This window comes from Campylobacter fetus subsp. fetus (genome assembly GCF_900475935.1).
Taxonomy (GTDB): Bacteria; Campylobacterota; Campylobacteria; order Campylobacterales; family Campylobacteraceae; genus Campylobacter; species Campylobacter fetus.
In genome coordinates this window covers 285,451-343,121 of record NZ_LS483431.1, presented here as the reverse complement: position 1 = coordinate 343,121, position 57,671 = coordinate 285,451, and the positions used below count along the sequence as shown (strand labels likewise).

The 57,671-nt window shown below is 33.8% G+C and carries 54 protein-coding genes, 1 tRNA gene and 2 pseudogenes (2 of these 57 only partly in view); 14 read left to right on the top strand and 43 right to left on the bottom strand.

All coding sequences use genetic code 11. The features are described from left to right. The 4 genes from DQN38_RS01860 to DQN38_RS08880 form a co-directional block, all read right to left on the bottom strand. Positions 1-863, bottom strand: partial view of an adenylosuccinate synthase gene (locus DQN38_RS01860; protein ID WP_002848536.1) — the 5' portion only. The gene continues 388 nt to the left of window position 1, outside the view; the window shows 863 of its 1,251 coding nt (coding positions 1-863); the start codon lies at positions 861-863; the stop codon falls past the left edge of the window. Positions 864-873: 10 nt separating this feature from the next. Further along, on the bottom strand, positions 874-1,725 hold the full coding sequence (locus DQN38_RS01855; protein WP_002848535.1) for an ATP phosphoribosyltransferase regulatory subunit: 852 nt from the start codon (positions 1,723-1,725) through the stop codon (positions 874-876). A 2-nt stretch (positions 1,726-1,727) separates the two neighbouring features. Beyond that, positions 1,728-5,855, bottom strand: coding sequence for a PAS domain S-box protein (locus DQN38_RS01850; RefSeq protein ID WP_024305327.1), 4,128 nt, complete (start codon positions 5,853-5,855; stop codon positions 1,728-1,730). Positions 5,856-5,888: 33 nt separating this feature from the next. Continuing rightward, positions 5,889-5,986 (bottom strand) — tRNA-Sec (locus tag DQN38_RS08880). A gap of 128 nt (positions 5,987-6,114) precedes the next feature. Between DQN38_RS08880 and DQN38_RS01845 the strand changes: the two genes are divergently transcribed. Beyond that, on the top strand, positions 6,115-6,690 hold the full coding sequence (locus DQN38_RS01845; RefSeq protein ID WP_065843875.1) for a BON domain-containing protein: 576 nt from the start codon (positions 6,115-6,117) through the stop codon (positions 6,688-6,690). Here the strand turns inward: DQN38_RS01845 and DQN38_RS01840 are convergent. The 3 genes from DQN38_RS01840 to DQN38_RS01830 are packed head-to-tail and all read right to left on the bottom strand — an operon-like array spanning position 6,663 to position 10,443. Then, complete coding sequence (locus DQN38_RS01840; protein WP_065843876.1) at positions 6,663-9,128, bottom strand: efflux RND transporter permease subunit; 2,466 nt, start codon at positions 9,126-9,128, stop codon at positions 6,663-6,665. The two genes, DQN38_RS01845 and DQN38_RS01840, sit on opposite strands and share 28 nt — an antisense overlap. Next, complete coding sequence (locus DQN38_RS01835; protein ID WP_002848523.1) at positions 9,128-9,727, bottom strand: Tgt2/MlaC family protein; 600 nt, start codon at positions 9,725-9,727, stop codon at positions 9,128-9,130. The genes DQN38_RS01840 and DQN38_RS01835 overlap by 1 nt, the downstream gene beginning before the upstream one ends. Before the next feature lie 2 nt (positions 9,728-9,729). Continuing rightward, positions 9,730-10,443 carry an MlaA family lipoprotein gene (locus DQN38_RS01830; protein WP_065843877.1) on the bottom strand — a complete coding sequence of 238 codons (714 nt, stop codon included), beginning with the start codon at positions 10,441-10,443 and terminating at the stop codon, positions 9,730-9,732. A gap of 163 nt (positions 10,444-10,606) precedes the next feature. On the opposite strand from DQN38_RS01830, the gene DQN38_RS01825 reads away from it, so the two are divergent. The 6 genes from DQN38_RS01825 to DQN38_RS01800 all read left to right on the top strand — a co-directional run bounded on the left by DQN38_RS01825 (position 10,607) and on the right by DQN38_RS01800 (position 14,761). Continuing rightward, the gene (locus tag DQN38_RS01825; protein ID WP_002848519.1) at positions 10,607-11,398 is read left to right on the top strand and encodes a TOBE domain-containing protein; all 792 of its coding nucleotides are present in this window, start codon (positions 10,607-10,609) and stop codon (positions 11,396-11,398) included. A gap of 143 nt (positions 11,399-11,541) precedes the next feature. Continuing rightward, positions 11,542-12,282: a molybdate ABC transporter substrate-binding protein gene (modA, locus tag DQN38_RS01820; RefSeq protein ID WP_002848517.1), complete on the top strand. Its 741-nt coding sequence runs from the start codon at positions 11,542-11,544 to the stop codon at positions 12,280-12,282. Continuing rightward, positions 12,282-12,656, top strand: coding sequence for a hypothetical protein (locus DQN38_RS01815; protein ID WP_010400138.1), 375 nt, complete (start codon positions 12,282-12,284; stop codon positions 12,654-12,656). Before modA ends, DQN38_RS01815 begins: the two co-directional genes overlap by 1 nt. Beyond that, positions 12,653-13,504, top strand: coding sequence for an ABC transporter ATP-binding protein (locus DQN38_RS01810; RefSeq protein WP_002848514.1), 852 nt, complete (start codon positions 12,653-12,655; stop codon positions 13,502-13,504). Before DQN38_RS01815 ends, DQN38_RS01810 begins: the two co-directional genes overlap by 4 nt. Further along, a complete protein-coding gene (modB, locus tag DQN38_RS01805) occupies positions 13,501-14,166 on the top strand; it encodes a molybdate ABC transporter permease subunit (protein WP_002848512.1) in 666 nt (221 codons plus the stop codon). Before DQN38_RS01810 ends, modB begins: the two co-directional genes overlap by 4 nt. A 25-nt stretch (positions 14,167-14,191) precedes the next feature. Next, positions 14,192-14,761 carry a hypothetical protein gene (locus DQN38_RS01800; RefSeq protein WP_002848509.1) on the top strand — a complete coding sequence of 190 codons (570 nt, stop codon included), beginning with the start codon at positions 14,192-14,194 and terminating at the stop codon, positions 14,759-14,761. Between the two features lie 39 nt (positions 14,762-14,800). Here DQN38_RS01800 and DQN38_RS01795 read toward each other — a convergent pair whose 3' ends face one another. From DQN38_RS01795 to DQN38_RS01755, 9 genes are all read right to left on the bottom strand, one after another. Continuing rightward, entirely contained in the window at positions 14,801-15,748 is a 948-nt protein-coding gene (locus tag DQN38_RS01795; protein ID WP_065843878.1) for a hypothetical protein, read from the bottom strand. Then, positions 15,745-16,050 (bottom strand): flagellar motor switch protein FliN, encoded by a 306-nt coding sequence (gene fliN, locus DQN38_RS01790; RefSeq protein WP_002848505.1) that lies wholly within the window; start codon positions 16,048-16,050, stop codon positions 15,745-15,747. The genes DQN38_RS01795 and fliN overlap by 4 nt, the downstream gene beginning before the upstream one ends. Continuing rightward, positions 16,047-16,466 carry a hypothetical protein gene (locus DQN38_RS01785; protein ID WP_002848503.1) on the bottom strand — a complete coding sequence of 140 codons (420 nt, stop codon included), beginning with the start codon at positions 16,464-16,466 and terminating at the stop codon, positions 16,047-16,049. Before DQN38_RS01785 ends, fliN begins: the two co-directional genes overlap by 4 nt. A 148-nt stretch (positions 16,467-16,614) precedes the next feature. Further along, complete coding sequence (gene trpA / locus DQN38_RS01780; RefSeq protein ID WP_002848498.1) at positions 16,615-17,364, bottom strand: tryptophan synthase subunit alpha; 750 nt, start codon at positions 17,362-17,364, stop codon at positions 16,615-16,617. After that, a complete protein-coding gene (trpB, locus tag DQN38_RS01775) occupies positions 17,357-18,538 on the bottom strand; it encodes a tryptophan synthase subunit beta (RefSeq protein ID WP_002848496.1) in 1,182 nt (393 codons plus the stop codon). The genes trpA and trpB overlap by 8 nt, the downstream gene beginning before the upstream one ends. Then, positions 18,535-19,140, bottom strand: a complete 606-nt coding sequence (locus tag DQN38_RS01770; RefSeq protein WP_002848494.1) for a phosphoribosylanthranilate isomerase — start codon at positions 19,138-19,140, stop codon at positions 18,535-18,537. Before DQN38_RS01770 ends, trpB begins: the two co-directional genes overlap by 4 nt. Then, positions 19,137-20,732: an anthranilate phosphoribosyltransferase gene (gene trpD, locus DQN38_RS01765; protein WP_002848492.1), complete on the bottom strand. Its 1,596-nt coding sequence runs from the start codon at positions 20,730-20,732 to the stop codon at positions 19,137-19,139. The genes DQN38_RS01770 and trpD overlap by 4 nt, the downstream gene beginning before the upstream one ends. Then, positions 20,729-21,988 (bottom strand): anthranilate synthase component I family protein, encoded by a 1,260-nt coding sequence (locus DQN38_RS01760; protein ID WP_065844162.1) that lies wholly within the window; start codon positions 21,986-21,988, stop codon positions 20,729-20,731. Before DQN38_RS01760 ends, trpD begins: the two co-directional genes overlap by 4 nt. A gap of 191 nt (positions 21,989-22,179) precedes the next feature. Next, positions 22,180-22,620 (bottom strand): DUF302 domain-containing protein, encoded by a 441-nt coding sequence (locus tag DQN38_RS01755; protein ID WP_170117931.1) that lies wholly within the window; start codon positions 22,618-22,620, stop codon positions 22,180-22,182. Between the two features lie 127 nt (positions 22,621-22,747). Here DQN38_RS01755 and DQN38_RS01750 point away from each other — a divergent pair, with 127 nt between their 5' ends. After that, entirely contained in the window at positions 22,748-23,476 is a 729-nt protein-coding gene (locus DQN38_RS01750) for a sulfite exporter TauE/SafE family protein (RefSeq protein WP_002848487.1), read from the top strand. 21 nt (positions 23,477-23,497) lie between these two features. Further along, on the top strand, positions 23,498-24,241 hold the full coding sequence (locus DQN38_RS01745; RefSeq protein WP_038452833.1) for a sulfite exporter TauE/SafE family protein: 744 nt from the start codon (positions 23,498-23,500) through the stop codon (positions 24,239-24,241). 22 nt (positions 24,242-24,263) lie between these two features. Here the strand turns inward: DQN38_RS01745 and DQN38_RS01740 are convergent, their stop codons facing one another. Then, entirely contained in the window at positions 24,264-25,922 is a 1,659-nt protein-coding gene (locus DQN38_RS01740; protein ID WP_111738144.1) for an SLC13 family permease, read from the bottom strand. A gap of 236 nt (positions 25,923-26,158) precedes the next feature. On the opposite strand from DQN38_RS01740, the gene uvrA reads away from it, so the two are divergent. Then, positions 26,159-28,990, top strand: a complete 2,832-nt coding sequence (gene uvrA / locus DQN38_RS01735) for an excinuclease ABC subunit UvrA (RefSeq protein WP_038452827.1) — start codon at positions 26,159-26,161, stop codon at positions 28,988-28,990. A 390-nt stretch (positions 28,991-29,380) separates the two neighbouring features. After that, positions 29,381-30,553, top strand: coding sequence for a Na+/H+ antiporter NhaA (nhaA, locus tag DQN38_RS01730; protein ID WP_065843702.1), 1,173 nt, complete (start codon positions 29,381-29,383; stop codon positions 30,551-30,553). A gap of 45 nt (positions 30,554-30,598) precedes the next feature. Here the strand turns inward: nhaA and flhB are convergent, their stop codons facing one another. The 17 genes from flhB to lpxB form a co-directional block, all read right to left on the bottom strand. Further along, positions 30,599-31,675, bottom strand: a complete 1,077-nt coding sequence (flhB, locus tag DQN38_RS01725) for a flagellar biosynthesis protein FlhB (protein ID WP_024305324.1) — start codon at positions 31,673-31,675, stop codon at positions 30,599-30,601. A 7-nt stretch (positions 31,676-31,682) separates the two neighbouring features. Beyond that, complete coding sequence (locus DQN38_RS01720; RefSeq protein ID WP_002848466.1) at positions 31,683-32,309, bottom strand: NAD(P)H-dependent oxidoreductase; 627 nt, start codon at positions 32,307-32,309, stop codon at positions 31,683-31,685. A 9-nt stretch (positions 32,310-32,318) separates the two neighbouring features. Then, on the bottom strand, positions 32,319-33,338 hold the full coding sequence (selD, locus tag DQN38_RS01715; RefSeq protein WP_375153237.1) for a selenide, water dikinase SelD: 1,020 nt from the start codon (positions 33,336-33,338) through the stop codon (positions 32,319-32,321). Beyond that, positions 33,331-33,930, bottom strand: coding sequence for a sulfurtransferase-like selenium metabolism protein YedF (gene yedF, locus DQN38_RS01710; RefSeq protein WP_065843700.1), 600 nt, complete (start codon positions 33,928-33,930; stop codon positions 33,331-33,333). Before yedF ends, selD begins: the two co-directional genes overlap by 8 nt. Positions 33,931-34,013: 83 nt before the next feature. Further along, on the bottom strand, positions 34,014-35,147 hold the full coding sequence (nspC, locus tag DQN38_RS01705; protein ID WP_002848463.1) for a carboxynorspermidine decarboxylase: 1,134 nt from the start codon (positions 35,145-35,147) through the stop codon (positions 34,014-34,016). A 73-nt stretch (positions 35,148-35,220) separates the two neighbouring features. Then, the gene (pth, locus tag DQN38_RS01700; RefSeq protein WP_002848461.1) at positions 35,221-35,766 is read right to left on the bottom strand and encodes an aminoacyl-tRNA hydrolase; all 546 of its coding nucleotides are present in this window, start codon (positions 35,764-35,766) and stop codon (positions 35,221-35,223) included. Further along, positions 35,766-36,302 (bottom strand): 50S ribosomal protein L25/general stress protein Ctc, encoded by a 537-nt coding sequence (locus DQN38_RS01695; protein WP_002848460.1) that lies wholly within the window; start codon positions 36,300-36,302, stop codon positions 35,766-35,768. Before DQN38_RS01695 ends, pth begins: the two co-directional genes overlap by 1 nt. 60 nt (positions 36,303-36,362) lie before the next feature. Further along, positions 36,363-37,556, bottom strand: coding sequence for a type IV pilus twitching motility protein PilT (locus DQN38_RS01690; protein ID WP_065843699.1), 1,194 nt, complete (start codon positions 37,554-37,556; stop codon positions 36,363-36,365). 9 nt (positions 37,557-37,565) lie between these two features. Next, positions 37,566-38,561 carry a transaldolase gene (locus DQN38_RS01685; RefSeq protein ID WP_065843698.1) on the bottom strand — a complete coding sequence of 332 codons (996 nt, stop codon included), beginning with the start codon at positions 38,559-38,561 and terminating at the stop codon, positions 37,566-37,568. Between the two features lie 12 nt (positions 38,562-38,573). Then, entirely contained in the window at positions 38,574-39,197 is a 624-nt protein-coding gene (gene serB / locus DQN38_RS01680) for a phosphoserine phosphatase SerB (protein ID WP_011731778.1), read from the bottom strand. An 8-nt stretch (positions 39,198-39,205) separates the two neighbouring features. Then, positions 39,206-39,703 carry a chemotaxis protein CheW gene (locus DQN38_RS01675; protein ID WP_002848456.1) on the bottom strand — a complete coding sequence of 166 codons (498 nt, stop codon included), beginning with the start codon at positions 39,701-39,703 and terminating at the stop codon, positions 39,206-39,208. Between the two features lie 9 nt (positions 39,704-39,712). Then, positions 39,713-42,040 (bottom strand): hybrid sensor histidine kinase/response regulator, encoded by a 2,328-nt coding sequence (locus DQN38_RS01670; protein WP_065843697.1) that lies wholly within the window; start codon positions 42,038-42,040, stop codon positions 39,713-39,715. A gap of 10 nt (positions 42,041-42,050) precedes the next feature. Next, positions 42,051-43,007: a chemotaxis protein gene (locus DQN38_RS01665; RefSeq protein WP_002848452.1), complete on the bottom strand. Its 957-nt coding sequence runs from the start codon at positions 43,005-43,007 to the stop codon at positions 42,051-42,053. Next, entirely contained in the window at positions 43,000-43,719 is a 720-nt protein-coding gene (locus DQN38_RS01660; protein ID WP_065843696.1) for a UDP-2,3-diacylglucosamine diphosphatase, read from the bottom strand. Before DQN38_RS01660 ends, DQN38_RS01665 begins: the two co-directional genes overlap by 8 nt. Then, the gene (argC, locus tag DQN38_RS01655) at positions 43,716-44,744 is read right to left on the bottom strand and encodes an N-acetyl-gamma-glutamyl-phosphate reductase (RefSeq protein ID WP_065843695.1); all 1,029 of its coding nucleotides are present in this window, start codon (positions 44,742-44,744) and stop codon (positions 43,716-43,718) included. The genes DQN38_RS01660 and argC overlap by 4 nt, the downstream gene beginning before the upstream one ends. A gap of 8 nt (positions 44,745-44,752) precedes the next feature. After that, positions 44,753-45,238, bottom strand: a complete 486-nt coding sequence (greA, locus tag DQN38_RS01650; RefSeq protein ID WP_002848449.1) for a transcription elongation factor GreA — start codon at positions 45,236-45,238, stop codon at positions 44,753-44,755. Between the two features lie 36 nt (positions 45,239-45,274). Next, a complete protein-coding gene (lpxB, locus tag DQN38_RS01645) occupies positions 45,275-46,306 on the bottom strand; it encodes a lipid-A-disaccharide synthase (RefSeq protein WP_065843694.1) in 1,032 nt (343 codons plus the stop codon). 78 nt (positions 46,307-46,384) lie between these two features. Between lpxB and surE the strand changes: the two genes are divergently transcribed. Genes surE through DQN38_RS01630 form a run of 3 tightly spaced genes read left to right on the top strand, consistent with a single transcriptional unit; the run spans position 46,385 to position 48,682 of the window. Further along, the gene (gene surE / locus DQN38_RS01640; RefSeq protein WP_065843693.1) at positions 46,385-47,155 is read left to right on the top strand and encodes a 5'/3'-nucleotidase SurE; all 771 of its coding nucleotides are present in this window, start codon (positions 46,385-46,387) and stop codon (positions 47,153-47,155) included. Between the two features lie 2 nt (positions 47,156-47,157). Next, positions 47,158-47,805, top strand: a complete 648-nt coding sequence (locus tag DQN38_RS01635) for a ThiF family adenylyltransferase (RefSeq protein ID WP_002848446.1) — start codon at positions 47,158-47,160, stop codon at positions 47,803-47,805. Beyond that, positions 47,798-48,682: a nuclease-related domain-containing protein gene (locus tag DQN38_RS01630; RefSeq protein ID WP_002848445.1), complete on the top strand. Its 885-nt coding sequence runs from the start codon at positions 47,798-47,800 to the stop codon at positions 48,680-48,682. The genes DQN38_RS01635 and DQN38_RS01630 overlap by 8 nt, the downstream gene beginning before the upstream one ends. Positions 48,683-48,708: 26 nt before the next feature. Here the strand turns inward: DQN38_RS01630 and cetZ are convergent. The 9 genes and pseudogenes from cetZ to DQN38_RS01590 form a co-directional block, all read right to left on the bottom strand. Then, positions 48,709-49,137, bottom strand: a pseudogene (gene cetZ / locus DQN38_RS09235) (energy taxis response protein CetZ); the annotation flags it as partial. A 105-nt stretch (positions 49,138-49,242) separates the two neighbouring features. Beyond that, positions 49,243-49,629: pseudogene (locus DQN38_RS09230) on the bottom strand (PAS domain-containing protein); the annotation flags it as partial. Between the two features lie 101 nt (positions 49,630-49,730). Next, entirely contained in the window at positions 49,731-50,153 is a 423-nt protein-coding gene (locus tag DQN38_RS01620; RefSeq protein WP_065843691.1) for a Sua5/YciO/YrdC/YwlC family protein, read from the bottom strand. Further along, the gene (locus DQN38_RS01615; protein WP_002848443.1) at positions 50,150-50,989 is read right to left on the bottom strand and encodes a beta/alpha barrel domain-containing protein; all 840 of its coding nucleotides are present in this window, start codon (positions 50,987-50,989) and stop codon (positions 50,150-50,152) included. Before DQN38_RS01615 ends, DQN38_RS01620 begins: the two co-directional genes overlap by 4 nt. A gap of 23 nt (positions 50,990-51,012) precedes the next feature. Beyond that, the gene (locus DQN38_RS01610) at positions 51,013-51,837 is read right to left on the bottom strand and encodes a DNA-methyltransferase (protein WP_038452812.1); all 825 of its coding nucleotides are present in this window, start codon (positions 51,835-51,837) and stop codon (positions 51,013-51,015) included. Continuing rightward, complete coding sequence (locus tag DQN38_RS01605; RefSeq protein ID WP_111738143.1) at positions 51,830-52,648, bottom strand: type II restriction endonuclease; 819 nt, start codon at positions 52,646-52,648, stop codon at positions 51,830-51,832. Before DQN38_RS01605 ends, DQN38_RS01610 begins: the two co-directional genes overlap by 8 nt. Further along, on the bottom strand, positions 52,645-55,899 hold the full coding sequence (gene carB / locus DQN38_RS01600; RefSeq protein WP_065843690.1) for a carbamoyl-phosphate synthase large subunit: 3,255 nt from the start codon (positions 55,897-55,899) through the stop codon (positions 52,645-52,647). The genes DQN38_RS01605 and carB overlap by 4 nt, the downstream gene beginning before the upstream one ends. Next, on the bottom strand, positions 55,899-56,651 hold the full coding sequence (gene mreC, locus DQN38_RS01595; RefSeq protein WP_010399641.1) for a rod shape-determining protein MreC: 753 nt from the start codon (positions 56,649-56,651) through the stop codon (positions 55,899-55,901). The genes carB and mreC overlap by 1 nt, the downstream gene beginning before the upstream one ends. Then, positions 56,641-57,671 carry the 3' portion of a rod shape-determining protein gene (locus DQN38_RS01590; protein ID WP_002848440.1) on the bottom strand. The gene runs 7 nt beyond the window's last position, so 1,031 of the gene's 1,038 nt are visible here — the last part of the coding sequence; its start codon lies off the right edge, out of view — the gene reads right to left on this strand; it ends in the stop codon at positions 56,641-56,643. The genes mreC and DQN38_RS01590 overlap by 11 nt, the downstream gene beginning before the upstream one ends.

Sequence of the window (57,671 nt, the reverse complement as noted above, 5' to 3'; positions counted from 1 at the left end):
TCGCATAGATTTTCACCATCACTGCCAAGATCTTCGGTAGGGAAAGCACCATTTCCGACTCTAGTTGAATATGCCTTTATGATACCGATAACTTTGCCTATGCTTTTTGGACTAAGGCCCAAACCGGTGCAAGCCCCTGCAGATACGGTATTTGAGCTAGTCACGTATGGATATGTTCCGTGATCTATATCAAGAAGAGTTCCTTGCGCTCCTTCAAGCAAAACTTTTTTATTATCATCCATAGCTCTCCATAAAAGCTCGGTTGTATTTGTGATAAAAGGAGCTAAAACATCTTTAAATCTAACCAAATCAGCTAAAATTTTGTCTTTAGGAGGTATTTCTATACTAAGAGCGTCAAAATACGGTTTATTTGATTCAAAATCTTTCATAAGACTCTCACAAAGTGCTTTTGGATCTAAAAGCTCACCTACTCTATGTCCGCTTCTGCTGATTTTGTCTGAATATGCAGGTCCTATACCTTTACCAGTAGTACCTATAGCTTTATCACCTTTTAGTCTCTCTTTGGCTTGATCTATTAATGAGTGATGAGCTAGGTTTAGATGTGCTCTATCGCTTATAAAAAATCTACCTTCTAAATGATCAAACTGAGCCATCTCGCTAATCAAAACTTCAGGATTTACAACGACACCGTTTCCTATAATATTTATAATATTTTTATGTAAAATTCCGCTTGGAACTAAGTGTAAAGCGTATCTCATACCATCAACCCATATAGTATGTCCTGCATTATGTCCTCCACCGCTTCTACATACTACGTCATAATTTTGTGAAAGCATATCTACTATTTTGCCCTTGCCTTCATCTCCCCATTGTATTCCAACAATCAAATCCGCCTTTGTCATAAAAAGTCCTTTATTTACTTAAATTTTCTATCAAAGCGTCACTAAAAATAGCAAAACCAACAGAAACTTTGCCATCTATCTCATAGCTGCCACCGCCACTTAAAATATAATTATCGCATAAAAACCTAAAAAATAGCTTATCATAATATCTCATTTTAGAATAATAGAGCGGTGCATACACTCTATTTTCATATCCGCTAGCCAAATCTTTTATCGAATTTAAAGGCTCTCTTAGCTCAGATGGAACTATTTTTATAACCTCATCGATATCTTTATCGTTTTTTATATTTGCTAATCTATTTAACCAGTTTAAATTTTGATTCAAAATCAACTCAAGTCTTCCGTTTTCAAATACGCTAATTGGCAAATCCAGAAGTTTGCATATTATTTTCGGAATTTCTATATTGCTGATTTGTAAATGAGGCTTTATGTGAAGCTCGTCAAATAGTTCTGCGGCTATATTTATACATTTTAATAAATCATTAGAATCTAAAATTTCGGCTCCGATTTGATAAATTTCACTACTAGGATACTTAAAAACAGGCTGGATATAAAACCATTTTTTCGTACTCATATCTTTAAGTCTTTTTGTAGCTATTCTTACTACATCTACCGTGCTATCGGCCCTTAAACTTATCTCGTGATTTGTACTATCTGAAAATCTTAATAGCTTTTGAGGTGCTACGCTTAAATGCTGATGATAACTAAAATACGGAGTTATAATCTCGCTAAATCCATACTTTTCTAAAATCACACTAGCCCTGTTTTCTATATCTCTTTTTAATTTAGCACTATTTCCAAAATACAACTTTGAGCCGTCTGGAATTTCATGTTCATAAATAATCTTATTTGTATAATTCAAATTTATTCTCCGATTATGGTGTTTAAAATATTTAATTTTTTATGTTCTAACTCATTTAGCAAATACGCTATCTCCTCTTTGTTTATAAAATTACTACTAAATACCAAAGTTATAAGTTTATCTGCTTCTTTGCAGGATTCCGGCACTTCTTTTAGCCTATCAAACTCGTCATATACTTTTCTATAAGTAGAGTAATCAAATATAGAAGTGTTATAATTTTCTATAGATATTATAATCTGCTTAATAGCATTTATTTGATATATGATAAATTTATAAAGCGGTATCTTTTCTAAATTTGGATTAAAAACTCGTTTAATATAAATTGTATTTATCATATCTGATATATCATCTTTAAATATCGGTTTGCTTATAAAATTGCCTTGTAGCTCTACAAAGCCTATATTTGCAACTATGTTGTAGATATACTCATTTTCTACACCTTTAATTATAGCACGTTTTTTAAACGCGCTACATATATTTAATATAGTCTGCAACATATCTACATTATCTGCTCTATCAAGCAGCTCAAGAGCATATTTTTTATTTATTTTATATGTATTTGTAGGAGCAGTTTTCATAGTGTTAGCAAGTGATAAGCTTGACCCAAAATCATCAAATACAAACTTTATACCTAGATCTTCATATATTACTAAATTTAATATCTCGTTTTCAATATCTTTTACCGACATAGCGTCTGTTATCTCTATTTCAAGCATATCAAATCTTAAATCGCTATTTTTATAAAGATCTTTAAATTTAGCAAAAAAGATCTCGTCGTTTAGCTGTTCAAACGGTATATTGATACTTAATTTTATCCCTTTATTAAAAATATCTTCAGAATCTCTAAGAGCATTTATAATAATCCATATAGTAAGTTCATCAAACCAGACTTTATCGCTAAATATATGCAAGAAATCCACAGGAAGCATTATACCTTTTTGCGGATGTTTCCATCTAAGAAGAACTTCAAAACTTGTGATTTTCGCATCTTTTATATTGACTACTGGTTGGTACATCAAGAAAAACTCATCGGAATCAAATTTATCTTTAGATAATAAACTCTCATTATACTGGTTAAAAATTTCATCTCTATTTTCATCAAATATATAATATCTATTTTTACCAGATAACTTAGCATGATACATCGCCCAATCTGCTCTTTTTAATAGATCTTCCATAGATATATCACTATGTCTATCATAAAATGCTACGCCTATGCTTGTGCTTACTTGAATTTTGTTGCTATTGATAACCGTTTTATCACGAGCAGCTAAAAGCATATCGTCTAAGATCTTAATAAGAGCATTCTCATCGCTTACATCATTAATGAGAGCTACAAACTCATCTCCTCCGAAACGCGCTATCAAATTATCGCCATTTGATATAATACCTTGCATACGACTAGATATAGCTACTAAAAGCCCATCTCCGCAATTATGCCCATAAGTATCATTTGCTTTTTTAAATCCGTCTAAATCCAGATATATAACAGCTATTTTTTTGCCGTTCTCTTTAACGTTATTCATAGCTATAGCAAGTTTTTCTAATAATAAAAATCTATTTGGAAGCTTTGTAAGAGGATCATAATGAGCTATTTTTTCTAATCTTGTTTCATTCTCTTTAATATACGTAATATCATAAAATATAGCAACATAATGCTGAACTTCATCAAGCTGATTTTTGACTGCACTTATAGTTAGAATTTCTGGATATATTTGACCGTTTTTTCTTTTATTCCAAATTTCACCGCGCCAAAAACCGCTTTGCTTTATATCTGCCCATATTTTAGCATAGAATTTATTATTATGACGATCTGATTTTAGCATATTTGGATATTTGCCTCTTACTTCTTCTTTGCCGTATCCAGTGATTTGAACAAAAGCGTCATTTACATCTAATATCAAACCGTTTAGATCAGTTATCATAATGCCTTCTCTAGAGTAAGAAAATACACTAGCTATGAGTTGCAACTGTGCTTCAGACTCTTTTTTGATGGTGATATCTTCAAGCATTCCAGATATCAAATTTGGAGTTCCATCAAGATTAGATGTCGCGGTTTTTGCTTTTATGCATACCCAAATATATCTTCCATCTTTAGCTATACATCTGATCTCGGTATTTATGCTTGGACTAAGTCCTTTTAGATAGTTATCCCACGCTAAAACTACTTTATCTAAATCGCTTTTATATACTATTTTTGATATATTTTCAGAGTTAATAACTCCCAGATCATCACTATTTCGATATCCTAGTAAATTTATAAAGCTATTTGAAAATGTATATACACGCTTTTTAATATCATATTCAAAAGACATTCCAGAAGTAGCCCAAAGTAGATTTTGGTACTTATTTATCTTATCTTTAAATATATCTTCTGTAAGCTTTTGATTTGTACTATTAAACATAAACACAGTAACAAACATATCGCCGTTTGCATCTTTTGATATCTTGATAAATACTTTAAACCAGTCGTAATTGCCGTTTGAAAGCTTTATACGACAAAGCCTATCAAGCTCATTATCCGTCTCGTAAGGCGTATCTATAAGCTTCATTCTATGTTTTATATCTACAATTAAATTTGCTATATCTTCTTTATGAATTATACTTCTAAAACTAAAATTTTTAAATAAAATATCTTCGATGTTATATCCTAATATATCAGATACGTTATTAGAAATTTGAATTATTTTCCAGTTTTCATCTACTTTAAAAGTAGCTATTAATATAGGGCTTGAGAGCAATAGATGTTTCTCTTTATTTAAATTTTCTATCATTTTTTGATTTTCGGTTGCGTCCCAAATAATCATAAAATAAAAATCATTTAAATAAGAGCTTACCGGAGTGATTTTTATCTGAACTATTTTTAGATCGCCGTTTGCTAGTCTGTGAGAACAGTAGATATTTTCATCGTCATTCATATCTGCTAATTTGCTATAAGAATAATCATACAAACTAGTTGCTTGTAAATCAAATACATTCATAGTAAGAAGCATATCTTTATCATAACCGTAAAACTCTATAGCAGACTCGCTCGCTTCTATAATCTGCCCATTTTTTGCATCTACAAATAGTATTTTTATAGAGCTTTTTTGAAATATCAAAGCATACTGTTCTTTATAATCTCTAAGATCATTTTTTGCTATAACTTGACTTGTGTATAAATTTAATATTTCATAGCAAATGTCGTCAAAATCTTTATTTGATTTAAATTTATTAACATCGATTTCGCCTATTTCTAATCCAGACAAAAGACTTTTTAGCTTGCTAATAGGAGATATAACATTTCGCTTTAAAAATATTATATTATCTATCAAAACCAAACAAGCAAATACCAACAGTATGATAGCTACTGCGATTACTACTAAATACGAGTTAAATATATCGAAAAACGGCTCTTTTGATATGATGGCTAAATTTAAACCTTTGTTAAACTCTACTGAATAAAAACTAAGTTGTTTTGTAGAATAATCAACCGAAAGATGCATCTTTTGGCTATTTTTCCAATCATAATCTATGTTAAACGTATCGTATATATTGCTACCTATGGAATCTAAAACTATAAAACCCTCAGAATCCATCATATACGAATACTTGTTTGCATCATCTAAAAGAGCAAATGAGGCAAGCTTTGAAGCGTCAAGCATACCAACTAAATTTACTCCATTAACATAAGGCAAAATAATAAATATATTCGGATGATCAGGCTCTAAATATATAAATTTAGATATAAAAAATCCATATTTGTTAAAATGATCTTTATAATTAAATAGTTTTAATGAGCTAAGATCGTTTTGAAATTTCGAATATGATTTTATAATGGTAAAGTTGTTATCCGTTAAAAATATACCATCTAAGATATCATTATCTGCGATAGTTTCATAAAACTCTTCATCGCTGATATTATCTTCTAAAAGATATGCTAACTCAGAGTGTATAGTCTCAAGCTTACTCATAACTCTCATCATATGATAAGAATTTGATCTTTTTAATCCGTCTTCTAATTTATAGAGTTCAACGAATATTATAAAAGATAAAAAGCAGACTATAGATCCTACGCATAAGATAAATATTAGGTAGGCTCTTTTCAAAAGCCCAGAAGAAAGCGATACGTCGCCCTTGTCCACGAACATAAAAAACCTTACCTACAAATAATTTGTAAAATTTGGCGAGAGAGTGAGTGAATCGAACACCCCGCGAAACGGTCAACCGCCCCGCCACATGATTTGAAGTCACAGAACGCCACCAGGTCGTTTTACTCTCCAACAAGATAAGCTAAGTTAAGATTTTAGCAAAATTTTTATAAATTTGAGTTGAATATATCCGATATGTAATTTTTTAAGCTCATTTTAGATAGAATGAAATAAAAATTATAATACTAAACTAATTATCATGAAATATATATTCCTAATTTTCTTAGCTTTAATGTTTAGCGGATGTCTAACAACAATAGGCACAGGTATGAACGCCAACACGATTTATAATGTTTATAGCGTTTCGCAAGACGAGAGGGGAATTTACTCCATTATAAGAGATAAAGTCATCAAAACAAAAATTCAAGCCAAAATAGCAAGCACAAAAAATCTTAGCAATTTCGATATAGATGTAGAGTCATTTTGGGGAGAAGTTCTGCTTATAGGCGAAGTAGATAATGTTGAGCAAAAATTAGAATTAGTAGATATCGCAAAAAACAGTAGCGGCGTCAGAAAGATAAAAACATATATAAGATTAAAAAGCGATAGAGAGTGCAGCTCATCTGATGAAATTGCGATTTTAGCTCAGCTTAAAAAAGAGCTATTTTCAGATAGTCTTATAAATGGAACAAACATAGGCGTAAGCGTAGTTCAATGCGATGTAGTTTTTAGTGGAGTAGTAGATAAAATAGAACAAGAAAAAAGAGCTATTTGGTATGCTATGCATACAAAAAACGTCAGAGAAATTTACTCTTTTTTGATAGTTTTAGAATGAAATGATAGTATAAGCGCTGGAAGCAATACTAAAGCACCCAAAAGCATCATCACCATAACAAGATCTGTTAAAACTCCAAAGTATATCGTAGGCCAAAAGTTACTAAAACTCATCACGCTAAATCCTAAAAATACGGCAAATGAGGTATAGTACATAGCATACCCTATGCTAGCATGACTTGATTTTATGGCTTCTATTTTATCTTTTGTTCTTATCTCGATCTTGTATCTATGGATATAATGGATTATATCATCAACACCGATTCCTAAGCTAATAGCAGCTATCGTGATACTCATTATATCAAGCGGAATATTTGCTATACCCATAACTCCAAAAACCATACAAAGCGGAACTAAATTTGAAACAATACCGATAATAGATAGTTTTATACTCTTAAATATAAAAACAAATACAATAAAAAGAGCTAAAACGACAAAAACAAACGTATCTACTTGAGAAGAAAATAAATTTTGAAGCATATTATTATAAAGCACCATAACGCCGCTAACATTAGCGCTCACTTCATCATTAGCAAGCAAAATTTCAAGATCTTTTTTCAAGCTTTTTATAAACTCGTCCCGCCTTAAATTCTCATCACTATCAATAGTTCTAATCACAAAATGAACTTCATTATCTTCTATGCTCACAAATGGAGTTAATAAAACTTTTTTATACTCATCGGGCAACCCATTGTATAAAATCGCCAAGCTAAGAGAATCTAACTCTTTACCGCCGTTTAAGTTTTTGCCGACTTCTAAAAGAGTGCCTAAAGAGCTTACGTTTCCTATAAAATTTCTATCTTCTAAAAATTTAGTAACCTTTTTCACTATATCCATTTTATAGCTTGAAAACCAGTATTCAGGATCACCTACTTTAGCATTAAACTCGCTTTCAAAATCATCTAAAATATCATTTTGATGATCCGAATTTAAAGCGGAACTATCTTTAAATTTAATTGTTATATCAAGAGGAACTGTTCCACCGAGTTTTTTATCTATAACCTCCATACCTCTGTAAATTTCGGTATTTTGCTTGAAATATCCTATAAAACTATTTTCTACTCTTAATTGAGCAATTCCGTAAATTCCGACCATAACAATGACAAAACTAACTAAATATATTGTTTTTCTATAATTAATCGCAGCTTGAGCACACCAAATAGTAAGCTTAAAACTATTTTCAAAACTTCTTTTAGGCTCTTTTTTATCCAAAAGAGCGAGAAGACTTCCAAAAACTACAAACGATATTATCAATGATACACTTATGCCAAAACTCATCATCGCGCCAAGCATAATAATAGGCTTGATATCGCTCAAACAAAGAGAAAAAAATCCGATAACGGTTGTAAAAATAGCGAAAAAACAAGGATTTGCGCGAGATTGCAAAGTAAGATAAATTAGCTGTATTTGAGTATATTTTGGATGCAATAAATAGAGTTCTCTATACGCGACTATCAGATGTATAACTACAGAAATAGTAATTATAAGCTGCAAAGCAACATAGTTTGAGCTGATAACTGTTATTTCATAGCCAAAAAATCCAAAAATACCGCTCGCCGAAACTACGCTTAAAAAACATACTAAAACAGGTATAATTATAAATCTAATTTGCCTAAAAAATAACCACAAACAAAATATCAACAAAAGCAGCACACTAATACCGTATGTGATAAGATCGTTTTTAACATATCCTACCATATCATCGGCTATCATATTTATACCACCTAAAAACAGCTTCTCATCGCCGCTATATTTGCGTAGAACGCTCTTTATATTCTCTATATTTTCATGCTCTTTTTCGCGAAGTTCATCTCTATAAATTTTAAATTCTTTATTTAAATTTAGGAGTTCTTGCTTTTCATATTTATTTATAGTACCGTTTTTATCTTTTAAATTTAAAAAATCCTTTTTTTGTATATATTCATTATATTTTTCATTTGTTTTTAAATTTATAACAATTGCAGTCGTAATAAAATCGCTGCTTACTAGACTATTTTTATAAAGTGCGCTAGTTAAAAATTCATTTTTAGCTGCAGTTTTATTTATATCTTTATCCATTAAATTTGGAATATGTTTTATAAGATCACTTAAAGGGACATTGCTATTTTGCAAAAGAGGTGCATTTAGTATAGAAAAAACGCTAATTACACCATTAATTTTTTCTAGTTCGTCGGATATTATTTTTATTTTTTCAAGAGTTTTATCCGATAAAAGATCATTATTTGGGGTATAAGCGGCAACTAAAAAATTAGGCGTTTCATATCTCTTTGAAACTTCTCTATAAACAAAAAGTTCGCGATCGTTTTCCAAAAGCAGAGTCTGAGTTGAAGCGTCTATTTCAAGTTTCGTTGTAAAATATCCGAAAAACAGACAGATAATAATGCTTAATGTTAAAACAGTTTTTGGAAAAGCAACAACTGTTTTAAAGGCTTTTTTCATTATTTGGCTTTGGTTTCATTGTTATCTAACAAACTAGTAACCTCTAAACGTTTTAAAATATCATCAAAGCTTACATTTTGACTTAAATCTTCAAATTGAGATCTATAAGTTTGAATAATACTAACACCCAATATATCAACATCATAAATCAAAAAATTATCACCGCTAGCACGGTGAAATTTAAAAACTATGTTATATTTATCTGCTTCATTTACGATAATCGAATTCACAAAAAATCTATTTTTATTTGGCATAGTAGTACTTTGTATCTCTATAACTTGATCGGTATAATAAGCAAGTTTATCCGTAAAAGACTGCTTGAGCTTTTTTTCAAACACGTTTTTAAACTGAATTTGTTGTTCTTTATCAAGAGTTTTATACTGTTTTGAAAGTGCGAGTTTTGCCATAAGATCATAGTCAAAATACCCATCAAATAGCTCGAACATCTTTTTTGGTTTATCGGCTTCAGATATCGCCTTATTTTGCATAACTAAAACTGCTTTTTTAAGATCTTCTCTCATAACCGGCTCTATCTGTGAAAGCTCTAAACTAAATCCTAAACTAAAAAATATTAAATTTAAAAATATAAATTTTCTCAAATTCATTCCTTTATAAGAGCATCTCGTCTTTGCTCATATGTATTTTTGATAAATGGATAAAGATCTATCGCATCTTTTATAATTCTCTCATAAAGTTCCGGATCTTTTGAACCTTCATTTACTTTTTGGAATGTGAATGCGGCGAAATTTATAAATTTACTATCTTTTGCCCACCATACGTTCATATATGTTATCGGACTAGCGTAACAATCTCCTACCAAACCAAACATATCTCTAAGATTTGATTGACCAAAGATAGGTAAGACAACAGGAAAACCGCTTCCAACTCCCCAATATCCAAGAGTCTGACCAAAATCCTCATCATGTTTGGCTAAACCATAAACATTAGTTGCCGCGTCGCTTATACCGCCAAATCCAACTATGGTATTAGCTATAAACCTAAGAGTCTCTTCACCGGCATTTTTAAATTTAAATTGCAAAATATTATTTACAAATCTAAGCGGATAAAGTATATTATCAAAAAAGTTACTGATCGCCATTTGAGCCTCATTTGGAATAATAAAATCATAACCTTTAAACGTAGGAATAAAAATATTTTTATAAATCATATCATTGAAATTCGTCATAGCTCTATTATATCCACTTAGAGGATCAATAGAACTAGGGCTTTTGAACTCATCTTCAAATGAATCCATCTGTATATCATTAGCCCAAGATATATGAAAAAACAGCAAAACCGCCATAAGAAATCTCATAAAACTCCAATTTATACCACAATAGTGGGAACAATTTTATATAAATCAACCTTTAGTTTTAATAAAATAACTTTATGCGCAAAATTTAGGTCATTTTAATTTACAAGCCATTTGCTAAATAAGTATAAAATACCAAAAAGCAATTTTATAAAAAGGTAAAGAAATGAAAGCAGATGTTAGCTTAGAATTATTCTTAAACAGCGACACGGCTATACTAGAAAAACATATAAGGCTGCTTAAAGCCATAGAAAAAACAAAAAGTATTACTAAAGCTGCTCAAGCTGAAGATATATCATATAAAAATGCATGGGACTCGCTTGATTTTTTAAATAATCGTTCTAAATTTCCATTAATAGTAAGAGTAAACGGAAATAGAAAAAATAGCGGTAGCGAGCTTAGCGATTACGCTAAAAAGCTTATAAAAACTTATGAAGTTATACTAAAAGCTCAAAAAATTTTCCTAGATGAAATTTGTAAAAATGAAGATATAAATGAAGATATAATCAACAACCTACAAAGGATGAATATGAAATTAAGTGCTAGAAATCAACTTTTAGTTGAGATAACAGATATAAAAACAGGCGCGGTAAATTCAGAAATAACCGCCAAACTTAGCAATGGAAACAAACTAAGAGCAACTATAACAGTAGAGAGTGAAAAAGATCTTGGACTAAAAGTAGGAAAAGAGGTTCTTTTTATATTTAAAGCCCCTAGCGTAGTACTTGGAAAACAAGATGGAGAAAAAGATATAAAGATATCAGCTGCAAACAAGATCAAAGGTAAAGTTACAGAGGCGAAGCTCGGAGCAGTAAATGCGGAAATTACTATAGAAATAAACGATCAACAAAAAATCACAGCTATAATAACAAATGAATCTGCTCAAGATATGAGAATCAATGTAGGTGATGATATTTTAGTATTTATCAAAGCTAGTAATATTTTAATAGGAGCTTAAAACATAGCGGAGATATCTCCGCTAATCTCTAAACTTAAAAAAACAATCATTTAAAATTAAATATAAATATATAATTTATATGCTAAAAAATACTATTTTATGATATAATTTCGCATATAAATTTTAAATATCAAGGAGAATGGATGAAAAAATTACTGCTCATCGTCGCTTTTGTCATAGTCGGTTTTGCAAGTGAGTTAAACGTGGCTGCAGCTGCAAACACAACATACGCTTTTGAAGATATAAAAAAAGAGTTTAAAAAACTTTATCCGGATGCGAATTTGAACGTAAGTTTAGGATCTAGCGGAAAGCTAGTTGCTCAGATAAAAAACGGAGCTCCGTTTGAACTATTTATGTCAGCAGATATGAACTATGCAAACACGCTTTATAAAGATGGCTTTGCACTAAATGACGCTGTTATATATGCAAAAGGTAAAGTTGCTATGCTCTCAGTACGCGGATTTGATGTGACAAAAGGTTTAGAAGTCTTAAAAGATCCAAAAATCAAAACTATAGTGATAGCAAATCCAAAAACTGCACCTTATGGGGCTGCTAGTATAGAGGCTTTTAAAAATGCGGGAATTTATGACGCTATAAAAGATAAAATAGTAGAAGCAGGAAGTATAGGCGAAGCTCTAAGTCAAACTTTAAAAGCTGGCGATATAGGTTTTGTAGCAGCTAGCGCTATGTACAGCCCAAAAATGGCTGAGTATAAAGAAGGAAAAGAGTTTAATTTAGTAGATAGCAAACTTTATACAACAATAGATCAAGGTATAGTAATATTAAAAAACGGCGAGAAAAATAAACTTGCTAAAGATTTTTACGACTTTATCTTAGGGGAAAAAGGTAAAGAAATATTTGCAAAATACGGCTATGAATTTTAATGCAAGCAGTCGTTAGAGAGATAAAAATAGCTCATCAAGTGTGTGAAATAAAATTTTCATCGCAAGTTGGTGAGCTATTTATGCTCGGACTTGAGCTGCAAGATGATATCAAAATAGGCTCAAAAGTACTGCTCGGTTTTAAAAATAGCGATATAGCACTATCTTCTCACAAACAAATTAGCACTAGAAATAACTTTTGTGTCTCCATAACAAATATCAATGCAGGTGAAATAATATCTACAATAAATTTGAACTCAAATGGATTTATCTTTGAAACCGTATTAAGCTCAAATTTGATAAACGAGTTTAAAATAGGAGAGGAAATTTGGGCTTGTTTGAATGAAACATCTCTTTATATAAGTGAAATTTTATGATAGATATCTCTTGTCAAAAATCTCTTAGCGACAGTTTTCATCTTGATGTAAATTTTCAGATAAAAAAGGGAGATTTTGTAGCTTTTTACGGTAAAAGCGGAAGCGGTAAAACTACTATTTTAAGAATTATCGCAGGATTTTTAAAACCAGACAACGGATATATAAAAAACGGATCTTTAGTATATTGTGATAAAAACTACTATTTAGAACCGCAAAAGAGAAATATCGGTTATCTATTTCAAGACTACGCATTATTTCCAAATATGAGCGTGATAAAAAATCTTTTATTTGCAAATAATGACAAAAAACTTGCCAATGAACTTTTAAACTTAGCAGGGCTCGATGAACACAAAAACTCAAGCATCAATGCGCTTTCAGGCGGTCAAAAACAGCGCGTTGCGCTTGCTAGAGCTTTGATGAGAAAACCGGATATTTTGTTACTCGACGAGCCGCTTTCGGCTTTGGATAATGAAATAAGACAAAAATTGCAAGATTATCTCCTAAAAATACATGAAAACTTTGGTATGACTATAATTTTAGTAAGTCATGATGTAGGTGAAATTTATAAATTAGCAAATGTAGTATATGAGCTAAACAATGGAAAGATGATAAATATAGGCACGCCATCAGAGATTTTCTTAAAACCATCTGGCTCGCAAAAGTTTAGTTTTCACGCAAAAATACTAGAAATTCAAAAACGAGATACGATCTATGTTGTTATAGCAGAATGCGCAAATCAAATAAGCGAAGTAGTTCTTACCAAAAATGAAGTTTTAAATTTAAAAACGGGCGATATAGTAACTCTAAGTGCAAAAGCATTTAAAATATCGATAAAAGGTATAAAATGATAGATTGGACACCGTTTTTACTATCTTTTAAGTTAGCCCTTATCTCAAGTTTAATACTTTTTACCTTTTCTCTTCCACTTGCTTACATAATCGCAAGAACTGAATTTAAAGCCAAACCGATGGTTGAAGCAGTCATATCGCTTCCTTTAGTACTTCCACCGTCGGTTCTTGGATTTTATATGTTAATTTTTCTATCTCCATACTCGTTTTTAGGCAAATTTCTTGAAGCAAATTTTGACGTCAGACTTGTTTTTAACTTCACTGGACTTATCATAGCAAGTTGCGTATACTCTCTCCCGTTTATGTTTCAGCCTCTTTTAGCAGGATTTAAATCTATGCCGAACTCGCTTATAGAAGCTAGTTACTCCCTTGGAAAGAGCAAATTTAAAACTTTAATTTATGTAGCTATGCCAAATATAAAACCGTCTTTGCTAACAGCTTTTATAGTAAGTTTCGCTCACACTTTAGGCGAATTCGGCGTTGTTTTGATGATAGGCGGAAGTATAGGCGGCGAAACTAAAGTTGCAAGTATTGCGATTTATGACGCTGTTGAACTTTTGGACTACGATTTGGCTCATATATACTCAGGAGTGATGCTAGCTATTAGCTTTACAGTGCTGTTTTTGGTGTATTATATTAACCATAAAATAGCAAAAAAATAGTATAATTAACAAAAAAAGGATTTGGATGAAAAAAATTCCATTTTTTATAATTATACTTTTTTCCATCATAGGTTGTGCTAATAGCGTACAAAACGTATACGTGTCGACTAGCTCGCCCCTATTTATAACAGATAAACTATCGGAAAAAAAAGTAAATATACAAACTAGAAACTCAGAGGGAAATCTAACTGATATTATAAAATTTGAATTGGTTAAAAACGGCTATGAAATATCAGATTTAAACAACTCGAACATACATATAAAAGCAAATATCAACTACTTTAGAAAAAATAGTTCCGTAAAACCAAATTCAAATTTCTTTATAGGAAGTAATTTTGGAATGGGAAGACATTTTATGAGTCGCGGGATAGGATTTTCGTATTTGCATAGTTTTGATGATGACTACTTTGATACGGAGTACTTTTATGACTCACAAGTATCGCTTTTTATAAATATCAAAAACGGTAGTTCATACCAAACGAATTTAAACATCCAAAGTGAAAAATCACCGATAAATTTTGATAGAGATAGAACTATTTTGAATTTCAACGAAAATATCGCTAAAAAGATAGCAGAAATTCTAAACGGATATTGAATTTAGTATTTTAAAATATCTGTTTTAGCATCTTAAAAATTACTCTTTGCTCATCATATCTTTATAGCTACTAAGAGAATTTTTTCTATCTTCTAGATATCTACCGAGTTTTTGTCTATTTTCTTCAAAAAATACTTCAAAGTCCTCTTTGTCTCGTATTTTATCTTCTCCAAATTTATCCAAAAGAACATTTGAACTGCCGACTAAAACTAAGTATTTTCTATTTTCATAGCTTAAAAGAGCAACTTTATTTGTATTATCAATACTTTTTTCATATATAACTTCTACGCCGCCATCATCTGTTTTTAGCTCCCATGACGGAGTTTTTATCTCCTCGGTCTTTGTTGGTGAAGGATCAGAAACACTAAACGCGGAATTTCTATTGATATCTTGCTTTGTGGGCTCTTTTGGCTCACTTGGCTGAATCGGCTTTTTATCTATATTATCTCCTATAGTAAATAAAATATCATTTTTCGGTTTCGCTAATCTCTTTTTTATGATAAAAGATATGAAAAATAGTATAAGTAAAACAACTATCACGGAAATATATCTTGAGTCGATATCGGCAGAAACTACGGTATTGTCTTTTGTCTGTATATTTGATGGTATAGCTGCTTGATTTTGATTTGTTTTGATATTTGCAACTCTGATTCTAAGACCAAATTTATCCGGGGTTTTAGAAGCTGTTATAGCTATAGGCAAATTTGATTTTAATTCAACTAGCGTTGAGAGCTTATTAGGCGATGATATAAAAATATTTTGCAAAATTGATGAGTTTATACTCTTATCTATCTGCTCTTCAACATTTAAATCACTCAGCATAAGACTAGTTTTATCTCCTGCTACTTGCTGTTTAATACTACCGTCATAAGGAGAATCGAAACTGAGCATTATATCTACTCGATCGCCTCTTTCATATATATTATAAGTTAATAAATTCACACCAAATAACGGTAAAGTAGCAAATAACAGAATTATAAATCTCATAACAACTCTCTTTTAAAGTATTGAATTACGGATTTTGAATCAAGAATCTCATTTATACGTATAGCTAAATTCTTCTCATAAACCATAACTTCGCCCTTGCCAAAAATCCTATTATTGATATATAGCTCCACACTCTCTCCGGCTGGTTTTTCTAAGTCTATAACCGATCCTACTTCGAGCTTTAAAAGCTCTTTTACGGTTATAGACGTAGTTCCTAGCTCACTTATAAACTCAACTCCTATATCAAGGAGTTCGTCATATCCGTGAAAGAGTCCGTTTGGGCTTAGTTCTTCATCGCTCATGCTTTTTTATAGCCTATTTTAAATGTTCTATTTTTCATTTTAAAAAGTTTCGACTCTGCTAGTTTTACCGGAAAGGATTCAACTTTACCTAAAAACTCCGGAGTACCTAATTTATATTTTCCATCATGTCTATCATTTAATAAATTTTTTGCATAACCTATTATTTGATTTGCAACTTCTCTTGAAAGATCGCCTAAATCAACATGCTTCTCATCAGATACGTTTAATAAAACTTTTGCAAAATACTTCAATGTATCTCTTTTAAAATATAAGAAAAATTGATACTCTTCATTATCTTTATACACAGGAATACTAGCACCATAAACATCTTTGCCAAGCTTACTTCCATCTTTTAGCTCAAACCCCAAAGTATCAGTGCAAAAATGCTTAGTAGCATAGCACACAGCACTCATCATAACCTTACTCCTTAGCTTTTTTAGTTATTATACTAAATTTTTATTGAAAAAACCATTTCAAATAAAAATATAATGTAATAAATTTGAAATATTTCAAATTTAAACCTATTAAAATTAAACTTTTACTACAAAAAAAGAGTCGAAACGACTATTTTTTGAATATCTCTTCTATATGATAATTTATCTCATTTGGGCTATACTTATTTGTGAGTTTGACTATCTCAGTGCCTACTATAGCACCGTCGGCATATAATTTTGTTTTTTTCACATCCTCATTTGTTTTGATACCAAAACCGACGGCTACAGGCAATGAAGTAGAGCTTTTTATATCTTTTATCATATCTTTTAGCCTATCTACTGGACTTTGCTCACCTCCAGTTACGCCAAGAGAGCCGACTGCGTAGATAAATCCGTTAGCATCACTTAATATATCTTTTGTGCGTTTAGAAGACGTAGGGCTGATAAGAGGTATTAAACAAAGCTTAAATTTAGAAGTTTTAACTCTAAATTCACTACTTTCGTCATGAGGCATATCAGGAACTATCAATCCGCTTATACCAACCTCTTTTGCTTTAGCTAAAAATTTATCTTCCCCATAGGCTAAAATTAGATTATAATAGACTAAAAATACCAAAGCTTTATCCGTTTTAACATCTTTAAGCATATCAAAAACAGTGTCTGTAGTAACTCCACTTTGACACGCACTAAAACTAGCCATACTTATGAGTTTTCCATCAGCCAAAGGATCAGAATACGGAATTCCGATCTCTATAATATCAAGACAGCTCTCATCAAGTAAATTTAAAAACTCTTTTGTGTATTCTAAATTTGGGTATCCGGCGACTATATAGCCTATATTTGCTTTTTTGCCCTCAAAAGCTTTTTGTATCTTATCCATATATTGTTCCTTTTTTATACTCCATTATAGTATTCATATCTTTATCACCTCTACCGCTAACGTTTATTACTATATTTGATTTTGTTTTTAAATTCGGACAGAGTTTTTCAAGATAAGCTAAAGCGTGAGAGCTTTCTATAGCAGGTATTATACCTTCTAAGCGCGTACAAAGCTTAAGAGCATTTATACACTCATCATCGCTTACTGCATAGTATTCTACTCTTTTAATATCTTTTAAATGAGCGTGTTCTGGTCCTACTCCTGGGTAATCAAGTCCGGCACTTATACTATGAACAGGCAAAATTCTTCCGTACTCATCTTGCAAAACCACTGTTTTCATACCATGGATTATACCGTCTTTTCCTTTTGTCAAAGTAGCCGCGTGATAAGGAGTATCAGCCCCTAAACCTGCGGCTTCTACGCCTATTATCTTCACGTTTTCATCACCCAAAAATGCTGAAAATATACCTATAGCATTACTTCCGCCGCCTACGCAAGCTATAATGTAATCTGGTTTAACTCCTTTTTCATTTAGCTGAGCTTTGGCTTCGCGCCCTATAACACTTTGAAAATCCCTAACCATCTTTGGATACGGATGAGGTCCGACCGCTGAGCCTATAACATAGAACCTTGCTTCTATCTCATTTACCCATGCTTGAATAGCTGCGGTGGTAGCTTCTTTTAAAGTAGCCAAACCATCGGTTATACTTACTACGTTTGCTCCTAAAAGATGCATTTTATAGACGTTTAACGCTTGTCTTTTAGTGTCACACTCTCCCATATATACGTCGCATTCTAAACCTAAAAGTGCAGCAGCAGTCGCAGTCGCAACTCCGTGCTGCCCAGCTCCTGTTTCAGCCATCACCTTTCTTTTTCCCATTTTTTTTGCGAGCAATGCTTGAGCTAAAGCATTATTTATCTTATGAGCTCCAGTATGATTTAGATCTTCGCGCTTGAGATAAATTTCGTGACCGTAATACTCGCTTAACCTTTTTGCATGATACAACGGACTTGGTCTGCCGACATAATCTTTTAAAAGAGAATCTAACTCATCTCTAAATTCTTTAGTATTTGCTATGCTCTCATAAGCTTCTTCAAGCTCCAAAAGAGCGTTCATAGCAGTCTCCGGAACAAACTGACCACCATATTTTCCAAAATACGCTTTTACATTCATTTTAAATCTCCTAAACTAACTATTTTTAAAATTTCCATTATTTTATCACTATCTTTTATGCCGTTTTCATCTTCTATACGACTATTTATATCAACAAAACTTGGCTTAAGCTTCATCGCGTCTCTTAAATTTTCTACGCCGATTCCTCCGGCTAACCCAAATTTAGCGTCTAAACCCTGGAGTAAATTCCAGTTGAATTTAACGCCGTTTCCACCTTTTAAAACACCTTGTGTATCAAAAAGAATTTTATCATAACTTCCTTGCAGATCAGGCAAATTCTCTCCTACGCTAAAAACCTGCCAAACTTCACAACCCAATTTAGTTTTATCTTCTATTTTTTCATAAATTTGAACTGCATCCAGATCTGCAAATTTTACTATTTTAGTTATCTCATCAAATTTAATTCCCGCAAAAACTCCTACGACTTTTATACCAAATTTATGAGCTAAATTTGATATATCTTTTGCAGTTTCGATACTAACTTTTCTTTTACTATCTGCAAAAATAAGCCCTATAAAATCAACTCTAACACCGTTCAATTCACACTCACAAACGCTTTTAGCTTCGCTAAGGGTTTTAATACCGCAAATTTTTATCTTCATTTGCCGATATAATCTTTATAAAATTCCCATACCCTACCAGAACGCAGAGCCTCAAGTATGAGCGGTTTTGCATCCATAGGAGAGCTTACAAAATCAGCCGCATACAGACCAAACATAGCATTTATGAGAACTATATCAAATCTAGCTCCGCTTAGTTCGCCTTTTATAGTAGATTCAAATATTTTAGCGTTATTTTCAGCATCTCCACCCTCTATATCGGCGTGAAAAGCCCTTGTAAATCCAAATTGTTCAGGCGTTATCCTGTATTCTAATATTTTACCGTCTTTTACTTCATGAATAAGAGTTTCATCACAAAGCGTTATCTCATCCATACCGTCCATACCGTGTACAACAAGAGCATGTTTCCTACCTAAATTTAAAAGCGTTCTAGCCATAAGCTCATTTACCTCTTCAAGATAATTTCCGGCTATTTGATTAGTAAGATTTAAATTTGGATTAAGAAGCGGACCTAGCATATTAAATACCGTTCCTATACCAAGGCGATTTCTTACTTCTTTTACCTCGGCTGTTATTTTGTGAAAAAACGGAGCATGAAAAAATGCTAAATTTTTTGAATTTAAAGTCTCTCTTAACTCTCCTATATCACTGTTTAACGATACTCCAAGGGTATTTAGCAAATCGCTGCTTCCGCTTTTGCTAGTGATGGCTTTGTTGCCATGTTTTGCGACTTTAACGCCCATACTAGCTAGTATGAAAGCCACCGTGGTCGATATATTTATCGTTTTTAATTTATCACCGCCGGTGCCTACGATGTCAAACATCGGCGTAGTGTCGCTATAAGTAATCGAGTATTTAAGTATATTTTTAACAAGAGCGGCAAGGCTATCAGGATAAAGAGATTTTTCGCTTATCAAAACCAAAAGTCCTGCAAGCTGAACTATATCATAATTTTTATCGTTTATCTCTTTGCATATAACTTCATAATCTCCGCTTTCTAGAGGAAATCCTTTTTGTAGTTTTGTCATAAATGGAGCAAAATCAACCACTTCTTTCTCCTTTGTCTTTGGCTTATTTAAATTTACAAAATTTTCTATAATCTTCTTTCCGTACTCGGTAAAATAACTCTCGGGGTGAAACTGAATACCGTATATGGGCTTTGATTTATGTTTCAAACCCATGATAATTCCATCATCGCTAAACGCTGTTATTTCAAGGCATTCAGGAATATTATCCACATATAAAGAGTGGTACCTCATAACATTAAATTCATTTGGCAACTCCTTAAAAATACCGCTATTATTTACAACTTTTATAACGCTACTTTTACCGTGCATAGGATTTTCTAATCTTTTTATATCGGCACCAAAACTAAGACCGATAGCTTGATGACCAAGGCAAATTCCAAGAATCGGAATATCTAAATTTGAACTTAATATATCAAGACAAACGCCGCTATCTTTTGGATGTTTTGGACCGGGACTTAAGATGATTTTACTAGGGTTTAAAGCATTTATACCGTCTATAGTTATCTCATCGTTACGTACGCACCTTATTTCTTCATCTGTTGTTTCTAAAATATACTGATAAATATTATAAACAAAACTATCATAGTTATCTATCATCAAAATCATCGTATTTCCTTACAGCTTTGCTCAAAAACTTTTACGCAGCTTCTTCGTTTTTTACATATCTCGGAATACTCATTTTCAGAATTGCTATCCCATACTATACCGGCTCCGGCACCTATAAAAACCTTTGAAATTTCATCATCTTTAGCTATAAAAATAGCCGAACGAATAAGAATCGCCATCTGAACATCTCCGTTAAAATGCCAAAATCCGATTCCTCCGCCATAAATACCTCTAGAGCTAAGTTCTAATTCGCCGATAATCTGCATAGCGCGAATTTTCGGACTTCCGCTAAGCGTACCTGCTGGAAAAACCACGCTTAAAACATCAAAAGCACTCTTATCGTCTCTTTTTTGCCCATAAACTTCACTTACTATATGCATAACGCTTTCAAAATACTCCACGTGCATTGGATTTTTGACTTTTATGCTGCCTTGTTTGGCAAACTTTGAGATATCGTTTCTAGCTAGATCTATCAGCATTTTATGCTCACTAAGCTCTTTTTCATCGCTCAAAAGATCTTTTTTTAGGACTTCATCTTCGTTTGCATCTTTTCCTCTGCCCCTAGTGCCGGCTATTGGAGCGGCAAAAATCTCGCCTTTTTTTATCTGCATTACAAGCTCGGGACTGCTTCCTGCAACCACGCCAAATAAAGTAGGAAAATAAAACATATACGGACTTGGGTTTTTTACTTTCAATGTTTCGTAAAAATCAAGCGCTTTTAAATTTGACTCAAGCTCTAAAATTTCACTTAATACAACTTGAAAAATATCACCGTTTTTTATATACTCTTTAGCTTTCTTTATAGCATTTTTAAAATGCTCTTTTTCTAAATTTAGATCAGTATTTACTTTGTAAAATCCATTTTTAAACTCGGGCTTATGAGGTTTCGCATCTTTTAAATTTGAAAAATACGCATCATTTCCGTAAAAACTATAAATTTTACTCTGCTTATCATAATGCAAATACGCTTTTGCATCTGCATAAAAATATGTCGGAAACTCGTAAATAGACTCTTTTTTATCTCCAATATTTTCAAATTTATAAACCACATCATAACCCATCACGCCAAACAGTCCTGCAAAATCGCAAATTTTATTTCCGTTTTCATAAGCAAATTTTAACTTACTAAGATCGTCGCCCCAGATGTATTCACAGTCTATGCCTATTATAGCTTGAGTTGTATCTTCTGCTAAATATGAGTTTGGATAACTGCTTAAAATCTCTCTTAGGTATACGACCGGTTCTTGTAAAAGCATTTTGGCTCCAAAAGTTTTTTTAAAAAAATATTATACAGAATTTTTTCTTTGTCTATCTTAAAGTACAAATTTAAATTTATAGCTATACTTGAGGTCTATTTTTTAGTGATTTTATCCGTAAATTTGTAAAATTTAAATTTAGGTATAAGAAATTTTATCCCAAAATCTAAATTTTAGGATAAAAGAGCAAATTACTTAGTAATAGCTTTAAAGAAGTTTGATTGAGCCGCGCTTAGTTTATTTACCACTTCATCACAGTTGGCACCGTAACTTTTTGCTATATCTTTGATATCTCTATAAGCAACAACTGTTTTTGAGTCGTTATCTTTATAAATCACCATTTTTAACGGAAGTTCAAGAGCGATTGATGGTTCACACTGCATGAGCGGAGTTCCTGCTTTTGGCGCTCCAAAAGCGACTACAACAGTATCCCTCATCTCTAAATTTACCTCTTTTGCTAGCTTAGAGTGTTCAAACACACCAAATACCTTAAGACCTTTTTCTTTTAAAATATTTTGCAATTTAGCTGCAGTTTCATCGACTCCAAGCGGACTAAATCCAGTAACTAACATCTTATCTCCCGCAAATGCAAATCCTACAAGTAGGCTTGCTAAAAGTAAAATTTTCTTCATTCTTATCCTTTGAAATAGAAATACTTCATTGTACTTTATATTTTTAAATTTAAAACTATCTATCATTAGTAAGCAATGTTTTATATCTAAACTGATACAATTTCTAATTCAAATTTGAAAGGATAGCATGATCTTACTTCCGGTATTTGGCATCCTGATAGGATTCATATCTGGATTTTTCGGGATCGGCGGCGGAACGGTTTTAGTACCTATAATGCTCGCTTTAGGATACGATATCAAAGAAGCTATAGGCATATCCATACTTCAAATGGTTTTAAGTGCTACTTTTGGTAGCTTTATAAATTATAAAAGCTCAAATTTCATTCTCAAAGACGGATTTATAGTTGGATTAGGCGGATTTGTAGGAGCTAGTTTATCCGGATTTGTAGTATCAAATATACAAGAAAGAGTTTTAGAGTGGGGATTGCTCATAATTTTAGCAATATCTATATCAAAATTTTTCTATGTAAATACAGCCGCTAAACCAAAAGACCCTCCAAAATATATCTTATTTATAGTCGGATTTTTTACAGGAGTAATCGCTATATCTATGGGAGCTGGAGGTGGAATACTTTTAACTCCTATTTTAGTAGGATTTTTAGGAATGGATATCAAAAAATCAGTATATATAAGTCTATTTTTTGTACTTTTTAGTTCTATTTCTGGTTTTGTAAGTCTTGCCTTTCATGATCTTATCAACTATAAAGCCGGACTTTTGATAGCAGTAGGATCATTGATCGGTGTATATTTTGGTACGAAAACCAGCCACAAAATAGACAAGCAAGCTCAAAAATGGTGGCTTGTAGCACTTTATATATCTATGTTTGGGTTGATGGTGAAAAAAATATTTTTTTAAATTTAAAAGTTAGGACTAAATATGAGTGAGTTTTTGCTACTTAGCTTTTTTGGTATTTTTGTAGGATTCGCGTCTGGATTTTTCGGGATCGGCGGCGGCGGAATTATCGTAAGCGTACTTGTATTTTTAGGATACGATATCAAATACGCGATTGGCATATCAGTCATGCAGATGATATTTAGCTCACTTTTTGGTTCATATATCAACTATAAAAAAGGTATGTTTAAATTTGGAGAAGGATTTTACGTAGGAATCGGCGGTATATTTGGTGCATTTTTAAGCGGATTTATAGTCAAATACACCCCATCTTTATGGCTAGAATGTATGTTCGCTAGTCTGCTTTTCATTATGATCATAAAGGCTTTTATTAAAAAAAGTTTTGCTAGCGAAGAGAAAAAACTATCTAAACCTATACTTATTATAATAGGTATTTTTGTCGGCATTATGGGTGTCAGCGTCGGAATCGGCGGAGGAATGCTTATAAGTCTTATATTTTTTGGATTTTTAGGATATGATATCAAAAAAGCGGTATCTATGGGGCTATTTTTTGTAGTTTTTGCAGGAGTTAGCGGATTTATAAGCCTTAGTATAAACGGACTTGTTGATTATTATCACGGATTTGCGCTTGGTATAGGAGCGCTAATTGGAGTATATTTTGGTACAAACGCATCTATAAAAATAGACAGAACAAAACAAAAACGACTAAATTTAGGATTTAATATGACACTGTTTTTGCTAACTATAAAAAAGATTTTTCTTGGCTAGTAATTTAGCCAAGAAAATTAAATTAAATCTTTAGACCAAATACAGTCGTAGTCAAGAACATAACAGTAAGAGTTATCAAGAATATACCTACTATATTTAACCATAATCCAGCTTTTATCATATCGCTGATCCTCACGTATCCCGAGCCGTAAGCTATAGCATTTGGCGGAGTCGCGACAGGTAGCATAAATGCACAAGTAGCGGCTAAAGCAACAGGCACCGTAAATAGCATAACATTGCTTCCCTCATATCCTAAACCTATAGCAACCCCGGCTATAACCGGCAAGAACGCCGCTGCAGTAGCGGTATTTGAAGTGATCTCTGTTAAGAATATAACAAGAGCGGTAACTGCCACTATAACAGCAAGTATAGGCATAGTTCCTAAAGCCGAAACTTGATGTCCTATCCATAAAGATAATCCTGTTTTGCTAAATTGAGCAGAAAGTGCAAGACCTCCACCGAATAATATAAGGATATCCCACGGAAGTTTCTTAGCGCTATCCCAGTCTATAAGTCTCTCTCCGCTTTTGTTTGCAGGAATGATAAAAAGCAATACAGCGACGCTCATAGCGACGATCGTATCAAGACTGCCTACTTTTATCCCATATGCTTTTAGTATAAAACCAAGAAATATCCAGCAAAGCGCAGCAGATATGAACACGCTACCTACTAGCCACTCAGCGCTGCTCATATTTCCGAGTTTTTTGTACTCTTCATGAATGATTTCTTTACCTCCTGGTATCTCGTCTATCTCAGGCGGAAATAACCAATAAACAAGTATAGCCCAACAAATAGCAAGCATAGTTACGGCTAAAGGAACGCCCATTATCATCCACTGGCCAAAACCAATCTCTACGCCGAATTCGTTTTTCATATGAGCTACAAGAAGTGCATTTGGCGGAGTTCCTATGATAGTACCAAGAGAGCCGATAGAAGCGGCGTAAGCGATACCGAGCATTAAGGCAATGCCGAAATTTGAAGTAAATGAGCTTGTTCTTGCTTTTACTTCTTCTACTATATCTTTACCTTTATGGATCACAGCACTTGCTATACCGCCTTGAGTGCCTTTACGAGCTATCTCATCAAGATGTCTCATATCGCCCTCCACTGTACCGTCATCCTTACCGGTAGTAAGTTTACTGACTAAGTGCAAAACAGAAAGTCCTACTGGAAGCATCATAACCGCGGTCGCAGTGTTGCTAACCCACATAGACATGAATCCGGTCGCCACCATAAATCCAGCAACCAAACGGCGCGGACTTGTTCCGATTAGTAACACAATACCAAGAGCTATCCTAGTATGCAGATTCCACTTTTGCATAGCAAGAGCTAAAACGAACCCACCCATAAACAGATATATAGTATCTGAAGCGTACGGAGCCGCAGCTGATTTAAAGCTATCGACACCTAAAAGCGGAAACAAAACCATAGGCAAAAGAGCAGTAGCAGGAAGTGCTATAGCCTCGCTCATCCACCATATACCCATCAGCACAGCCACAGCAGCTACTATAGGAAGACCTTCTATATTTAACTTTTTGCCGTTTGCAGCGGCGTTTGCTATATCTCCAGCACTACTTGGCATCATATAATACACCAAAAGAGCAGCCAAAATACCACCAAAAAGACCGATAATCTGAACGGTACTGGTCTTTTTATCCACAGGAATGTTTGGATTTGCCATATAACCTCCTCATAATATTTTATCAACATACACATATTAATAAGAATAAAATTAGTTTGTTGTAAATTTCAACTAAATTTATGTTATTTTGAAAAATATGTGAATAAAAGTAACACCTAATATGCAAATATAAAAATTATTTGAAATTTAATTTTTAAATTTAGATTTTTTCTCATTTCTTTAAGATTAAAACAATTTTTGATATAATCATTGATTTTAAATTTAATGGACAAGTTATGAATGAAACTATAAAAATAACAGGTGCGAAAGAGCACAATCTTAAAAATATCAGCTTAGAAATACCGAAAAACCGCCTTGTAGTATTTACTGGGCTTAGCGGTAGCGGAAAAAGCACTCTCGCTTTTGACACGCTTTACGCAGAGGGTCAAAGACGCTATATAGAGAGTCTTTCTTCTTACGCAAGACAGTTTTTAGACCGCATAGGGAAACCAGACGTCGATCACATCGAAGGTCTTACTCCAGCTATCGCAATCGATCAAAAATCGACAAGTAAAAATCCTCGCTCTACCGTAGGAACTATAACTGAAATTTATGATTATTTAAGACTTTTATACGCTAGGATCGGGGTTCAACACTGCCATAAATGCGGCAAAATCGTCTCAAAAATGAGCGCGAGTGATATCATAGATCAGATCACAAAGCTTCCTGATGGCGCTAAAATCACGATCTTAGCTCCTATGGTACGTGAAAAAAAAGGAAGTTTCGCGGACGAACTAGAAAAATTAGCCAACAAAGGCTACGTAAGAGCCATGATAGATGGAGTCATGGTAAGACTAGATGAAGAGATAGAACTCAGCAAAACCAAAAAACACACCATAAAAGTCGTGATAGATAGAGTAGTTGTAAGCAAGGAAAACTCTTCAAGGATAGCAAGCGACGTCGAAAAAGCGCTTCATGAAAGTTTTGGTGAAGTAGAGATTGATATAAGCAATGCGAGTGAGCTAAATTTAGAAAAAAGCTTAATACATTTTAGTGAACATAACGCTTGTTTTGACTGTAAAATATCATTTAACGCTCTTGAACCCCTAAGCTTTAGCTTCAACTCTCCAAAAGGCGCTTGTCCTAGCTGCGACGGGCTTGGAATCCGTTTTAGCTTAGATCTAAACAAAATCATCGATGAAAATCTCAGCGTAGAACAAGGCGCCATAAAAGTGATGTACGGATTTAACAAGAGTTATTTTTATAAATTTACGCTTGCTTTTTGCGAACAAAACGGTATAAATACCAAAACTCCTTACGGGGAACTAAATGAAGACGAAAAAAGGCTCATACTTTATGGAAATGTTAAAAATATAAATTTTTTATGGAAAAGACATAAGATAAGTAAAACTTTTGAAGGTGTCTTAAAAATCGCCTATGAGATATTGAAAGATGATAAAGATTTTAGTGATTACATGACCGAAAAACAGTGCGAAGTATGTAACGCCAAGCGTTTAAAACAAGAGAGTTTAGCAGTCAAAGTCGCGGGGAAAACCATAGGCGATATCATAGATATGAGCATCGAAGACTGTACTAAATTTTTTAGCGATAGCTCAAATTTTACTCATTTAAACGATCAACAAAAGATGATAGCTACACCGATCTTAAAAGAGATAAACGAAAGACTATTTTTTCTTTACGACGTCGGACTTGGGTATCTAAGTCTTGGTAGAGACGCTAGAACCATAAGCGGCGGAGAAGCTCAAAGAATTCGTATCGCAAGCCAGATAGGAAGCGGACTTAGCGGCGTAATGTACGTACTTGACGAGCCTAGTATCGGACTTCATGAAAGAGACACTTTAAAACTTATAAAAACGCTAAGAAATTTGCAAGAAAAAGGAAATACGGTAATCGTAGTCGAACACGACAAAAAAACCATAGAAGCGGCTGATTTTATCGTCGACATCGGTCCTGGAGCCGGAGTGCACGGCGGAGAAGTCGTATTTGCAGGAACTTACGAAAAGCTTTTAAAATCAAACACACAAACGGCAAACTATATAAACGGTAAAAAATCCATAAATTACTATAAAGGCAGAAAACAAAGCGATTATATCAGTATAAGCAGTGTAAATTTAAACAATATATCAAATTTAAACGTCAAATTTCCACTTAGAAATTTAGTCGGAGTGACAGGAGTAAGCGGTAGCGGAAAAAGCTCGCTCGTACTTCAAACCCTACTTCCGACTGCTCTTGAAGAGCTAAACCGAGCTAAAAAAGTACAAAAGATAAAAGGCGTCAAGATAGAAGGTTTAGAACATCTCGATAAAGTTATCTATCTAGACCAAAGTCCTATCGGTCGTACGCCGCGCAGCAACCCTGCAACTTATACCGGAGTTATGGATGAGATAAGAGGGCTTTTTGCCTCTACGAAAGAAGCAAAACTCAGAGGATACAAAATAGGAAGATTTAGTTTCAACGTAAAAGGCGGTAGATGCGAAAAATGTAGCGGCGAAGGAGAGATAAAAGTAGAAATGCACTTTTTACCGGATATCAACGTGGTTTGCGATATCTGCAAAGGCTCTCGCTACAACGCCCAGACTTTAGAGATAGAGTATAAAGGCAAAAATATAGCCGAAGTTTTAAATATGAGCGTCGATGAAGCGCTTACTTTTTTCAAAGCAGTACCGAAAATTTACGCAAAACTAAAGACTATAAGCGACGTAGGACTTGGATACGTAACTTTAGGTCAGCCGGCAACCACTCTAAGCGGCGGAGAAGCACAACGCATAAAGCTTTCGAAAGAACTCAGCAGAAGCGACACGGGAAACACTTTGTACGTGCTTGACGAGCCTACGACAGGACTTCATTTTGCCGATGTCGATAGGCTAGTAAAAGTGCTACATCATTTAGTAGACCTTGGAAATTCCGTCATAGTTATAGAACATAATCTTGATGTTATAAAAAACTGCGATTATCTGATAGATATGGGACCTGAGGGCGGAGCTGGAGGTGGAAAAGTGGTGGCCAAAGGAACCCCTATAGAAGTAGCTAAAAAATATAAAAAAACAGGTTCATTCACAGGTGAGTTTTTAGAAAACGAACTAAAAGATATGGGGCTTTTGAAATAAATTTACGTTAGCCGAGTTTAAATTTAAAAAACCGGCTAATAAAATTTGATCTAAATTTATAGTTATAAATTTAAAAATATATTCAATTTCATCTTAATATAATAATAGTAAAATTATATTTATAAAATATTTAATTATATTTAAATTTAGTTTAAATATAATTGTGATTTATTATAAAGTATAATATTTTAAAAACGTATAAAATAATCTATAAATTGTAGCGGTATATCCACGACTTAACTATATTTCAACAATTACAAAAATTTAAAAAAATATATAATTTTTAGTAATTTGTTAATAAATTCCAGATAAAATTCAGCTACATCACGCATTTAAATCACTTTACATATATTTTAATTTAATTTGCCAATAATACCATAAAGGTCAAAGATGAATATAATTAAAAATTTCTTACAAAAGGAATCAGCAAGCGGTATACTCATAATATTAGCTATGATATTGGCTCTTATCTTAGCTAATAACGGTGTTTTAAACAAATTTTACAGCGAGATATTAAGACTTGACTCCGGTATAATTTTTGGCGAATTTAAGCTAATAAAGCCTACGATTTTATGGGTAAATGACGGACTTATGGCAATATTTTTCTTTTTTATAGGACTTGAGCTTAAATACGAGTTTTTAGAAGGCGAACTAAACTCGATTAGTAAAGTAGCTCTTCCTAGCATAGCGGGAATCGGCGGCGTGATAGTTCCGGCGGTCATCTTTTACGTACTAAATCACGCAAATAGTTTTGATGTAAATGGTTGGGCTATACCTACGGTTAGCGATACTGCGTTTGCTTTAGCAGTGTTGTTTTTGCTTGGAAGTAGAATTCCTATTAGCTTGAAGCTGTTTTTACTAAGCCTTGCCATCATAGATGACGTAGCTGCTATAATCATCATAGCTATATTTTATACTAAAACATTGAGCATAATATCTCTTTTTATATCGTTTTGCGCTATAGTTATTCTAACTATTTTAAATTATAAAAATAATCAAAACGTATATATCTATTTATTATGCGGTATCGTACTGTGGGTATCTGTGCTTATGAGCGGAATTCATGCTACTCTAGCTGGCATTATAGCAAGTATGTTCATACCTTTACGAGATGAAGATGGAGATCCTGAGCATGGAATGCTGCAGTCCGTAATGCACTTTTTGCATCCGATTGTAGCGTTTTTGATACTTCCTATATTTGCTTTTTCAAATGCCGGAGTCGTGTTTAGCGAAGACTCTATTTTAAACTTAACGCATCCCGTGCCGCTTGGAATAATATTTGGACTATTCATCGGTAAGCAAATAGGAGTATTTAGCTTTGCGTTTTTAGCTATAAAATGCAAATTAGCAGAGCTTCCTAATGGCTGTGGATGGCTACATTTATATGGATTGTCCATACTAACCGGAGTTGGTATGAGTATGAGCCTTTTTATAGATGGTTTAGCGTACGCCGAGAGTGATGCGTTTTTATACGCAAATAAAATCGCTATACTATTAGCTAGTACTATGTGTGCAGTAACCGGATATTTTGTACTTAGAAAAGCTAGTAAGTCTCAAAACTAGTTTTAAATTTAGAACTAGTTTTAAAAATTTGAAACAGCAATTTAGCTATTTTAACTTGCTTTCAAATTTAGCCCTATTGCCGAGATAAACGAAGCTTAGCACCTCGGCAACGGCTTGAAATAAATTTCCCGGTATCTGATCGTCAATATCGCATAATTTATAAAGTTCTCTAGCAAGAGGCGGATTTTCTACTATTTGAATACCGTTTTCTGTAGCTATCTTTCTAATGCGAAGCGCTAGATGATCTACGCCTTTTGCTAAAACAACCGGAGCTTTTTCTTTCTCTTTATCATAACGAAGAGCCACGGCGTAATGAGTAGGGTTTGTTATGACGACATCTGCGGTAGGGATATTTTGCATCATTCTTTTTCTTGCTGCTTGCATCTGAAGTTGTCTTATGCGACCTTTTACTTTTGGATCTCCTTCCATCTGTTTAAACTCATCTTTTACCTCTTGTTTGCTCATTCTAAGACCTTTGAAGTACTGATAACGTACGATAAAAACATCTGCTATAGCAATTATCAAAAATAGCAACAACATAACTCCAGCTAATATAAGCATTTTCTCTTTAAGCCATAAAAGTTGATTAAACATTGAGAAAAATATAGTATGAGGAAGCTCTTTTACAAACTGCAAGAAAAAGTAAAATGCAACGCCAAAAACGGCGCTTACTTTTAATATGATTTTAACAGCATCAATAAGTTTTTTCAGTGAGAACAGATTTGCGATACCTTTTATCGGATCGATTTTACTGAAATTCGGCATAATAGGCTCAACGGTAAATAAAAACCCAAACTGCATTATATTTGATATTATACCTGCTATCATAATGCAAATAGCTATAGGCAAAATTATCAAAAACGTCTGAAGCATTGAGTGGATAGTTATCTTAAAAAATAGTTCACGAGTAATTTCTACGCCGATAAGACCTTGGTAGTAAAGATAAAGATTTACTAATCTCTCTCCCATAAATCCCATAAGTCCTACAAGAACCGCAAATCCTACTAGTAACGTCACAAAACCGCTCACGTCTTGAGATTTTGCGACGTTGCCTTTATTTCTAGCGTCTTCTAACTTTTTCCCGGTGGGTTCTTCGGTTTTTTCTTGATCGTCTGCCACGATATTTTACTTATCCGTATTTTACGATATCTTTTATATCTCGTCTCTGTTTTTTACTAGCAGGATTTTTCCTATAACCAAAAGGAAGTACGAGAGCTACTCTTTTTTGTTTTATGTTTATACTTAAAACACTTTCTAGTTTATCTCTTTCAAATCCTTCCATAGGGCAACTGTCTATTCCTAAAAAAGCGGCCTGCATCATCATATTTTGCGCCGCCAAATAGCACTGTGCCCTAGCCCAACTAAAAAGCTCTTTATCGCTAGTGCCTTCGTTATATTCAATCATATTTGCATATCTTTGCAAATATGCTTTTTGCTCATCTTCGCTTTTATCTTTTCTACTGCAAATTATAGATTTAACATAGTTTGAGCTAGCTCTTAGATCATCTATCTTAGCATAGATCACGATGACTTTTGAGGCAGTCGTGATCTGAGCTTGATTCCAGCATGCTTCTCTCATTTTTTTTAAGAGTTCCTTATCTTCTATCACTTCAAATTCCCACGGCTGCATACCCATAGAAGATGGGGATAAACGACCCGCTTCTAAAATATCATTAAAATCCGCACTGTCTATTTTTCTATTTTCATCAAAAACCTTACATGCATGACGAAAATTTAAAGCCTCTTTAAAATTCATTTATTACTCCTAGATTAAATTTATTTTATATTCACTCTTGCTTTTTACGGTTCCAACTATACAAGAGTTCTCATATCCTGCATTTTTTAAATTTGAAAGTGCTTTATAAGCATCATCTTCATTTATGCTGATGATAAGTCCTCCGCTAGTTTGGGCATCACTTAGCAAAATATCTGGTTTGATATTGCAAATTTTAGCAGTAAAAACACTATTTTTATAGCTTCCCTCAGGAATAAAGCCTAAATTTGCAAACTTCTTGGCGCTAGCTAGCAAAGGAATACCGTTTTTATATAGGTCAAAGCTGATATCGTCTCTTAACATTTCGCTTAAATGACCCAAAAATCCAAATCCGGTAACATCGGTAACAGCATTAACTTTTAAACCAGATAAAGCATCAACGGCATAAAAGTTTAGCTGAGACATTAAATTTGAAATCTCGCGTATCTCATCTAAACTAAGCATATCCGCTTTTAAAGCAGTTGTTAAAACACCACTTCCAAGAGGTTTTGTTAGTATCAATATATCATTGATTTTTGCTGAGTTATTTGACCAAAACTTGCTACTATCTACGCTTCCTGTTACGCTTAGTCCGTAAATAGTTTCTTTAGATTCTATACTATGTCCGCCGACTAAAACCGCGCCGCACTCTTTTATCTTGTTTTTTCCTCCAGCCATTATCTCATGCAAAATTTCATTTTCAAAATGGCAACTATCAAAACCGACTATATTCATAGCCGTTATAGCTTTAGCACCCATAGCGAATATATCGCTTAAAGAGTTTGCGGCTGCTATCATTCCATATAAAAACGGATCATCGACTACCGGAGTTATAAAATCCAAAGTCTGCACGATAGCTCTACCGTCTTCTAGCAGAAATACCCCGGCATCTTCGTTGCTATTTATAGATGATAGAAGCTTACTATGGGGCTCTAAGATACTGCCGATGCTTTGTGTTAAACCCAACGGGTCTAGTTTGGCAGCTCATCCTGCGGATTTTATAAATTTAGTAAGGTTCTTATTATTATAGATAAACTGTTTCATTTTCCAACATTAAACTCATTATTTCAAAAGCATTACTGATCTGACCCACTCCAAGTCTATCAACAAGACCAAAAGCTTCTAAACAACTGCCGCAACTAAGCACGTTTATTCCAAGCGATGAAAGATCTTTTAATACAGCAAAGCTAGGATGAGATCTATTTGTAGTCATAAGAACAGCTTCATTAACACAGATAATATGAGTCACTCTTTTGTTCGCTTGAACAGCAGATATCGCACTTAAAAATTTAGTTAAAAGTCCTTTTCCTATAGGATCGCTGCCAACTTTATCGTATTTTAAAAATAACACCTTATGCTTTTTAAAATCCGTTTCACAACTATAATTTTGAATATCTATTTCCGTAAGATCGCAACTCTTAACAGCAGTAACGGTATATTCACTTCCATTTTGAGAGATATTAAACTCTAAACCGTTTGCGCTTAAAAACTTCTGTACGTTTGTCAATGAAGCAGGACTATTTACGACTATTTCGAGCTTATCTCCGATACTAAGCTCATTTAAAGCGTCTTTAGTTTTAATAATCGGCTTTGGGCACTCAAGTCCGCGACAATCAATCTGCATAATTTCTCCTTGCTTTGTAGTATTCAAACCTTGAATTTATAAATTATACCTAATTTATTGAATTATTGTTTTAACAAACAAATTTAATTTCTACGACTATACTCATCATAACCAAAATCTCGAATAATTTTTACATCTCCATTTTTATTCATCATAACCAAATTTGGAAGTTTAACACCGTTAAAAGTCGTATTTTTAACTATAGTATAGTGAATTTGATCTTCAAAAATAACCTTGTCACCTACTTTTATCTCATTGTCAAATTTAAAAATCGGCTCACCTGCGGCTGCTCCTACGATATCTCCCGCAAGACAAGTCGCACCGCCAAAACGGTAGGCAAACTTACCATTTTTATTTTCACCGCGAATACTAGGACGATAAGGCATAAGAATAGTATCTGGCATATGGCACTCAGCTGACGCATCTATAATACATGTTTTTTCACCGTTTGTTACTATATCTAGTACGCTAGAAATAAGAAATCCGCATCGCCAACCTACGGCTTCTCCTGGCTCTATAAAAATCTGAGTGCCATATTTTTCTTTAAAACTCTTAATGAGATTTATAAGTAAATTTATATCATAACCGCTTTTTGTGATGTGGTGACCGCCGCCGAAATTTATCCATTTCATCTTTGGAATAATGGTTCTAAACTGCTCTTCAAATGCTTTTAAAACAAACTCTAAACTTTTAGCGCTCTCTTCGCAAAGTGCGTGAAAATGCAAACCCTCAACACCATCTAAATTTGAAAAATCAAAATTATCTTTAGTGATGCCAAGCCTCGAAAACTCTCCGCAAGGATTGTACATATCAGTTGGGCTAGCCGATGTGTTTGGATTGACTCTAAGACCTATACTTTTTCCGCTTTTTATAGATTTTGATCTAAATTTATTCCACTGTGCAAAACTGTTAAACACCACGTGATGAGATATGCTTAAAACTTCATCTATATCATCATCGCTAAAAGCCGGAGAGTAGGTATGGATCTCTTTAAATCCATGGTATTTAGCATACTTTGCTTCGTGCAAACCACTACAAGTAGCTCCGTTTAAATACTTTGAAACCAACTCCATAGCACCGCTAAATGCAAAACCTTTTAAAGCGCAAAGTACCTTTGCGCCGCTTTCATCGCTAATATTTTTTAGAATTTTCAAATTATTTTCAAGAGCAGCTTCTTCGCAAACATAAGCCGGGGTTTTTATATCGTTTAATTTCATTTTCTCATCTTTATATTTATGTAAAAACAATTATATCAAGAATTGGATAAAATATAAATTTGAAAATTTAAAATCAAGCTTTAAGTGTAAATTTTGAAGAAATTTGAGTTATATCACCGCAAGATATAAGCTCTAAAACAGCATTTTTACAATGTGCTAAAACATCTTTTAATCTATCTTTTTCATCATCGATAAATTCGCCTAAAACATAACTGATAACACTATTATTTCCACGTCCTATTCCGATACGAACACGATCATAGTCGTTCCCTATAAGATTATCTATGGATTTGATACCATTGTGCCCTCCGCTGCTTCCGCCGCGTTTAAATCTCACAGTTCCAAAAGGAAGATCAAGATCATCGTGTATAACGATTATATTATCTGGCTTATAAAAGTCATTAACGGCTTTTAAAGAATTACCGCTTAAATTCATAAAGGTAGATGGTTTAAGAAGAAGAAGCGAACCCTTTTTAAAAAGTTCGCCTTGAAATTTGCCGGAGCTTACGCTGTTAAATCCGCCGTCTTTAAGCATAGTGTCTATCAACATAAAACCGACATTATGGCGAGTATTTTCATACTCTTTGCCTATATTGCCAAGTCCGGCTACAAGAGTCATTATTTAGCTTTAATTACGCCTAGTACAGCAACGCGATCGGCATCTAAGATACGAACGCCCGGAACTGTTTTTATATCACGTACAAGTATAGTATCATCTACGTCAAGTCCGCTTACATCAACATCGAAACTATTTATCAAATCTTTACCTTTGCATTTTACGGCCAAACGTTTTTTAGATTGAAGTAAAACGCCTTTGTTTTTAAAACCGATAGGTGTTCCAAAAGGTTTAACAGGAATCATATATTTTGATACTTCATCATCAAGCACGACTTTTAAATCAACGTGCTTTAATGCGCTTGTTACTGGGTGTTTTTGATAATCAACAACTACGACATCATAGGTTTTTCCGCCTACGCTAACTTGGAATTTCAGATCGCTCTTGACTTTTACAGCTTTTATAAAATCATTTACTTTAAATGCAGCGTTAATATTTTCAACACCTTTTGCGTAAATGTTAGCGATTAGATAACCATCTTTCCTAAGAGCTTTTGTACTTCTCTTGTCAATACTCTCTCTAACGATACCTTCTAACATTATGTTTCCTTATGAAATAAAATAGTTGGCGATTATACCTAGAAACTGTTAAATTTAAGCTTAGCCGATATCTTTCAACGCTATCAAATCGTCGATTGTTCTACTATCTTTGTTTTGCGTTGCTTTAAAACTAGATTCAAGTTCAGCAGCTTTTATACGAATTTCTAGATCATTTCTTCTACTTGAAATTTCTAAAGCTTCTTCTTTTGTGATTATACCGTCTATAAAAAGTTTCAACAAATGCGTATCAAACGTCTGCATACCGCTATTTGCAGAACTTTCTGCTATGGCGTCATATATCATATCAGATGCTCTGTTTTCCAAAATTAAATTTTTTATTCTAGGAGTTGCAAGCATTATCTCAAGAGCAGCCACCCTACCGCTTCCATCGGCTCTTTTACAAAGCCTTTGACTAATAATACCTTTTAATACAGAAGCTAAACTTAATTTTATACGATTTTGTTCATTTCCGGGAAACATACTAATTATTCTACCGATGGTATCTTTAGCATCTACAGTATGCAAAGTAGATAAAACAAGGTGTCCGGTTTCAGCTGCGTGCATAGCTATTTCTATAGTTTCAAGATCTCTCATCTCTCCGACCAATATAATATCTGGATCCTCTCTCAAAGCACCTCTAAGAGCATCTGCAAAATTTGTAGTATCTTGACCGATACTTCTTTGGTTGATAATACAATTTTCATCTTTATACACGAACTCTATAGGATCTTCTATAGTTATGATATGTGATTTTCTATTTTTATTTATGTAATTTATCATACTAGCAAGAGTTGTAGTTTTACCGCTTCCAGTAGGTCCTGTTACTAGAATTATACCTCTATAAATCTCTTTACACATATGCTCAACCGCATTTGGAAGCCCTAACTCATAAAATGTAGGAAGTTTTGTAGGAATAGTACGAAACACAAAACTTACGCCATCCATCTGAAAAAATGTATTTACACGGAATCTATAATCATCATTAAATTTATAGGTAAAATCCACGCTTTTTTTCTCAACCAGCTCATTAAATCTACCTCTTAAAAGCTCTTTTGCAAGGGTAATCGCCTCTTTTGAGCTTAAAACGCGTCTATTGGATATAGGAACTATCTCACCTTTTACGCGTTTTCTTATGATACCTTCAGCCTTTACGTGTAGGTCACTTCCTGAAGAGTTTATAAGCTCTAATAAATATGTATTTAACTCGTCTCTTAGCTTAAAGTCAAGCTGATCGATATTTACGTCATAAGTCATCATTTTACTTTATTTTAAGCTTGTTAAAATATCGTCAAACGCCTCACAAAATGCTTTTAAACCATCTTCTAAAAGTATTTTACAACTTTTTTCATAGTTTATATCAGCCTTCTTAGTCCTATCAAAGTACTCGTCTATAATGCTGCATTCAAGCGGAGATTTTGGCTCACTCATATCTTTGATAAACTCTTTTATAGTGTTAAGAGGAGCGGTATTTATACTATTTTTATATAAAAGCTCTTTTATATAGTAGTCCGCCGGCAACTCATCACCTTTTACTCCGGTACTGGCAAATAAAGCTCTTATATTTTTATTATCTTGTTGTTCTATTATTTTATAAGCTTTTGTAGCATTGTAAATTCCAAACTTAGAAGTCTCTAGTCCGGCGTTTTTAAGACTCTTATCAAGCAGCCTATCAAAACGACTCACAAAGATACTAATAACGCCTTTTGGAAGCGGAGTTCCTGGAAACCTTTTAGCATAAGCTCTGCTTCCTTCACTAAAAGCTTCTAAGCACTCTTTTACTTGAGAGATCGAAAATACAAGAGTAGCATTTACGTTAATTCCCTTTTTCATAAGATCACTCATAGCTTCATATCCGCTATCAGTGGCAGGGACTTTTATCATTACGTTTGGCATTTTGATAATATTAAATAGTCTTTTTCCCTCTTTATAAGTGCCTTCGCTATCATCATATAAATTTGGATCGACTTCTAAGCTAACAAAACCGTCATCATCATTTGCATAATTTTTTAGAAGTTTATTTGCAGCCATTTTTATATCTGTCGTAGCTAAAATTTCGTATAACTCTTTTGGTCTTTTTCTTTTGTATTCATCTTTTAAAAGTGCGTAAGCACAAGATGAACAAATAGCAGATTTAAATATAGACGGATTGCTCGTAGCGCCGTTTATAACCGAATTTTCTATTAAATTTAAAAACTCGCCATTTATAAAATCTCTCTCCAAAAAATCACACCAAAGTGAAAATTTGATATCCCTATACATAATATAACCACCTTATAAAATTTGTTTTAATTCTCTTAAATCTTTTGTATCTACTATATGAGTTGCGGCTTTTTTCAAGATCTCATTTGCACAAAACGCTATGCCCATACCTGCTTCTTTAAACATAGAAACATCATTTGCGCCATCTCCAACGCAAACTATCTCATCATCTTTTAAATTTAAAAAACTTTTTAGACGTGCAAGCATCTTTCCTTTTGAGTCTCCAAACATCATTTCTCCGCCGACAGATCCTGTTAAAATACTATTTTTATGATGAAGTTCGTTTGCAAAATTTATATCAAATTTAAGCTTAGCTTGAGCAGCATCAGTTGCTATATGAAATCCGCCGCTAAATACTATAGTTTTGATATCTTTTGCTTTTAAATATGAGATAATTTCGCCAGCACCGTCTATAAACGGTAAATTTGAAGTTATTTTTATAGCATCTTGAAGTTTTAATCCTTCTATAAATTTTACTCTTTTTACTAGACTTTCATAAAAATCAAGCTCTCCGGCCATAGCTCTTTTTGTAATATCGCTAACCTCTTTATCTTTTCCAACAGCACTTGAAAGGATGGTGATAGTCTCACCATCCATTAAAGTAGAGTCAAAGTCAAAAACACAAAGTTTTATCATATCAACCCTTAAAAATCACGTTTTAAAAGTGCTTCAACTTTTAGTATCGTAAGTATGTTGTTATCTCTTTTGCCGATTCCTTGAATCATGCCTTTATCTTTTGCTAAAGTCTCAGGTGGCTGATCGATCCTATCTTTGTTAATCCTAATAGCCTCAGTAAGCCTGTCGATAACAAATCCTGCTATATTATCATCATCTTTCATAACGATATAGCGAGTATTTGCCGTCATTTTAGATGGATTTAGATTGAATTTAATCCTTAAATCTATAAGAGGTATAACATTTCCTCTTAGATTAAAAACACCTAAAACATAATCCGGAACACTAGGAACTCTAGTATATTCTATCGGTTTTATAATCTCTTTGATATATAAAATCGGAATAGCAAATTCCTCTTCACCAACTATAAATCCAACCAGCTGCTCTATTTCATCTCTGTCTTTTGCAGTAGGCTCAGATATTTGTTGCTTCTGTTTTTGTAAAACTTGACCTAATTTATCGTTCATTTTACTTCCTTACATGAGCTTAATGTTTTTTCTAACAACATTTTCAAGGTACTCTGGAGAGTAAGGTTTTGTTATATACTCAGTCATACCAACCTCAACACCTCTTAAACGGTCGCTTTTACTAGTTCTACTCGTAACTGCGATAAGAGGTAAATTCCTATATTTTGAATACTTTCTAATCTCACCAGCTAGAGTATATCCATCCATTCGCGGCATCTCTATATCTATCAGTACAGCGTCTATAACATGATCGCCTGATTTTATTATATTTAGAGCCTCAACACCGTTTGTTGCTTCTATAACCGTTACGCCTATAGGTTCAAGTGATTTTTGCATAATTGTTCTATCCATTTTCGAGTCATCAACAATTAAAACCTTATAATCGCTTGGTTTATCTTTTGAAACGGCTTTGATGCTAGATTCTATACTGGCTCTGATATCTATCTTAAGCTCTTTTGCCATATCCATAATCATTCCCACATCAACTATCAGAGTAACTTTTCCGTCTCCTCTGATCGTTCCGCCGGCAATTCCTCGTATATTTTGCAAATAGTTACCAAGAGATTTAATAACGATCTCTTCTTGTCCTATTAGATTATCTACTATGATACCGAGCTTGCTTTCAGCCACGTTTATAACTACCACATACGTCTGATCACCACTTTCAAATACCTGTTTGACACCAAACAGATCACTAAGTCTAACGAGACTTAAAACTTCATCTCTTAGTCTAAGAACGTTTTTACCTTCTATGGTGTAGATATTATCCACTGGAACTCTAACGGTCTCTTTAACGCTAGCCAAAGGTATAGCGTAATACTCTTCTTGTGATCCTACAAGTAAAGACTGGATAATAGCAAGAGTTAAAGGTATTTTGAGCTTCATAATAGTACCTTTACCTACCTCGCTATCTATATCAATTATACCGTTTAGTTTTTCGATATTTGTTTTTACAACATCCATTCCGACACCGCGACCACTTACGTTTGTAACTTGTTTTGCAAGTGAAAATCCAGGTTTAAATATTAAAGCAAATGCCTCTTTATCACTCATTGCGTCCGCTTCTCTATCTGTGATGATACCGCGCTCGACAGCTTTCATTTTTACTGATAAAGGATCGATTCCCTTACCATCATCTACTATCTCAACTACAATGTGATTGCCCTCGTTATAAGCTTTTAACTGGATAACGCCTTTTTCTGGCTTTCCTGCTTGAGCTCTATCTTTTGGATCTTCGATTCCGTGGTCGCAAGAGTTTCTGATAATATGAACTAAAGGATCTCCTATCTCTTCAACAATAGATTTATCAAGCTCAGTTTCTTCACCACTAATTTCTAAATCTATTTGCTTACCTAGCTCACGGCTAAGATCTCTTACCATTCTTGGAAATTTATTAAATACTTTTGCTATAGGGAGCATTCTTGTTTTCATAACAGCTAATTGAATATCAGTCGTAACAAGACTTAAAGCCGAAACTACCTGATTTAGCTCTTCTAGGAATTTCTCTCCCTCGTATCTCTCTTCTACGTCATCATAAATTTTAAGAAGTCTGTTTTTGCCTAAAACCAACTCGCCTATGAGGTTCATAAGATTGTCAAGTCTTTTTACTTCAACGCGAATAGTCTGCTCTATAGCTGAACCGCTTGATTGAGCCGGAGCGTTTTTTGTCTCAGAAGCAGCCGGTTTGCTTGGAGCAGGTTCAGGTTTTGGATCTTCATGATGCTCATTTTTTCTCTGCTCTTTTCTGGCTTGATCTTCTGCTTTTCTAACTTTTAGAAGCCTTTCTATCTCAGCTTCCACTTCAGCTTCACTTAAACTATTTACATCAACATCATTAGCCGATTCATCTACTTGCTCTTCTTCTTTAGGCTCGTTAGTATTGGCTTCTTCTTTAGACTCTTGTTTTGGAGCATCATTTGTTTCTTGTTGGCTAGATTGCGGTGCTTCGCCTTCACTTATAGCAGTAAGTCTAATACAAATATCATCTATGCTTATTCCTGCGCTAGTATCGCTACCGTTATCTCTTATACTTCTTAAAAGAGCTTTCATCATATCAACAGATTCTAAAACAACATCCATTATATCAGGAGTTATTTTCAAATCACCGTGGCGAGCTTTATTTAAAACATCTTCCATATGATGAGTAAGTTTTGTTAAAATATCAAAATTTAAAAATGATGAACTTCCTTTAACCGTATGAGCTACACGGAAAATTCTGTTTAAAAGCTCTAAATCCTCAGGGTTTGCTTCAAGCTCTACAAGATCGTGATCAATCTGTTCAATAAGCTCAAAAGCTTCGACTAAAAAGTCTTCAAGTATTTCTTGCATATCATCCATAAATCACCTCTTAACTAATATATTTTTTATGAGCATCAATAACTTTAATGACCTCTTTGTAAAGCTGTGTAGCATTAAATTTGGTCAAATACCCATCAGCTCCAGCCTCTTTTCCATGAATCTCGCTAAACTCATTGCTAAGCGAAGAGTTAAAGATAATAGGAATATTTGCAAATCTTTTATCTTCTTTTAAGCTGGCTGCAAAGTGAAAACCGTCCATCTGAGGCATCTCTATATCGCTTATGATGACTTTTAAATTCTGATCTAAATCATCTTTATAAAGCGAATAAAGATCATTCATTTTCTCGATTCCTTCAGATCCGTCTTTTGCTTCAACTACTCTAAGACCCATCTTAGCAAGAGCGTCTCCAACTAGACGTCTAGCAGTTAAGCTATCATCTAACACAAGAGCGATACCGCTTAATTGTCTCATTTCATCGATTTCCATCTCAATTTTTGGCTGATAAATTCCGAGCTCTTCAACTATGCTTTCTAAATCCAAAATCAAAAGAACTTCGTCATTTTCGATTCTAGTTACGCCTGTTATTTTTGACTTATCAAGCGTTCCGCTTCCTGCACCACCTGCAAAATTTGCCGGTTCTATATCTTTCCAGCTTATACGACGAATTCTTTTTGCTTCATGAACAATAAAACCTATAAAAATATCACTAAACTCTGCTATTATAACGCGCGGCTTTAATATGTTATCTCTTGGTTCTGCTATATTCATCCATTTGGCTAGATTTATAACAGGGATAACTACTCCACGTAGATCAAAAATCCCCTCGATATAATCTGGCACACCTGGAAGTTCGGTAAGATTTGGCATTTTGATAATCTCTTTAACCTTAGCAACATTCACTCCATAAATACCTTCATAGACCTTATCTTTGCCTTGCTTAAATATACGAAAATCAACAAGTTCCATCTCATTCGAACCCGTTTTAAGAATATTATCATCAAACATTTGGGCTCCTTACGATTTGAAATTTTATTTCATGGTCGTATTCTACTATAAAATACCTTTGTTCATACGCAAAACAAGGTAAATTAATATAAATTTTATCTTCAATCTTTAAATTTACACCTTGGTGATAGTGACCTTCGATGATTTTTGAGGTTTGATAATTATGAATTTTAGCGCCTATCACAAAAGTAAAATCAATAATTTTATAATTTAGATTCTTATTTTCTTGTGCTTTTAAAATTGATTTTGAGATTTTAAATTTAAAAAATCCATCTATTTTATCCATCAACCATAAAAAAATCTTATTTCTAAGAGATCTTAAAACAAAAGTTTCAAACGGTTTTAAAAATATATCGCCGTGAGCAAGACTTATTTTTTCACCGTTTGCATTAAAAATTTGCGGCTGAGAGTAGATGTCAAATACTTTTAAATTTGGAAATATATTTTTTAGATTAAAATCGTGATTGCCTTCAAAATAATATATATCAATATCTTTACCAAGCTCATTTAAAAGCTCTATTTGCTCAGAATAAAATAGTTGTGAATACGTAGTATTAGCAAGAAAATCAAACATATCTCCCATTATAAAAAGCTGCGGCGGAGCCAGAATAGCTCCACTTTTCAAAGCCTTTAGGAAATTTAAAAAGCTTTTTTTATTTGCATTATCGTGAGCGTCCGCGATAAATAGTGCGCCGTCTAAAATTTCTTTCATATAGAATTGCCGACAAAAGGAAGTCCTAAACTCTCATCAAACCCAAACATCAAATTTGCATTTGCCAAAGCTTGACTAGAAGCGCCGCGAAGAAGATTGTCGATACTTGAGTTTATCCAGAGTTTACCGTTTTTATTTATCGCAAAAATATCGCAAAAATGCGTTCCGCTTACAAATTTCGTATTAACTGGTTCGGTACGAATGCGGATAAACTTCTCATTTTTATAAAAATCTCTTAAAATTTGTAGTGGATCAATATCTTTAAACTCATCTTTAAGAAGCAAAAAACTACTCACTAACATTCCGCGAGTAAGAGGCACTAAATGCGGCACGAACATTATTTCGATATCATCTTTTAACCCGTTTTTGAGGTTTTTGTTTAGATGCTCTTTTATCTCATCACTGTGCCTATGAGTAAGAGGACTATAAGCATTTACATTTTCATTTACGCTTACAAAATGGCTAGTGGATTTTAGACCTTTTCCAGCACCGCTAAGACCACTTTTTGCGTCTATCATTACACCAAATTTAGGCTCTAGCATATCTACAAACGGTAGTAAAGCTAAAAGCGAACAAGTCGGATAGCATCCCGGATTTGCTATCAAATTTGCGGTTTTTATCAAGTCCCTATTTATCTCTACTAGTCCATAAACGGCTTCTTTTAACCCGCTTTTATCCAAATGCGGACAGTAATTTTTTTCATAATTTTCTAAGCTCACGCGGTAATCAGCAGAAAGATCAACTATCTTTACGTCTGAGCCTTTTAGCTCTTTTACTATCTTCATACCTTCAGTATGCGGAAGTGCTAAAAATACAAGTTTACAACGCTTTTTTACTTCATTTGTATCTGCGACTTCGACTTTTAAATTTAGCACGTTTTTAAGACTTGGAAACAGATCTTCAAGCTCATTTTGGCTAGTTGCTCCTGCATAAACTAGCTCAAAATTTGGATGATTTATCAAAAGCTTTACTAATTCAAGTCCGGTATATCCACTGATTCCTATTATGCCGACGCTTATTTTCATCTTCAACCTTAATCAAATTTGATCGGTTTATAGCATACCGAAACTATCTCTATCTCGCTTATTCCATTTGGTAAGCTTAAAGTTACATTATCGCCCTCACTTTTACCGATTAACTGTTTTGCAAGAGGCGTATTGATACTTATAAGACCCCTTTCAAGATTGCTTTCGCTGATTCCTACTATAGTATAAGTCGTTTCTAACTCGGTATCAACGTCCATTATGGTGATAGTAGATCCAAATTTTACTCTGTCGTGTTCGTATTCGCTCGGGTTTATCACCTTTGCTCTGCTTAATATATCGCTAAGCTCGGCTATGCGGTTTTCTATGAAAGCCTGCTTCTCTCTTGCGGCGTGATACTCGGCGTTCTCTTTTAGATCTCCATGGCTTCTTGCGATATCGATCTCTTCAACGATGGCTGGTCTTTGGACGAGTTTTAGATCCTTTAACTCAGATGATAATTTTTCATAACCATATAGCGTCATCGGCTCTGTCATTTTGTCTCCTTTGAACCCATTTTTTAATGATTTTATCTAATTTTGGCTTAAAACCATATCAGCGACTATTTTAGCGCTTCCGTGTTTTAAATAGCTTCTAAGCTCACCACAAGCTCCTAAAAACTTACTTCTATCACAATTTTTATACTCATCAAGTAAAGCTTTTTTGCTAACTTGCTCTTGGATCAACTCGACATTTAGTGCTTCTTTATCCATAAAATCGAACATTATATTTGCAAGGCCGACGTGTTTTAGTTTTACGAGTTTTCTAGCAATCCATATATCAATCGATTTTGCTTTATAACAAAGCACAAACGGAGTTCCTATAAGAGCCGCTTCAAGAGTAGCGGTTCCCGAACAAACAAAGGCAAATTCGCTTTGTAAAAGAGCTGCGTGAGTGTCAAAAATTATTTGGAATTCGCTCACGTCTCCATAAATTTCATCTATATCATTCTTTAAATTCAGTGGTACTACTAGAAGCTTTTTATTGTTTAGGCTTGACGCAACCTCTTTGTATATAGGCATAAGTCTAGTTATCTCAGACTTTCTTGAGCCGGGTAAAAATGCTATAACTCCGCTATTTAAAAGCTCTTTTTTTTGTACTTTTATCTCATCAAGCAAAGGATGACCTACATAATATGAGCGCGAATAAAACGAAGCATCAAAAGGCAAGATAGAAGCTAAATTATCGCAGTATTTTTCTACTTTAGCCGCGCGTCCTCTTTTCCACGCCCAGACTTGAGGAAGTATGTAGTAAGTTACCTTGCATTTTAGCCCAGCTTCTTTTATGGCTTTTGCTAAAGGTAGGTTAAACGCAGGGCTATCGATCAATAAAACTTTATCGCAGTTTTTAGCAAGTTTAACCATCTGTTTTAAAGCTTTTTTAGCCTTAAAAATCAATGGTAAAATCTCTACAAACCCCATAGCTGAAAACTCTTTACTATCATAAAGCGATTCACCGAATTTTTTATCGAAAATTCCGCAAATTTCAGTATCGCCAAGATATTTTAAAACCTCTTCTAAATGTAAATTTGCTGAAGCTTCAAGGCAAGAAACTAAAATTTTCATAAAAGGCATCCTATCTTTTTATTTCATTATATCAAAAATTTAAAAAGTTCGGATAAAATTAATGCAAAGGGGTCAAATTTGAAAGAAATTTTAATAACAAACGATGACGGTTTTGAAGCTTTAGGAATTAGAGCTTTAAGAAACGCTTTAAAAGACATCGCAAAAGTAACGGTAGTCGCTCCAAGCAGTGAAAAATCAGCTTGCGCACACTCTATAACATTAACTCGCCCACTCAGATTTATCCAGCTTGATGACGGTTTTTTTAAGCTTGATGACGCAACGCCGAGCGACTGCATATATCTTGCGCTTGAAACTATGTATAAACACAAAAAACCAGATCTTATAATAAGTGGTATAAATCACGGCGCAAATTTAGGCGAAGATATCACGTATTCAGGAACTTGCGGAGGCGCTATGGAAGGTACTTTGCAAGGCGTGGCGTCTATGGCGATATCTCTTTTATATAAAAACGATAGCATAGATAAATACGGTTTTGATTTAGCTTGTGAGATCAGTGCTGATATAGTAAAAAACATATTTGAAAATGGTTTCCCGCTAAGTGGCAGAGAGTTTTTAAATTTAAATATTCCAGCAGTTCCAAAAAATGAGTACAAAGGGCTAAAAATAGTCCCAGCAGGTCATCAGGCGTACAACACAAACGCCGAACTTCATAGAAATCCAAGAGGGTTAGAGTATTACTGGTTAGGAACGCCGAATATACATTACCTTAAAGAAAATGATAACGAATGTGATTTAGCCGTTACTTTTGACGGATACGCGTCACTAACTCCCATAAAGCTTGATATGACCGCTCATCATAGTATAAATAGACTAAAGAGTTGGATATAATAATGCAGATTAATGATAGATTTACAAGAGCAAGATGGCTCTTTGGAGATAATTTTGAAAAATTAAGCAAAGCAAAAGTTCTTGTGTGCGGCTGTGGCGGTGTAGGCGGGGTATGTATAGACGCGCTGTATAGAAGCGGAGTAGTAAATTTAACAGTTATAGACTGCGATAAATTTGATATAACAAATCAAAACCGCCAAATAGGAAGCCAGTTTGTAGGAGAGCTAAAAGCGGACGTATTTACTAGGCTATATCCAGGTATTTTAGGGTTGAATTTAAAACTTACAAAAGAGATTGTAGAGGAATTCGATTTTTCTAAATTTGATGTTGTTATAGACTGCATAGATGATGTTCCAGCCAAAGTAGAAATAGCAAAAAAATGTCATAAAAAACTGCTTAGCTCAATGGGAGGAGCAAAAAGACTCGACCCTACAAGAATACAAGTAGCGAGTATTTGGAAAACAACAAATGATCCGTTTGCTAGAAAAATAAGATACGAGCTAAAAAAAGCCGGATTTAAAAACGACTACAAAGTTGTTTTTTCTACCGAAATGCCAAATTGCAAAGATCTTGGAAGTTTTATAGGCGTAACTGCGAGTTTTGGATTAAATTTAGCTAGTCTTTGCGTACAAAAGATAACTCATGCTTAATTTTTGGCAAAACTTTAAGCTTCTAGCAAATCCTACAAAAACGACACCTGATTTAAGCAGCGTAGCTGGAAGCTTGGCTGAGAGCGAATTTGCGATAGAACTAAGCAAAATAAAAAGAATATGCGTATTTAAAAATAAAAGAATAAAAGATTGTTTAGCAAGTCTGCACGAGATAGATTTCATCATACTTGATGGCAAAAAAATATATCTTATAGAGATAAAAAACTGGTCTGGAACAGTAAGTATAAATGAAAATGATGAATGGATACAAATAAATAAGCAAAAAATTATAAATCATTCAAATCCGCTTAAAAAATTACTTAGAAATACAACGTTTTTTGTAAATCATCTAAGATCTTCAGGCTTTGATTTAAGCGGCTATGAGATATATCCGCAAGTTGTTTTTATGAGTTCGAATTTAAAGTTTGATTCTGGATTTAAAAACAATATATATATCAAAAAAAGTAGGGAGTTTTTACATAGTTTAAATAGACGAGATAGGTTTTTTAAATTTAAAAAACCCGATCCAAATAGTCAAAAATTAGTAGAAATTCTAAGTTCGCTCACGGTCTGGTCTAGACTGCATCTCTATGGAGGAAGCGTACTTACTGGAAGCATCAGATACTTCGTGATAAACGGTAAAAAAACAAGACTTCCAAAACATTTTAGAGTAAATCACGAATTAAATTGGAATAGAAAAAAGCCTATAAGTTTTATAAATTCACTATTTGGAAGACGAAAAAAGCTGAAAATAAAATCTAAAATATTTAAAGTAAAACCGAATGATAGCGTAGCATTTTTACAAGCAGGAAAAAATAGAGTCGGATTAATTAAATTTGGAATAATAGAAAAAATAGTCAAAGACGATATTTCTTAAATATTTAAAGAACCTAAAAAGGTTCTTTAAACTCCTTGAGACATTGCGTTAGCCACTTCTGCCGAACTTGCTCTGATTTTTTGCATACAATCTTTAGCCTCTTTAGCTAATTCGACGCTTTGATTTACATCTTCTAATCCATCTTTTATACTTTGAACCACTTGTGAAGTAACATCTCTAATAGAACTAATAGTAGTTGATATCTCGCTTACAGAGTGTTCTGTTCTTTCGGCCAAACTTCTGACTTCATCGGCAACAACAGCAAATCCGCGTCCGTGGTCTCCGGCTCTTGCAGCTTCTATAGCCGCATTTAACGCTAATAAATTTGTCTGATCCGCGATATCGCTAATTGTTTGAATGATAGATTTGATTTCATCTGATTGTTGATTAAGCGACGCTACTAAAGTACTACTTTGAGACATCATATCTGCTATATTTTGTACGTTTGACACTGTATTTTCTATAACTCTATCTCCATCTTGAGTAAGATTATCATTTTTATCTGCCAAATCACTAATTAGTTTTAATTTTTCTTGATCTTTGATTACTTGTTCGCTTATATCAGTAGCAAATTTAATTACTTTATATATCTTTCCATCTTCATTTCTAACAGGATTATAACTAGCTTCTAAATATACGACTTTTCCACCCTTACCATATCTGACGTATTTTCCAGATTGGAACTCTCCGTTTCTTAATTTAGTCCAAAATCCCACATATTCTTTAGAGTTAGAAAAGTTAGAATCACAAAGCATACTATGATGCTTGTCTTTAATCTCGTCCAAAGTATAACCCATCGTACGCAAGAAGTTTTCGTTTGCGTCGATTATAATTCCCTCTGTTGAAAATTCTATAACAGCCATCGTATGTTTAATGGCTCTTAATATATCTTGCAACTCCGTACAGTGTGTATCTGTTTGTTGAATTTGTTTGCTTTTTCCAAACATCTTCTACCCTTTCTAGTTAATTTTCATAAATAGTAAGATTGCAAAATAATAATGAAGTAAAAATAATAAAATTACAATAAAAAAATAATTATATTATAATATTATCTAATTTTTTTTATAGAACATTTAGATAATTTATATATATTAGATGGCTTAGTTTCACTAAAAACTTCACCTACCATGACATCACAACTACTCTTAGCATATTGTAAATCAAATTTTTGTCCATGGATATTTGCACTACTTGAATACGCCCAACCAAGCTCATCAAGAAATTTTGAATGAGGATGATCTTTTATAACTCTTATTGCTTTCGTGTTTGGATATATGAACGTAGTTTTCTTAGCTCTTCGTACAAGATTTTTGAATTTACACGGCACGCGAGTAAAGTTTTTCAACATTTCAAATTTACTTACGCAAATAAGACAAGGCTGATCTAATGGACGATTTTTAAGCTTATTTAACTCTTCTAAGTTTTGGCTTAAAAATCCGGCCGTCGTATCGGTTTGTGCTAAATAAATCATAAAAGAGTTATTCTAGCTCCTAAATTTGCAACGCCTTTATAAACTGCACTTGTTACTATGGCGTTTATGCCTGTTTTTGTGTACTGCGCGGCGTTTGACTCATTTATACCCCCAGCAGCTAAAATGATAGAATTCGGGAAATTCGCGTTTTTAAACTCTACTAAGTTTTGAACTTCGTCCACGCTCATTTTATCACACTGAACACCGTCGCTTCCGGCTTTTAAAGCAGCTTTTGCAAATTCTAAATCACTAGCTTCGACGATGATTTTTCTCTCGCAAAGTCTATTTTTAAATTTAGAGATATCAGATAAAAACTCATCTAAATTTATATAAGCATTTGTATGATTTTCAAAAAACAAAACAGTGTCGCTAAGCCCCAGTCTATGCACTTTTGCTCCACCTTCAAGCGCCGCTTTTAAGCAGAGTTTTTTTGCAAACGGAAAAACTTTTCTAGTAACTAAAATTTCACAGTTTTGACTAATTTCTCTTACGCTTTTTAACATCAAATTTGCGCTAGTTGCGATACCACAAGCATACTCAAGTAAATTTTGAATAGTTTTATATGTAGCGTGAAGAGTGTTAAAATCTCCGATCACGCTTAAAATTTGAGTGCCGCTTCTAGCTTGCATAGAGTTTTTAAAATTCGAATAAAACTCAAGCTCTCTTACCTTGCAAATTTGACTCACCGCGTCTAAACAACTAAGCGTGATATCTTCTCTAGTAATTATGCAAAGTTTAGCTTTTGCTTGAACTTCCATAAGCTCGGTGGTAAGATCGTTAAAGGGAATATCGCTTTTTACAAGTTCTTCTAGCTCCGAATTACTAAATTTAATCATTTTATACATCACTTATTAAAAATTTAATTTATTAAAATACTTTTATTTAAAAATCTTAAATCCGCAATTTTATTTTTAAAAAGTTCCATTTTTTCGCCCAGCTCTTCTTTTCTCTTCATTGATATTTTTATAAATTCATCTTCTTTTTCAATTCCAATAAATTTTCTATCTAGCAAATTTGCCGCAATTCCTGTTGTGCTAGAACCGCTAAACGGATCGCAAATCAAGCTATCTTCATTAGTTGCCATCAAAATCAAACGAACCAACAAGGCAAGCGGTTTTTGAGTAGGATGTTTTTTACAAGCCTTCTCCCATGGAGCAATAGCAGAAAAACTCCAAACATCTTTCATTTGTTTGTTATCGTTTAGTTTTTTCATAATTTCATAGTTAAAGATATGCTTATATTTCTCACTTTTTCTAGCCCAAATAATTTGCTCTGTTGAGTGAGTAAGATAGCGACAACTAAAATTTGGTGGCGGATTTGTCTTTTGCCAAGTAATGATATTTAGAATTTTATAGTCTAATTTTTGCAAAGCCCGACCAATAGAAAATATATTATGATATGTTCCGCTGATCATTATACAACCATTGTCAGTTAGCGAATTTTTTGCTAATTTTAGCCATTTTAGATTAAAATCATCTATTTCATCTATATTTGAGCCTTTATCCCATTCGCCTTTATTTACGCTTACTATTTGCCCGTTTTGAATACTTAATCCGTCATTTGACAAAAAATAAGGAGGATCTGCAAAAATAAGATCAAATTTGGATTTAAATTTAGGTAAAATTTCAAAACAATCACCTTGATAAAGATTGAATTTCTTATCTTTACTCATAAAATTAGACATTTTGTACCTTATTTATAAAATCACTTAAATTTGATAAATTATAAATTTCTACACTATTATATGCTTCTTGAAGTTTATTTTTTGCTTCAAACCATCCTTGTCCATCTGTAATCCAAATAAACTTAAATCCATTTTGTCTAGATATTTTCTGTGATAATTCTATATAAGCCCTAGCAACCTCATTTAATTTAGAACCGGCACTATTATAAAAATTTGTTTCTATTAAATATGTAATATTTTGATTTCTTATAATAAAATCAAATTTTTTAATATCTACGCCTAAATTTATGTCTAAATTATCGGTTTTTACTTGTTTGCCAAATTCTATTTGATTATTTTGAAAAATATTAGCTACTAATATCTCCATAACTGTTCCGCTACGATTTTTACGAGCATTTGTATCCAATCCAACCTCTACACCAAACACATAATCGCATAAATTTGTTATTTTACCACCAGTGAAAATTTCGATAAGTCCAGTTTGAACAAAAAAATCATATATTTTTTGTGAATTTTCAAAATAACTATCTAATGATATTAAATTTCCATCCATATCTAAAATATTTCTATTTTTATTTCTAACAGCAATCAATAAATTTAATATACTAAAACACTCTTTATTTTCATTAAAGAGAGTATCAATAGCAGTTTTTAAATCTGGTTTATTCAATAAAAAATTTAGTGTGTTTAATTTAATTTCAATTTTTCGGACATTATCGCTGCACTTTTGAAAATCACAAAAATACGACAAATTCTCATTTGTCGTTTGCAATGAATCCATAAAGTCCGTAAAATTTGTACTATTTATCATTTTTCTAGATACTCTTGCAAGCTTTTTACTTCCAAAGCTGCTTCGTTTGCACTTATGGATTTAGCTGCGACTAAAGCTGCGTTCATATTTGTAAAATACGGAATCTTAAATCTAAGCACGGCTTGGCGAATTTTATGTGCGTCGCTTGAGCTTGATTTATTATCGCTCGTATTTACCGCTAAGCTGACTTCGCCGTTTTTCAATTTATCTTCTATATTTGGACGACCTTCGCTTATCTTATAGACCATTTCGCACTCTATTGCTGCGTCTTTTAAGAATTTATACGTTCCACCAGTTGCTAGAACTACAAAACCAAGAGTAACAAACTCTTTTGCAAGCTCTATTCCTCTTTGTTTATCGGCGTCAGCTAAACTGATAAATACTTTTCCGCTGCTTGGAAGACTATTTTTTGCTGCGATCTGAGACTTAACAAAACTCTTTGCAAAACTATCGCTAATGCCCATAACTTCGCCGGTACTCTTCATCTCGGGACCTAAGATCAGATCGGCTCCACTTAGTTTATTAAACGGAAATACGCTCTCTTTTACGCAAACTATATTTTTAATATTTGGTTTATATACGCTGCTGTTTTTTGTCACAACATCAAACTGATCATAGAATTTAAGAGCTTCGGGAAGATTCCCTTGCCACATAACTCTAGTTGCAACCTTTGCCATAGGAATGCCTGTAGCTTTGCTTACAAACGGTACCGTACGACTTGCACGCGGATTGACTTCGATAATATAAAGCTCATTTTGATACACTGCAAATTGTATATTCATAAGCCCGACTACGCCCAAATTCAAAGCGATATCTTTAGTGCAAATTTCAACTTGATTTATAATCTCTTTACTTAAATTTTGAGGCGGAAGTATACTCGCACTATCACCGCTATGAATTCCCGCTTCTTCTATATGCTCCATAATAGCGCCGATATAAACATTTTTACCATCACTTATAGCATCAACATCTAGCTCGGTAGCGTCTTGTAAAAATTTATCCAAAAGCACCGGAGAGTGATTGCTAACTTTTACGGCTTCGCTCATATATTCTTTGAGTTCACTTTCGCTATGTACTCTTCTCATAGCGCGTCCGCCTAAAACATAGCTAGGACGAACAAGAACCGGATATCCTATAACAGCGGCTTTTTGCACGGCTTCTGATTCGCTAGTTGCGGTATCGTTTTGCGGCTGTTTTACACCGATTTTGCTTATAAACTCGCTAAATTTCTTTCTATCTTCTGCAACGTCGATAACCCTAGCGCTAGTTCCGATTATCTTAGCGCCTATCATAGTAAGTCGCTTTGAAAATTTAAGTGGAGTTTGACCACCAAAATGCACTATAATGCCATCTGGTTGTTCTGCTTCTATCACGGCTCTTAAATGCTCAAAATCAATCGGTTCGAAATACAAAATATCACTAGTATCATAATCGGTCGAGACGGTTTCTGGATTACAGTTATACATTATCGTAGTAACGCCAAGATCGCGCAAAGCATAGCTCGCATGCACACAGCAGTAGTCAAACTCTATACCCTGACCTATTCGATTTGGACCGCCGCCGATGATAAGAACTTTTTTATTTTTATTTTCTACTTTTAAATTCGGTAAATTTGGAGTGATATTCGTACTGCTATAAAGATACGGAGTAAGAGCTTTAAACTCTCCTCCACAAGTATCTACTTCTCTGTACTCTAAGTTGATTTTATGTTTTATTCTAGCGTAATATATATCGTTTTGACTAAGCTCGAGGTTGTCTTTTTCATTTATAAGCTGAGCAAGCATTTTATCACTAAAGCCCCAAGTTTTAGCTTTTCTTAGAAGATCTTTGTTATTCAAAATATCCATGTCAACGCTTTTTTCAAATTCGGTTATCTCATAAATTTGATTTAAAAACCACGGATCAATTTTGGTGAGCTCATAAACTTCATCTACACTTTTACCATTTCTAAAAGCTTGAGCAACGTAAAGAATTCTTTTTTCATGCGCATTTCTAAGACCGAAAATGAGCTTTTCCTCATCCAAGCTTAAAAAATTAAATCCGGCGTAATCTTTTTCTAAAGAACAAAGCGCTTTTTGGATGCTCTCTTTAAAGCTAGTTCCTATCGCCATTACTTCGCCCACACTTTTCATAGCCGTGCCTAAATACGGGTTTGAGCCAGGGAATTTTTCAAATGTAAATCTAGGAATTTTAGTAACTATATAGTCAATCACAGGCTCAAAGCTAGCAGGAGTACCTGTTATATCGTTTTTTATCTCATCAAGAGTAAATCCAACTGCAAGCATAGTAGCGACTTTGGCTATCGGATATCCAGTAGCTTTTGACGCAAGAGCGGAGCTTCTACTAACGCGCGGATTCATCTCGATCACGGTCATTCTGCCGTTTTTTGGATTTATAGCAAACTGAACATTGCTTCCGCCCGTATCTACACCGATTTCTCGTAAAATTTTAAAACTGGCGTCCCTCATATGCTGATACTCTTTATCCGTAAGAGTCAAAGCCGGAGCTACCGTGATACTATCTCCGGTATGTACGCCCATCGGATCAAAGTTCTCTATAGAACAGACTATTATACAGTTATCGTTTTTGTCTCTGATAACTTCCATCTCAAACTCTTTCCAGCCAAGCAAACTCTCTTCTATCAAAATCTCATTTATAGGACTTGCATCAATCCCTGCTTCGGCTAGATCTCTAAATTCGTCTATATTATAAGCTACGCCGCTTCCGGCGCCTCCAAGGGTATAACTAGCTCTTATGATAAGCGGAAATCCGATATCGCCGGCTGCGACCATAGCCTCTTCCATATTGTAAGCGTACATTGATTTTGGAAGATCCATACCTATCTTTAACATAGCTTCTTTAAATGCGACTCTATCTTCGCCTTTTTTGATTGCAGCCGGATTCGCACCTAGAAATTTGACGTTTCCAAGCATACTTGCTTCATGAAGCTCCATAGCTACATTTAGCGCTACTTGACCACCCATAGTAGGAAGTATAGCATCTACGTTCTCTTTTTTTATTATACGACTTATACTTTCTTTGGTTATCGGTTCTATATAAGTAGCGTCCGCAAAATCAGGATCGGTCATTATAGTAGCCGGATTTGAGTTTATAAGTACGACTCTATAGCCTAGTTCTTTTAACGTTTTAGCTGCTTGAGTTCCGCTATAGTCAAATTCACACGCCTGACCGATAACTATAGGACCGCTTCCTATAAGTAAAATTGTCTTAACATCTTCTCTTTTTGGCATTAATTTTCCTTTGTCACTACATACAGATATGATGGAACCTCTATTTTATTGTCAGGCTCAACTATTGCACTTTTATACAGATCTTGCTCTTTTATCTCAACTATTTTACCAACGGGTATTCCGCCAAAAAATATACCGTCAAGCCCGCTTGTATAAACTTCATCTCCTACTTTTGGATTTAACCACTGCGAAATGTATTTTATAACTATATTTTTATTATTTCCTTTTGCGATGCCTGAAATTTTATTTTCCCCTATAAATACCGAAAACATAGACTCGGGATCGGTCTGCAAAAGCCCTAAAGGTTTTCTATCTTTATTTACTACTATCCCGGCACTCCTACCTTTATATATAAGACCATAAATTTTATCTTCATTGAACTCTTTAAAATCCAACCATACTTTATTATAATCGCCCATATTTACATATGATAGCGCACTTACTAATTTTACTTCCGGAGCATAGATAGTTGAGTTTTTGTCACTTAAAATATTATTTAGCTCATAAGCAAACGCTGAAAGTAGAGCAGCTGAACGCTCTAACTCTAAATTTTGAGCTCTTAAAGCTCTGATCTCTTCAGCTTGCCTAAAATGCTCTGTTATCTTGTCTTTTAAAAACCCTGTGAAATTTTGATAAAAGCCTATACTTGAACTAGTAGAATCTACAAAAAATCTTCTTGCATAGTCGCTAAAATAAAATGACACAAAAGTTAAACAACCGATTGTTAAAATAAATTTAATTTTATTCTTCATTCATAAGCTGCTGAAGTAAGCCTATCTCCTCTAATGCTTTTCCGGTTCCTTTAGCCACTGCTAAAAGCGGTTCATCTGCTACATAAACCGGAAGTTTTACGATATCGGCTAGATATCTATCCAGACCACGAATAAGCGCTCCACCGCCAGTTAGCACAACTCCGCGCTCAACTATATCTCCGGCTAGATCAGGCGGCATCATTTCTAAAACTGTTTTTAAAGCATCGGCTATCTCTTTTAATGGCTCTCTCATAGCCTCTCTAACATCTTCGCTCGTTAGTTCAACTCTGCTTAAAAGTCCGCCTACTTGATCTCTTCCTTTTACAACGATAGAAAGCTCTTTTGGAAGCTGAGTTGCCGAACCGACTTTTATTTTTATCTCTTCTCCGGTTCTTTCACCGATTAAAAGATTATACTTTTCTTTTATGTAATTTACTATACTAGAATCTATCTTATCGCCGGCCGTGCGGATACTTTTACTTATAACCAAACCCCCTAAAGATACAACCCCTATCTCGGTAGTTCCGCCGCCGATATCAACTACTAAACTTCCTTGCGGCTCTCTTATAGGTAAATTTGCTCCTATTGCAGCAGCCATAGGTTCTTCTATCAAAAATACCTCTCTTGCTCCTGCGCTCAAAGCACTTTCACGAACCGCTTTTCTTTCTACTTGAGTTAAACCGTAAGGCACGGATATAATTATACGAGGACGCAAAAAGCTTTTTCTTCTATGAGTTTTTTCTATAAAATACCTTATCATCTTTTCAGTCATATCAAAATCAGCTATCACGCCGTCTCTCATAGGGCGGATGGCTTCTATATCGCCCGGAGTTTTACCGACCATCTCTTTAGCATCATGACCTACAGCTAATATTTTTTGCTTTCCATACTTTTCTCTTTGGACTGCTACCACACTCGGCTCATTTATAACAATACCTTTATCTTTGACTAAAACTAGCGTGTTTGCCGTACCAAGATCTATCCCCATATCGCTTGAAAAAAATCCAATAATCTGATCTA

What these genes read in the sequence shown, in the direction of transcription:
- DQN38_RS01740 (WP_111738144.1), bottom strand. Translation starts at nt 25,922, where the DNA reads ATGGCAAATCCAAACATTCCTGTGGATAAAAAGACCAGTACCGTTCAG.
- DQN38_RS01770 (WP_002848494.1), bottom strand. Translation starts at nt 19,140, where the DNA reads ATGAAGATAAAAATTTGCGGTATTAAAACCCTTAGCGAAGCTAAAAGC.
- DQN38_RS01610 (WP_038452812.1), bottom strand. Translation starts at nt 51,837, where the DNA reads ATGTCTAATTTTATGAGTAAAGATAAGAAATTCAATCTTTATCAAGGT.
- DQN38_RS01695 (WP_002848460.1), bottom strand. Translation starts at nt 36,302, where the DNA reads ATGTTAGAAGGTATCGTTAGAGAGAGTATTGACAAGAGAAGTACAAAA.
- yedF (WP_065843700.1), bottom strand. Translation starts at nt 33,930, where the DNA reads ATGCAGATTGATTGTCGCGGACTTGAGTGCCCAAAGCCGATTATTAAA.
- DQN38_RS01690 (WP_065843699.1), bottom strand. Translation starts at nt 37,556, where the DNA reads ATGACTTATGACGTAAATATCGATCAGCTTGACTTTAAGCTAAGAGAC.
- nspC (WP_002848463.1), bottom strand. Translation starts at nt 35,147, where the DNA reads ATGAAATTAAACGATATAAAAACCCCGGCTTATGTTTGCGAAGAAGCT.
- modB (WP_002848512.1), top strand. Translation starts at nt 13,501, where the DNA reads ATGATAGATTGGACACCGTTTTTACTATCTTTTAAGTTAGCCCTTATC.
- DQN38_RS01660 (WP_065843696.1), bottom strand. Translation starts at nt 43,719, where the DNA reads ATGAAAGAAATTTTAGACGGCGCACTATTTATCGCGGACGCTCACGAT.
- DQN38_RS01635 (WP_002848446.1), top strand. Translation starts at nt 47,158, where the DNA reads ATGCAGATTAATGATAGATTTACAAGAGCAAGATGGCTCTTTGGAGAT.
- DQN38_RS01685 (WP_065843698.1), bottom strand. Translation starts at nt 38,561, where the DNA reads ATGTATAGGGATATCAAATTTTCACTTTGGTGTGATTTTTTGGAGAGA.
- DQN38_RS01840 (WP_065843876.1), bottom strand. Translation starts at nt 9,128, where the DNA reads ATGAAAAAAGCCTTTAAAACAGTTGTTGCTTTTCCAAAAACTGTTTTA.
- carB (WP_065843690.1), bottom strand. Translation starts at nt 55,899, where the DNA reads ATGCCAAAAAGAGAAGATGTTAAGACAATTTTACTTATAGGAAGCGGT.
- DQN38_RS01785 (WP_002848503.1), bottom strand. Translation starts at nt 16,466, where the DNA reads ATGATGAGTGCTGTGTGCTATGCTACTAAGCATTTTTGCACTGATACT.
- serB (WP_011731778.1), bottom strand. Translation starts at nt 39,197, where the DNA reads ATGATAAAACTTTGTGTTTTTGACTTTGACTCTACTTTAATGGATGGT.
- DQN38_RS01760 (WP_065844162.1), bottom strand. Translation starts at nt 21,988, where the DNA reads ATGCTTTTACAAGAACCGGTCGTATACCTAAGAGAGATTTTAAGCAGT.
- DQN38_RS01830 (WP_065843877.1), bottom strand. Translation starts at nt 10,443, where the DNA reads ATGAGATTTCTTATGGCGGTTTTGCTGTTTTTTCATATATCTTGGGCT.
- DQN38_RS01845 (WP_065843875.1), top strand. Translation starts at nt 6,115, where the DNA reads ATGAAATATATATTCCTAATTTTCTTAGCTTTAATGTTTAGCGGATGT.
- DQN38_RS01620 (WP_065843691.1), bottom strand. Translation starts at nt 50,153, where the DNA reads ATGATTTATTTAGCACAAACCGATACGACGGCCGGATTTTTAAGCCAA.
- lpxB (WP_065843694.1), bottom strand. Translation starts at nt 46,306, where the DNA reads ATGAAAATTTTAGTTTCTTGCCTTGAAGCTTCAGCAAATTTACATTTA.
- DQN38_RS01605 (WP_111738143.1), bottom strand. Translation starts at nt 52,648, where the DNA reads ATGATAAATAGTACAAATTTTACGGACTTTATGGATTCATTGCAAACG.
- DQN38_RS01800 (WP_002848509.1), top strand. Translation starts at nt 14,192, where the DNA reads ATGAAAAAAATTCCATTTTTTATAATTATACTTTTTTCCATCATAGGT.
- DQN38_RS01630 (WP_002848445.1), top strand. Translation starts at nt 47,798, where the DNA reads ATGCTTAATTTTTGGCAAAACTTTAAGCTTCTAGCAAATCCTACAAAA.
- DQN38_RS01810 (WP_002848514.1), top strand. Translation starts at nt 12,653, where the DNA reads ATGATAGATATCTCTTGTCAAAAATCTCTTAGCGACAGTTTTCATCTT.
- mreC (WP_010399641.1), bottom strand. Translation starts at nt 56,651, where the DNA reads ATGAAGAATAAAATTAAATTTATTTTAACAATCGGTTGTTTAACTTTT.
- trpB (WP_002848496.1), bottom strand. Translation starts at nt 18,538, where the DNA reads ATGAATGTAAAAGCGTATTTTGGAAAATATGGTGGTCAGTTTGTTCCG.
- DQN38_RS01675 (WP_002848456.1), bottom strand. Translation starts at nt 39,703, where the DNA reads ATGAACGATAAATTAGGTCAAGTTTTACAAAAACAGAAGCAACAAATA.
- DQN38_RS01750 (WP_002848487.1), top strand. Translation starts at nt 22,748, where the DNA reads ATGATCTTACTTCCGGTATTTGGCATCCTGATAGGATTCATATCTGGA.
- DQN38_RS01755 (WP_170117931.1), bottom strand. Translation starts at nt 22,620, where the DNA reads ATGAAGAAAATTTTACTTTTAGCAAGCCTACTTGTAGGATTTGCATTT.
- uvrA (WP_038452827.1), top strand. Translation starts at nt 26,159, where the DNA reads ATGAATGAAACTATAAAAATAACAGGTGCGAAAGAGCACAATCTTAAA.
- DQN38_RS01745 (WP_038452833.1), top strand. Translation starts at nt 23,498, where the DNA reads ATGAGTGAGTTTTTGCTACTTAGCTTTTTTGGTATTTTTGTAGGATTC.
- greA (WP_002848449.1), bottom strand. Translation starts at nt 45,238, where the DNA reads ATGACAGAGCCGATGACGCTATATGGTTATGAAAAATTATCATCTGAG.
- trpA (WP_002848498.1), bottom strand. Translation starts at nt 17,364, where the DNA reads ATGGATAAGATACAAAAAGCTTTTGAGGGCAAAAAAGCAAATATAGGC.
- nhaA (WP_065843702.1), top strand. Translation starts at nt 29,381, where the DNA reads ATGAATATAATTAAAAATTTCTTACAAAAGGAATCAGCAAGCGGTATA.
- trpD (WP_002848492.1), bottom strand. Translation starts at nt 20,732, where the DNA reads ATGATTTTGATGATAGATAACTATGATAGTTTTGTTTATAATATTTAT.
- DQN38_RS01665 (WP_002848452.1), bottom strand. Translation starts at nt 43,007, where the DNA reads ATGTTTGATGATAATATTCTTAAAACGGGTTCGAATGAGATGGAACTT.
- argC (WP_065843695.1), bottom strand. Translation starts at nt 44,744, where the DNA reads ATGAAAATAAGCGTCGGCATAATAGGAATCAGTGGATATACCGGACTT.
- pth (WP_002848461.1), bottom strand. Translation starts at nt 35,766, where the DNA reads ATGACTCTTGTAGCCGGACTTGGCAATATAGGCAAAGAGTATGAAAAT.
- DQN38_RS01815 (WP_010400138.1), top strand. Translation starts at nt 12,282, where the DNA reads ATGCAAGCAGTCGTTAGAGAGATAAAAATAGCTCATCAAGTGTGTGAA.
- DQN38_RS01615 (WP_002848443.1), bottom strand. Translation starts at nt 50,989, where the DNA reads ATGATTAAATTTAGTAATTCGGAGCTAGAAGAACTTGTAAAAAGCGAT.
- DQN38_RS01850 (WP_024305327.1), bottom strand. Translation starts at nt 5,855, where the DNA reads ATGTTCGTGGACAAGGGCGACGTATCGCTTTCTTCTGGGCTTTTGAAA.
- DQN38_RS01825 (WP_002848519.1), top strand. Translation starts at nt 10,607, where the DNA reads ATGAAAGCAGATGTTAGCTTAGAATTATTCTTAAACAGCGACACGGCT.
- DQN38_RS01795 (WP_065843878.1), bottom strand. Translation starts at nt 15,748, where the DNA reads ATGAGATTTATAATTCTGTTATTTGCTACTTTACCGTTATTTGGTGTG.
- modA (WP_002848517.1), top strand. Translation starts at nt 11,542, where the DNA reads ATGAAAAAATTACTGCTCATCGTCGCTTTTGTCATAGTCGGTTTTGCA.
- fliN (WP_002848505.1), bottom strand. Translation starts at nt 16,050, where the DNA reads ATGAGCGATGAAGAACTAAGCCCAAACGGACTCTTTCACGGATATGAC.
- DQN38_RS01720 (WP_002848466.1), bottom strand. Translation starts at nt 32,309, where the DNA reads ATGAATTTTAAAGAGGCTTTAAATTTTCGTCATGCATGTAAGGTTTTT.
- DQN38_RS01670 (WP_065843697.1), bottom strand. Translation starts at nt 42,040, where the DNA reads ATGGATGATATGCAAGAAATACTTGAAGACTTTTTAGTCGAAGCTTTT.